At 50.7% G+C, this 56,174-nt stretch carries 60 protein-coding genes (1 of these 60 running past the window's edge); 27 read left to right on the top strand and 33 right to left on the bottom strand.

All coding sequences use genetic code 11. The features are described 5' to 3' along the window. Window positions 1-125: 125 nt before the first annotated feature. The 4 genes from EBA_RS20675 to hisC all read right to left on the bottom strand — a co-directional run bounded on the left by EBA_RS20675 (window position 126) and on the right by hisC (window position 4,073). Window positions 126-848, bottom strand: coding sequence for a cytochrome c1 (locus EBA_RS20675; RefSeq protein WP_192376467.1), 723 nt, complete (start codon window positions 846-848; stop codon window positions 126-128). Between the two features lie 3 nt (window positions 849-851). Beyond that, window positions 852-2,249, bottom strand: a complete 1,398-nt coding sequence (locus EBA_RS20670) for a cytochrome b (RefSeq protein ID WP_192376466.1) — start codon at window positions 2,247-2,249, stop codon at window positions 852-854. Beyond that, window positions 2,246-2,845, bottom strand: coding sequence for a ubiquinol-cytochrome c reductase iron-sulfur subunit (gene petA / locus EBA_RS20665; RefSeq protein ID WP_192376465.1), 600 nt, complete (start codon window positions 2,843-2,845; stop codon window positions 2,246-2,248). Before petA ends, EBA_RS20670 begins: the two co-directional genes overlap by 4 nt. 145 nt (window positions 2,846-2,990) lie before the next feature. Then, window positions 2,991-4,073: a histidinol-phosphate transaminase gene (hisC, locus tag EBA_RS20660; protein WP_192376464.1), complete on the bottom strand. Its 1,083-nt coding sequence runs from the start codon at window positions 4,071-4,073 to the stop codon at window positions 2,991-2,993. Window positions 4,074-4,576: 503 nt separating this feature from the next. Between hisC and EBA_RS20655 the strand changes: the two genes are divergently transcribed. Beyond that, entirely contained in the window at window positions 4,577-6,781 is a 2,205-nt protein-coding gene (locus tag EBA_RS20655; protein WP_225616382.1) for a glutamine synthetase III family protein, read from the top strand. Between the two features lie 918 nt (window positions 6,782-7,699). Continuing rightward, window positions 7,700-8,371 carry a laminin B domain-containing protein gene (locus EBA_RS20650; protein ID WP_192376463.1) on the top strand — a complete coding sequence of 224 codons (672 nt, stop codon included), beginning with the start codon at window positions 7,700-7,702 and terminating at the stop codon, window positions 8,369-8,371. Between the two features lie 425 nt (window positions 8,372-8,796). Here EBA_RS20650 and EBA_RS20645 read toward each other — a convergent pair whose 3' ends face one another. The 11 genes from EBA_RS20645 to EBA_RS20595 form a co-directional block, all read right to left on the bottom strand. Further along, complete coding sequence (locus EBA_RS20645) at window positions 8,797-9,522, bottom strand: DUF2971 domain-containing protein (protein ID WP_192376462.1); 726 nt, start codon at window positions 9,520-9,522, stop codon at window positions 8,797-8,799. 39 nt (window positions 9,523-9,561) lie between these two features. After that, complete coding sequence (locus tag EBA_RS20640; RefSeq protein WP_192376461.1) at window positions 9,562-10,128, bottom strand: hypothetical protein; 567 nt, start codon at window positions 10,126-10,128, stop codon at window positions 9,562-9,564. A 542-nt stretch (window positions 10,129-10,670) separates the two neighbouring features. Further along, entirely contained in the window at window positions 10,671-10,964 is a 294-nt protein-coding gene (locus EBA_RS20635) for a type II toxin-antitoxin system RelE/ParE family toxin (RefSeq protein ID WP_192376460.1), read from the bottom strand. Window positions 10,965-10,966: 2 nt separating this feature from the next. Beyond that, on the bottom strand, window positions 10,967-11,245 hold the full coding sequence (locus EBA_RS20630; protein ID WP_192376459.1) for a CopG family ribbon-helix-helix protein: 279 nt from the start codon (window positions 11,243-11,245) through the stop codon (window positions 10,967-10,969). Between the two features lie 66 nt (window positions 11,246-11,311). Then, window positions 11,312-12,613 carry a histidinol dehydrogenase gene (gene hisD, locus EBA_RS20625; RefSeq protein ID WP_192376458.1) on the bottom strand — a complete coding sequence of 434 codons (1,302 nt, stop codon included), beginning with the start codon at window positions 12,611-12,613 and terminating at the stop codon, window positions 11,312-11,314. A gap of 4 nt (window positions 12,614-12,617) precedes the next feature. Continuing rightward, complete coding sequence (gene hisG / locus EBA_RS20620; RefSeq protein WP_192376457.1) at window positions 12,618-13,244, bottom strand: ATP phosphoribosyltransferase; 627 nt, start codon at window positions 13,242-13,244, stop codon at window positions 12,618-12,620. A gap of 15 nt (window positions 13,245-13,259) precedes the next feature. After that, a complete protein-coding gene (gene murA, locus EBA_RS20615; RefSeq protein ID WP_192376456.1) occupies window positions 13,260-14,525 on the bottom strand; it encodes a UDP-N-acetylglucosamine 1-carboxyvinyltransferase in 1,266 nt (421 codons plus the stop codon). Between the two features lie 33 nt (window positions 14,526-14,558). After that, window positions 14,559-14,870: an STAS domain-containing protein gene (locus EBA_RS20610; protein ID WP_192376455.1), complete on the bottom strand. Its 312-nt coding sequence runs from the start codon at window positions 14,868-14,870 to the stop codon at window positions 14,559-14,561. Beyond that, window positions 14,870-15,334, bottom strand: a complete 465-nt coding sequence (gene mlaD / locus EBA_RS20605) for an outer membrane lipid asymmetry maintenance protein MlaD (protein ID WP_192376454.1) — start codon at window positions 15,332-15,334, stop codon at window positions 14,870-14,872. The genes EBA_RS20610 and mlaD overlap by 1 nt, the downstream gene beginning before the upstream one ends. Before the next feature lies 1 nt (window position 15,335). Then, on the bottom strand, window positions 15,336-16,118 hold the full coding sequence (mlaE, locus tag EBA_RS20600) for a lipid asymmetry maintenance ABC transporter permease subunit MlaE (protein ID WP_192376453.1): 783 nt from the start codon (window positions 16,116-16,118) through the stop codon (window positions 15,336-15,338). Between the two features lie 18 nt (window positions 16,119-16,136). After that, window positions 16,137-16,955: an ABC transporter ATP-binding protein gene (locus EBA_RS20595; protein ID WP_192376452.1), complete on the bottom strand. Its 819-nt coding sequence runs from the start codon at window positions 16,953-16,955 to the stop codon at window positions 16,137-16,139. A 144-nt stretch (window positions 16,956-17,099) separates the two neighbouring features. Here EBA_RS20595 and EBA_RS20590 point away from each other — a divergent pair, with 144 nt between their 5' ends. The 14 genes from EBA_RS20590 (at window position 17,100) to EBA_RS20525 (ending at window position 29,781) form a co-directional block, all read left to right on the top strand. Further along, window positions 17,100-18,074, top strand: coding sequence for a KpsF/GutQ family sugar-phosphate isomerase (locus tag EBA_RS20590; protein WP_192376451.1), 975 nt, complete (start codon window positions 17,100-17,102; stop codon window positions 18,072-18,074). 12 nt (window positions 18,075-18,086) lie between these two features. Continuing rightward, window positions 18,087-18,620, top strand: a complete 534-nt coding sequence (gene kdsC, locus EBA_RS20585) for a 3-deoxy-manno-octulosonate-8-phosphatase KdsC (RefSeq protein WP_192376450.1) — start codon at window positions 18,087-18,089, stop codon at window positions 18,618-18,620. Continuing rightward, the gene (gene lptC / locus EBA_RS20580) at window positions 18,617-19,183 is read left to right on the top strand and encodes an LPS export ABC transporter periplasmic protein LptC (RefSeq protein ID WP_192376449.1); all 567 of its coding nucleotides are present in this window, start codon (window positions 18,617-18,619) and stop codon (window positions 19,181-19,183) included. Before kdsC ends, lptC begins: the two co-directional genes overlap by 4 nt. Beyond that, on the top strand, window positions 19,170-19,670 hold the full coding sequence (gene lptA / locus EBA_RS20575) for a lipopolysaccharide transport periplasmic protein LptA (protein ID WP_192376448.1): 501 nt from the start codon (window positions 19,170-19,172) through the stop codon (window positions 19,668-19,670). Before lptC ends, lptA begins: the two co-directional genes overlap by 14 nt. Beyond that, window positions 19,670-20,395 (top strand): LPS export ABC transporter ATP-binding protein, encoded by a 726-nt coding sequence (lptB, locus tag EBA_RS20570; protein WP_192376447.1) that lies wholly within the window; start codon window positions 19,670-19,672, stop codon window positions 20,393-20,395. The genes lptA and lptB overlap by 1 nt, the downstream gene beginning before the upstream one ends. Window positions 20,396-20,408: 13 nt before the next feature. Beyond that, a complete protein-coding gene (locus tag EBA_RS20565; RefSeq protein WP_192376446.1) occupies window positions 20,409-21,845 on the top strand; it encodes an RNA polymerase factor sigma-54 in 1,437 nt (478 codons plus the stop codon). A 39-nt stretch (window positions 21,846-21,884) separates the two neighbouring features. Beyond that, complete coding sequence (gene hpf / locus EBA_RS20560; protein ID WP_192376445.1) at window positions 21,885-22,175, top strand: ribosome hibernation-promoting factor, HPF/YfiA family; 291 nt, start codon at window positions 21,885-21,887, stop codon at window positions 22,173-22,175. A 54-nt stretch (window positions 22,176-22,229) separates the two neighbouring features. Next, a complete protein-coding gene (rapZ, locus tag EBA_RS20555) occupies window positions 22,230-23,087 on the top strand; it encodes an RNase adapter RapZ (protein WP_192376444.1) in 858 nt (285 codons plus the stop codon). Window positions 23,088-23,122: 35 nt separating this feature from the next. Beyond that, window positions 23,123-24,481, top strand: coding sequence for a magnesium transporter (mgtE, locus tag EBA_RS20550; protein ID WP_192376443.1), 1,359 nt, complete (start codon window positions 23,123-23,125; stop codon window positions 24,479-24,481). 104 nt (window positions 24,482-24,585) lie between these two features. Beyond that, the gene (minC, locus tag EBA_RS20545; RefSeq protein ID WP_324615368.1) at window positions 24,586-25,290 is read left to right on the top strand and encodes a septum site-determining protein MinC; all 705 of its coding nucleotides are present in this window, start codon (window positions 24,586-24,588) and stop codon (window positions 25,288-25,290) included. A 21-nt stretch (window positions 25,291-25,311) separates the two neighbouring features. Beyond that, complete coding sequence (minD, locus tag EBA_RS20540) at window positions 25,312-26,124, top strand: septum site-determining protein MinD (RefSeq protein ID WP_192376441.1); 813 nt, start codon at window positions 25,312-25,314, stop codon at window positions 26,122-26,124. Then, complete coding sequence (gene minE, locus EBA_RS20535) at window positions 26,124-26,378, top strand: cell division topological specificity factor MinE (RefSeq protein ID WP_192376440.1); 255 nt, start codon at window positions 26,124-26,126, stop codon at window positions 26,376-26,378. The genes minD and minE overlap by 1 nt, the downstream gene beginning before the upstream one ends. Before the next feature lie 98 nt (window positions 26,379-26,476). Next, window positions 26,477-26,674 (top strand): winged helix-turn-helix domain-containing protein, encoded by a 198-nt coding sequence (locus EBA_RS20530; protein ID WP_192376439.1) that lies wholly within the window; start codon window positions 26,477-26,479, stop codon window positions 26,672-26,674. Window positions 26,675-26,979: 305 nt separating this feature from the next. Next, window positions 26,980-29,781: a glycosyltransferase gene (locus tag EBA_RS20525; protein ID WP_192376438.1), complete on the top strand. Its 2,802-nt coding sequence runs from the start codon at window positions 26,980-26,982 to the stop codon at window positions 29,779-29,781. 298 nt (window positions 29,782-30,079) lie between these two features. On the opposite strand, the gene EBA_RS20520 is transcribed toward EBA_RS20525, so the two are convergent. Next, the gene (locus EBA_RS20520) at window positions 30,080-30,601 is read right to left on the bottom strand and encodes a hypothetical protein (protein ID WP_225616661.1); all 522 of its coding nucleotides are present in this window, start codon (window positions 30,599-30,601) and stop codon (window positions 30,080-30,082) included. Here EBA_RS20520 and EBA_RS20515 point away from each other — a divergent pair. Together EBA_RS20515 and EBA_RS20510 are read left to right on the top strand one after the other, a co-directional pair. Continuing rightward, complete coding sequence (locus tag EBA_RS20515; protein ID WP_229427409.1) at window positions 30,585-32,708, top strand: TonB-dependent receptor; 2,124 nt, start codon at window positions 30,585-30,587, stop codon at window positions 32,706-32,708. The two genes, EBA_RS20520 and EBA_RS20515, sit on opposite strands and share 17 nt — an antisense overlap. Window positions 32,709-32,848: 140 nt before the next feature. Continuing rightward, the gene (locus EBA_RS20510) at window positions 32,849-34,090 is read left to right on the top strand and encodes a sialidase family protein (RefSeq protein ID WP_225616381.1); all 1,242 of its coding nucleotides are present in this window, start codon (window positions 32,849-32,851) and stop codon (window positions 34,088-34,090) included. Between the two features lie 59 nt (window positions 34,091-34,149). Here EBA_RS20510 and EBA_RS20505 read toward each other — a convergent pair whose 3' ends face one another. Further along, on the bottom strand, window positions 34,150-35,046 hold the full coding sequence (locus EBA_RS20505; protein WP_192376435.1) for a phosphoribosylaminoimidazolesuccinocarboxamide synthase: 897 nt from the start codon (window positions 35,044-35,046) through the stop codon (window positions 34,150-34,152). A gap of 69 nt (window positions 35,047-35,115) precedes the next feature. On the opposite strand from EBA_RS20505, the gene djlA reads away from it, so the two are divergent. Continuing rightward, window positions 35,116-35,919 (top strand): co-chaperone DjlA, encoded by an 804-nt coding sequence (gene djlA, locus EBA_RS20500; RefSeq protein WP_192376434.1) that lies wholly within the window; start codon window positions 35,116-35,118, stop codon window positions 35,917-35,919. Window positions 35,920-36,005: 86 nt separating this feature from the next. Here the strand turns inward: djlA and EBA_RS20495 are convergent, their stop codons facing one another. The 12 genes from EBA_RS20495 to EBA_RS20440 all read right to left on the bottom strand — a co-directional run bounded on the left by EBA_RS20495 (window position 36,006) and on the right by EBA_RS20440 (window position 47,481). Further along, complete coding sequence (locus EBA_RS20495; RefSeq protein WP_165917754.1) at window positions 36,006-36,167, bottom strand: hypothetical protein; 162 nt, start codon at window positions 36,165-36,167, stop codon at window positions 36,006-36,008. Between the two features lie 156 nt (window positions 36,168-36,323). Continuing rightward, on the bottom strand, window positions 36,324-36,884 hold the full coding sequence (locus EBA_RS20490; RefSeq protein ID WP_192376433.1) for an IMPACT family protein: 561 nt from the start codon (window positions 36,882-36,884) through the stop codon (window positions 36,324-36,326). Then, window positions 36,885-37,628 carry an ABC transporter ATP-binding protein gene (locus EBA_RS20485; protein ID WP_192377354.1) on the bottom strand — a complete coding sequence of 248 codons (744 nt, stop codon included), beginning with the start codon at window positions 37,626-37,628 and terminating at the stop codon, window positions 36,885-36,887. Next, the gene (locus tag EBA_RS20480; protein WP_192376432.1) at window positions 37,625-38,386 is read right to left on the bottom strand and encodes an ABC transporter permease; all 762 of its coding nucleotides are present in this window, start codon (window positions 38,384-38,386) and stop codon (window positions 37,625-37,627) included. The genes EBA_RS20485 and EBA_RS20480 overlap by 4 nt, the downstream gene beginning before the upstream one ends. Then, window positions 38,386-39,351, bottom strand: coding sequence for an ABC transporter substrate-binding protein (locus tag EBA_RS20475; RefSeq protein ID WP_324615367.1), 966 nt, complete (start codon window positions 39,349-39,351; stop codon window positions 38,386-38,388). The genes EBA_RS20480 and EBA_RS20475 overlap by 1 nt, the downstream gene beginning before the upstream one ends. Before the next feature lie 115 nt (window positions 39,352-39,466). Then, window positions 39,467-42,766, bottom strand: a complete 3,300-nt coding sequence (locus tag EBA_RS20470; protein ID WP_192376431.1) for an EAL domain-containing protein — start codon at window positions 42,764-42,766, stop codon at window positions 39,467-39,469. A gap of 49 nt (window positions 42,767-42,815) precedes the next feature. Beyond that, complete coding sequence (locus EBA_RS20465; protein ID WP_192376430.1) at window positions 42,816-43,295, bottom strand: HugZ family pyridoxamine 5'-phosphate oxidase; 480 nt, start codon at window positions 43,293-43,295, stop codon at window positions 42,816-42,818. Next, on the bottom strand, window positions 43,292-43,870 hold the full coding sequence (locus EBA_RS20460) for a DNA-3-methyladenine glycosylase I (protein WP_192376429.1): 579 nt from the start codon (window positions 43,868-43,870) through the stop codon (window positions 43,292-43,294). The genes EBA_RS20465 and EBA_RS20460 overlap by 4 nt, the downstream gene beginning before the upstream one ends. Then, window positions 43,870-44,229, bottom strand: coding sequence for a YajD family HNH nuclease (locus tag EBA_RS20455; RefSeq protein WP_192376428.1), 360 nt, complete (start codon window positions 44,227-44,229; stop codon window positions 43,870-43,872). Before EBA_RS20455 ends, EBA_RS20460 begins: the two co-directional genes overlap by 1 nt. A gap of 15 nt (window positions 44,230-44,244) precedes the next feature. Next, on the bottom strand, window positions 44,245-45,249 hold the full coding sequence (gene moaA / locus EBA_RS20450; RefSeq protein ID WP_192376427.1) for a GTP 3',8-cyclase MoaA: 1,005 nt from the start codon (window positions 45,247-45,249) through the stop codon (window positions 44,245-44,247). A gap of 358 nt (window positions 45,250-45,607) precedes the next feature. After that, a complete protein-coding gene (locus tag EBA_RS20445) occupies window positions 45,608-46,870 on the bottom strand; it encodes a hypothetical protein (RefSeq protein ID WP_192376426.1) in 1,263 nt (420 codons plus the stop codon). Window positions 46,871-47,025: 155 nt separating this feature from the next. Next, the gene (locus EBA_RS20440; RefSeq protein WP_192376425.1) at window positions 47,026-47,481 is read right to left on the bottom strand and encodes an arsenate reductase/protein-tyrosine-phosphatase family protein; all 456 of its coding nucleotides are present in this window, start codon (window positions 47,479-47,481) and stop codon (window positions 47,026-47,028) included. 87 nt (window positions 47,482-47,568) lie between these two features. Here EBA_RS20440 and EBA_RS20435 point away from each other — a divergent pair, with 87 nt between their 5' ends. The 3 genes from EBA_RS20435 (at window position 47,569) to EBA_RS20425 (ending at window position 48,801) form a co-directional block, all read left to right on the top strand. Further along, window positions 47,569-47,982, top strand: a complete 414-nt coding sequence (locus EBA_RS20435; RefSeq protein ID WP_192376424.1) for a putative toxin-antitoxin system toxin component, PIN family — start codon at window positions 47,569-47,571, stop codon at window positions 47,980-47,982. Then, window positions 47,979-48,215 (top strand): toxin-antitoxin system HicB family antitoxin, encoded by a 237-nt coding sequence (locus tag EBA_RS20430; RefSeq protein WP_192376423.1) that lies wholly within the window; start codon window positions 47,979-47,981, stop codon window positions 48,213-48,215. The genes EBA_RS20435 and EBA_RS20430 overlap by 4 nt, the downstream gene beginning before the upstream one ends. A gap of 166 nt (window positions 48,216-48,381) precedes the next feature. After that, window positions 48,382-48,801: a DUF1801 domain-containing protein gene (locus tag EBA_RS20425; protein WP_192376422.1), complete on the top strand. Its 420-nt coding sequence runs from the start codon at window positions 48,382-48,384 to the stop codon at window positions 48,799-48,801. A gap of 38 nt (window positions 48,802-48,839) precedes the next feature. Here EBA_RS20425 and EBA_RS20420 read toward each other — a convergent pair whose 3' ends face one another. After that, entirely contained in the window at window positions 48,840-49,838 is a 999-nt protein-coding gene (locus EBA_RS20420; protein ID WP_192376421.1) for a hydrolase, read from the bottom strand. 132 nt (window positions 49,839-49,970) lie between these two features. Between EBA_RS20420 and EBA_RS20415 the strand changes: the two genes are divergently transcribed. Continuing rightward, the gene (locus EBA_RS20415; RefSeq protein ID WP_225616380.1) at window positions 49,971-51,071 is read left to right on the top strand and encodes a transglycosylase SLT domain-containing protein; all 1,101 of its coding nucleotides are present in this window, start codon (window positions 49,971-49,973) and stop codon (window positions 51,069-51,071) included. A gap of 39 nt (window positions 51,072-51,110) precedes the next feature. Here EBA_RS20415 and EBA_RS20410 read toward each other — a convergent pair whose 3' ends face one another. After that, on the bottom strand, window positions 51,111-51,407 hold the full coding sequence (locus EBA_RS20410) for a hypothetical protein (protein ID WP_192376420.1): 297 nt from the start codon (window positions 51,405-51,407) through the stop codon (window positions 51,111-51,113). Between the two features lie 468 nt (window positions 51,408-51,875). Next, the gene (locus EBA_RS20405; RefSeq protein ID WP_223146718.1) at window positions 51,876-52,151 is read right to left on the bottom strand and encodes an MFS transporter; all 276 of its coding nucleotides are present in this window, start codon (window positions 52,149-52,151) and stop codon (window positions 51,876-51,878) included. A 19-nt stretch (window positions 52,152-52,170) separates the two neighbouring features. Here EBA_RS20405 and EBA_RS20400 point away from each other — a divergent pair, with 19 nt between their 5' ends. The 4 genes from EBA_RS20400 to EBA_RS20385 all read left to right on the top strand — a co-directional run bounded on the left by EBA_RS20400 (window position 52,171) and on the right by EBA_RS20385 (window position 55,259). Continuing rightward, window positions 52,171-52,770: an SDR family NAD(P)-dependent oxidoreductase gene (locus EBA_RS20400; RefSeq protein WP_223146717.1), complete on the top strand. Its 600-nt coding sequence runs from the start codon at window positions 52,171-52,173 to the stop codon at window positions 52,768-52,770. 396 nt (window positions 52,771-53,166) lie between these two features. Next, window positions 53,167-53,817, top strand: coding sequence for a Fe(II)-2OG oxygenase family protein (locus EBA_RS20395; RefSeq protein WP_192376419.1), 651 nt, complete (start codon window positions 53,167-53,169; stop codon window positions 53,815-53,817). 3 nt (window positions 53,818-53,820) lie between these two features. Beyond that, the gene (locus tag EBA_RS20390; RefSeq protein ID WP_192376418.1) at window positions 53,821-54,762 is read left to right on the top strand and encodes a hypothetical protein; all 942 of its coding nucleotides are present in this window, start codon (window positions 53,821-53,823) and stop codon (window positions 54,760-54,762) included. An 89-nt stretch (window positions 54,763-54,851) separates the two neighbouring features. Beyond that, window positions 54,852-55,259, top strand: a complete 408-nt coding sequence (locus tag EBA_RS20385) for a hypothetical protein (protein ID WP_192376417.1) — start codon at window positions 54,852-54,854, stop codon at window positions 55,257-55,259. A 268-nt stretch (window positions 55,260-55,527) separates the two neighbouring features. On the opposite strand, the gene EBA_RS20380 is transcribed toward EBA_RS20385, so the two are convergent. Beyond that, window positions 55,528-56,174 carry the 3' portion of an MFS transporter gene (locus EBA_RS20380; protein ID WP_225616379.1) on the bottom strand. The gene runs 628 nt beyond the window's last position, so the window shows 647 of its 1,275 coding nt (coding positions 629-1,275); its start codon lies off the right edge, out of view; the stop codon is at window positions 55,528-55,530.

Below are 56,174 nucleotides of genomic sequence, written 5' to 3'. Positions count from 1 at the left end.
GTGTCAATTTAATTAAGGCGCAGGATAAGGTTTGCGGTGTCTGAAGTAAACCCATACCCCCATTCATAAAAAAACCGGTATCAGCCAAGCCGATACCGGTTTGATATGACGAGCCTAAGCTGCGATTAGTGTACGTCTTTCCAGTACTCTTTTTTCAACAGGTAGGCGAGTGCGATAAACATCAGGATAAAGAACAGCACGTATTTACCCATTTGTTGTCTTTCCAACTGCACAGGTTCGCCAACATAAACCAGGAAATTGACCAAGTCGTTGACCATTTTGTCGAACTCCTTGGGCGACATTTGGCCGGGTTGCTCCAGTTTCAGGTCGGTGATCACATCGTGGCCGTCGACTTTCTGCACAACGGCGGACTGCGTGCCTTGCAATTGCCAGAACACATTGGGCATACCGACATCAGGAAACACCACATTGTTCACGCCCAAAGGTGATTTTCCGGGCTCGGCATAGAAGCTGCGCAGATAGGTATAGAGCCAGTCGGCGCCACGCGAACGGGCAATCAGCGATAAATCGGGCGGCGTGGTGCCGAACCATTTTTCCGCGTCATGGGCATTCATCGCCGAATGCATCTGATCGTAGATGCCGGCTCCAAAGGGCGCCACCACTTTCAGAACTTCCGCTTCATCCAGCTTCAGATCGATAGCGATACGTTTGTAGCGGATGTGTTTTGCCGAATGACAGCCCAAGCAATAAGTGACGTAATATTTCGCGCCGCGCTCCATCGCCATGGTATCAGTCAAGTCGATATCAGCACTGTCGAGCTTGATGCCGCCGCTGGCGAGCACGTTGAAAGGCAGCAAAAATAAAAGAGTGTAGAGTATCTTTTTCATGGCTTAATCCAGGCTCTTTTTCAGGTTTTTTGCAAAACGAATCAGTACGGCAGATATGCCGGACCAGTTCGGCCTTTTCTTGGCGATAGTACCGCCCAGATTATCGGGAACTTGATGTACCTCAACCACTTCATCGACTAACGCCAGCAGGGCGGGAATTCGATCCTCAAGGCTCGGCTGATCGGTCAAACGATTAGGTACCTGCTTGGTTTTTTCCCAGCGGGTATACAGAGGCATCAACAGGAAAAATCCGAAGTAAACTGCGGTCAATACCCGAGCAACGGTGGTGGCACCTGGTGTAGCAGGCTGAGTTCCCAAATAACCCAAGCCGATAAACGCGACTACAAACAATGCCACAGCTTTTTTGAACATACCGCCGCGGTAACGGATGGATTTGACCGGGCTACGATCCAGCCAGGGCAACATGAACAGCACCACGATCGCGCCGCCCATCGCAATCACGCCGGCGAACTTATCCGGTACCGCGCGCAAAATGGCGTAGAAAGGGGTGAAATACCAAACCGGGGCAATATGTTCCGGGGTTTTCAATGGATCAGCCGGTATGAAGTTGGCGTGCTCCAGGAAATAGCCGCCTAATTCCGGCATATAGAAAATCACCGTGGCGAAGAAGAACATGAATACGCCGACGCCGACAATATCCTTGACGGTGTAGTAGGGATGGAAGGGAATGCCATCGACCGGATGTCCCCAGGGGTCTTTTGATTGCTTTATTTCTACGCCGTCGGGGTTGTTGGAGCCCACTTCGTGCAAGGCAACGATATGCAGGAACACCAGGATCAGCAATACCAGAGGCACGGCGATGACGTGAAACGCGAAGAAGCGGTTCAAGGTGGCGTCGGACACTACATAGTCACCACGCACCCACAGCGACAGCTCGTCGCCAATCACCGGAATCGCGCTGAACAGCGAGATGATGACCTGGGCGCCCCAGTAAGACATCTGCCCCCAAGGCAGCAAATAACCCATAAAGGCTTCGGCCATAAGGCAGACGAAGATCAACATGCCGAAGATCCAGATCAGTTCGCGCGGTTGCTTGAACGAGCCGTAAATCAGGCCGCGGAACATGTGCAGATAAACGACGATAAAGAAAGCCGAGGCGCCGGTGGAATGCATGTAGCGCACCAGCCAACCCCAGTTGACGTCGCGCATGATGTATTCGACCGAATCGAAAGCCAGCTTGGCGTCGGGCTTGTAGTTCATGGTCAGCAGAATGCCGGTGATGAACTGATTAACTAGCACCAACAGCGCCAGAGAGCCGAAAAAATACCAGATGTTAAAGTTTTTGGGCGCGTAGTAATGCGCCATGTGTTCATTCCACAAATCGGAGAGTGGAAAACGCTCCAGCAGCCATTCGCTGCATTGATTCATTTTTTGCTTCATGCTGGGTTTGCCTCGCTTTCTTCGCCAACGACAATCAGATTGTCTGTTTCATATCGATACGGCGGTATCTCAAGATTGGTAGGGGCGGGGACGCCGCGATACACACGACCGGCCAGATCGAACCAGGAGCCGTGGCATGGGCAAAAGAAACCGCCTTTCCAATCCGGGCCCAAATCGTTAGGGGCAATTTCCGGGCGAAACGTGGGCGAGCAGCCTAAGTGCGTGCACAGGCCGACTGCGACAAAAATTTCCGGTTTTATAGAACGCAGCGGATTTTTGCTGTTATCCGGCTGCATGGATTCGTTGGACACCGGATCTGCCAGTTTGCTGTCCAGTGTGGCCAGCGTCGATAGCACCTCCGGCGTTCGATTCAATACCCACACCGGCTTGCCGCGCCAAGCGACTCTGATCAACTGGCCGGGTTCCATCTTGCTGATATCGACATCGACGGGGGCACCCGCTGCCATGGCTTTGGCACTGGGCTGCATTTGCGAGAGGAAGGGTACGGCCAAATAGCCGGCACCCACTGCACCAACCACGGACAGCGCCGAGGTCAGAAACTGGCGTTTGGAATGATCGACGCCTTCGTGGTTCATAAGTAACACTCCTGATGATGTGATGTATATCGCGATACACCAATTATTATAGTTTCAGGCAAATATACCCTACTGTCCTTGATAATTGAAATTGTTCTTGCGACAGCGCAATTCAAGGCTTGCAGGCAATTGCCGATACTGCGGTTTAGCACTTTAATGCCTGTGTCAGCGCATTTAGAAAGGCTTGATTTTCTTCCGGTTTCCCGATGGTAACGCGCAGGCAATTATCTAATAGCCCGCCTTGCGGTGATAGATTCTTGATCAACACGCCTTGCGCTTTCAACGAGACAAACACGTCGTCGGCGGTTCGGTTAAGCGTGCGGAACAAAATGAAGTTGGCCGCGCTGGGATAAGCTTGAACGTCCGGCATGTTCTGCAAAGCCTGGAAAAGCAAAGCGCGTTCCTCGCGCAGCGTTTGGGTTTGCTCTAACAGAAACGCGCCGTTATCCAGAGCAAAGCCGACCGTGACTTGGGTCAGACTATTGATATTGTAAGGTAAACGGACTTTATGCAATTGCTCCACTATGGCCGGTTCGCCGGCCAGGAAACCCAAACGCAAACCCGCCAAACCCAACTTGGAGACGGTGCGCATCACCAGCAAATTTGGGTAGTGGCTTAGCTCGCTGATAAAGCTGGCGTCGGCAAACGGCGCATACGCTTCGTCAACGACGACCAAACCCGGCGCGATGGCGAGTATTTCCTTGATGGCTTCGGCATCAAACAAGTTGCCGGTGGGGTTGTTGGGGTAGGCGATAAAAATCAGGGCAGGTCGCGATTCGGCAATGGCTGCGCGCATGGCAGGCATGTCCAGCGCAAAACTGTCTGCCAACAAGGGTACACCTTGGTAGCGCAGGCCTAAGCTTTGCGCCACTTGTTTGTACATCACAAAACCGGGTTCCGGAGCCAGCACGGCGGCATCCGCCGTTAAAGCCATCAACAAAATCTGAATAATCTCATCGGAACCGTTGCCGAGAATTAAGGCCGATTGCTCCGGAATGCCGTTCGCCCGGCGCAATGCGGCAGCCAGTGTTTTGGCTTCCGGGTCAGGGTAGCGGTTAATCGGGCAGGTCTTCAGCGATTCCAACCAGCGTTCTTGAATATCTTCGGGCCAACTGTAAGGATTTTCCATGGCATCGAGTTTGATGAAGTTGCTGGCATCGGCGACATGGTAGGCCGACATGGACAAGACTTCGGAGCGGAACAACGTTTCGAGCGGTTGGGTTGGCATGTGGTCAAACTCTGCGGAATTGGAACAAGCGGCATTGAACATGCCCTAGCAAATTGGGGCGGCCGCGGGGGCAAAAAGTGGGCGGATTTTAACAAAGCGGAGGGCGTGCATAACCTTGAAAACCAGCCTCTTGCGTCCCCGTTGACGCGAATCGCCTGCGACAGTGCGGACGATACGGCGCGGGGATGATAACACTGCTTGTGGGAGGTGGCAAAAGGGATTAGGGGTCGGTTGACTAGCGGGATTAAAAATCTTCCCGTTGCGGTGTTTGCGAACAACGATATGTCGGCATGCCTTTGATGGCGCAGCTCCTATCATGGATAGGCCGCGCACTAAGTTTGTGCTGCAAGCTCAATATAGTGCACTAATAAAACTCAGAGCCTTACTCTTCGCTTGCCGTCAGCTGCTTCGTAACCCTGCATAAGCTCCCATAATCCTTGGATTTAAGCCAATGCCGCTATTAATCAAGCTTACTGGATTGATTATTGCTGTTGGTTTTACGAATGACATCAAACTTAAACCAAGGCCAAGCTATGACTGGAAATACCGTGCGCGTGCAAGCTGTTCAAACCATTACTAATCGCCAACCCATGCCGACCAAAATGCCGGCATCGCTGGGGAGTTTATGGGCTAGCGATGTCTTTACCTTGAATAAGATGAAAGAATGCTTGCCGAAAGAGATTTTCAAATCCTTAAAGAAAACCATCGAAGCCAGCGCCGAGCTGGACGTTTCAATTGCCGATGTGGTGGCATTGGCGATGAAAGACTGGGCACTGTCCAAGGGCGCGCTGTATTACGCTCACGTTTTTTATCCGTTGACCAATGCCACCGCCGAGAAACACGACGGTTTTATTTCCGTACAAAGCGATGGCTCGGTCATCTCCGAATTTAGCGGCAAGGTGTTGGTGCAAGGCGAACCGGACGGTTCATCGTTCCCGAATGGCGGCATTCGGTCCACCTTCGAAGCGCGTGGTTACACCGCTTGGGACGTGACCAGCCCGGCTTACATCATGACCACCGATAACGGTGCGACGCTGTGTATTCCTACCGTGTTTATTTCCTGGACCGGCGAAGCCCTGGATAAGAAAACCCCTTTATTGCGCGCGAATGCGGCTATGAATAAAGCCGCGCAGCGCGTCCTGTCCTTGCTTGGCCACACCGATATTGCCCCGGTAAACTCCAGTTGCGGGGCCGAGCAAGAATATTTTCTGGTCGATGCGAATTTTGTCGCTAATCGCCCGGATTTACTGTTGGCGGGCCGTACGCTTTTCGGCGCGTCGGCAGCCAAAGGTCAGCAGTTTGATGATCATTATTTCGGCGCGATACCCGAACGCGTCCAGGTCTATATGCAGGATGTGGAAGAGCAACTATATCGCTTAGGTATTCCGGCCAAGACCCGCCACAACGAAGTCGCGCCAGGGCAATTTGAGATTGCACCGTTTTTTGAATCTGCGAACGTTGCCACCGACCATCAACAGTTGTTGATGACGGTCTTAAAAAACACCGCCAAAAAACACGGTCTGGTTTGTCTGTTGCATGAAAAACCCTTCAAAGGCATTAACGGCTCAGGCAAGCATGTGAACTGGTCGGTTGGCAATGCCACGCAGGGTAATTTGCTCGATCCCGGCCATACGCCGCATTCCAACACCCAGTTCCTGCTGTTTTGCGGCGCAGTGATTCGCGGCGTACACAAATACGGCCCGCTGTTGCGTGCGGCGATTGCTACAGCCAGTAACGATCATAGATTGGGCGCGAATGAAGCCCCGCCGGCGATTATGTCGGTGTACTTGGGCTCGCAGTTGGATAATGTGTTCGAGCAAATCAGCAATGGCGAGGTCACCGGCTCCTTAAACGCCGGGGTGATGGATTTGGGTATCAACACCCTGCCAGTGTTCAGTAAAGACGCCGGGGATAGAAACCGCACCTCGCCGTTTGCCTTTACCGGCAACCGCTTTGAATTCCGCGCCGTGGGCTCCGGCCAATCGGTCGCCGGGCCGTTGGTCACCATGAATACCATGCTGGCGGATTCGCTAAACTGGGTGGCCGATAGCCTGGAAAGCCAATTGGCCACGGGCCTTGACCTGGATACCGCCATTCTGAAAACCTTGAAAGAATTGATCGATGCCCACGGCGCGGTGGTATTCGGCGGTAATGGCTATTCTGCAGAATGGCACAAAATGGCGGTTGAAGAACGCGGCTTACGCAATCTAAAAACCGCTGCCGATGCCTTGCCGGTGTTGAAAGAACCGGAGGTGCAAGCGTTGTTCGAAACCCTGGGCGTATTGTCGCCTGTCGAACTCGCCAGCCGCTTTGAAATCTACGCAGAACAATATGTTTTGGCTATAGAAGTGGAAGCCAAATTGGTGATTAGCATGGCCAAAACCGGTATTTATCCGGCCGCCGTGAAATACTTGGCCGAGCTTGCCGCCACTCTAAGTTCGCTGAAAAGCCATGGTGTCGAGCTGGGCAACGAGCGTCTAGTGTTAATTGCCGGGCTGTTAACCTCAATGGCAGCGACTAGCGATAAGCTCAGCACCGCTCTTGCCAAACATGATTTTGCAACGATTGAAGAGCACATGCAGTTCTGCGCTAAAACCATCCGGCCGTTAATGGATGAGGTGAGGCAATATGCCGACGGCTTGGAAGGGGAGATTTCCGACGAATTGTGGCCGTACCCTACTTATCAGGAAATGTTGTTTATCAAATGACGGCTAACCCTAGTCATAGATTGGATGATGGTGATTTGAGCTAGAGCGTTGCAGAAACGTTGTCCATCGATCCAGTTCGGCACCTGATCGATGGACAAAATAACTCCAGTGTTTCACTTCCGAGCTTGGCGAATGGTGTTCTGAACCGGAATGGCCGAGAAAATAACTCGGCTGACGGTGTTCTGAGTGAGAACGTTGGAGAAATTTTCTACAGCGTTCGAGTTCGGCGCTTGAGCGTTGGACAAAATAACACCATTGTTTCACTTCCGAGCTTGGCGAATGGTGTTCCTAACCGGAATGGTTGAGAAAATAACTCGGCTGATGGTGTTCTGAAGTCGATCAATGGACAAAATAACTACAATAGTTGGGTTCTGAGCCATTCGTGTCGCTATCGCGATGGAATGCTTTTAAGTCGGTTCGTGAGTTGACCGCTACGATGCTGTCGCCCTAAAGATTGGGCGTTACGGCCTTCTTGGGCACAGAGTTTTAACGTAATTATTACTGCTGATTGGGGGCTCTCTGCCTCAATCAGCTCCCGAGTAAACTCCCAATCATCAAAAGTTTTCGGTTTGCCTCTAGAACAAATTCCATTGTTTTCAGACGCGGCTACACTTATCCACGTTTTGCTGGGAAAACGCTAACGCCGCCGCTTAACCGTTCAATAGTTGACAGGCGAGTTTCCTCCTGAGGTAAAGCTACATCGTCATGCCACCCATGTCGCACGCCAGGAGAATATATGGCAAGCTACACCAGACTGACCCACCGCTATTGGTTGCGCGGGGTGCGGCTAACAGCGGAGCAGCATCGATAAAGGCCTGTTGATTCCGAGAGCGGTGCCGGAGATCAGGACACATAGAAAATAACCGGCCGCGTTTCCAAACGCAAAACTTGCTTTTTTCAATCCTGGGAGAACCCACAATGAACAGAATCCATTTCCCCATTTCGTTTGCCATTGCATTGCTAGTTTCGCAACCGGCACAGGCCAGTGTCAGCAGCTCGTTCGATGTTGACAGCGAGAATTGGCAAGTGGTCAGCTTTGCCGATTTCAGCCAGAACAACTATTCGATTGTCGGTCAATATCAACCTAGTTATGTGTCTGGTGGCGGCAATCCTGGCAATTATCTCGCCGCCAGCGATCCAGACTCCGGCGATTTTACCTTCTCCGCTCCAGCGGCTTTTCTGGGCTCGCAGGTTGGAGCTACCGGACTTTCCTACGATTTGACGTATCGCGATGGCGATGTCAATTGGCAAACCACCGACGTCATGTTAGTCGGCAATGGCCAGCGCTTGCTCTGGAAACGCGACCCGAACATCGTGCCGAATAGTAGCTGGACCCATATCAGCCTGAACTTAACGCCCTCCTCGGAATGGCGGCTGGGCACTACAGACGGGGTATTCGCCAGCCAAAATGATTTTCACAGCGTCTTGTCAGACTTGAGCGGACTTTACATTCACGGCGAATACACCAATGGCATCATGGAAACCGCCGGCCTGGATAATGTAGTTCTGCAAACGGTGCCGTTACCGGGAGCGTTTTGGTTATTTGGTGTAGGGGTTGCGGGATTTTGCTCGTTCAGTCGCCGGGTGTAATGCGTTGAATCGTTGAGTGATTGTGTCGCTGGCGCGACGGGTTGTTTTGGAGTCGGGTCTCGGCCCGACAGCCGAGTAACTTTTCTTTGTTTGGCCAAAGAAAAGTCACCAAAAGAAAAGCCACCCGGATGCCGCTTTGGTCCTGCGCTCCGAAGGTTTTGGCGAGGGTTTTCGGAAGGGCTATCCTTAGCCCTCCGAAAACGAGCGGCCTCCCTGCCGCTCCCCTATCGGGCTGTTCTCGCCAAAACCTCCGGTGCTCGGCGCGGCATACGGGATACTCTTCAATGCGCCAAATGAATGAAGGCCGACATGCGGCGCAATACGGCTACGCCTATTGACGCCCTACGAATTGCGACTTACGGCCTTGGATGAAATCAAAGACTTGTTGAGAAAAAAATAAGTAAAAACCTATTTAAGCAGGTTTTTTAAAGCTTTACCGCTTTAAACCCCATAGCACTATCATCATGCTGCATTTGATAGAAAGAAGTACAACCACAATAATCAGATGCTATTTTTTTAATAAAATCAATGTCTGATTTTGGAGTTCGTAACCCAAAACAAATTTCATGTATTGAACTTGGATTAATAGGAAATGTTCCAGACGAATATTTAAGCAATCTAAACTCTGACTCATATCCCCATTCACTACTTTTATTAAATAAAAAAATATAAAGTAGAGCTTGTGTAATCTTTACAGGATCAAAGTTACTACTAAACACCCCTGAAATATCGGGTGCTGCACAATACTTGACCATTCCTTTGGCAAGTAACTCGGCATTAGTAAAGCAATCCCCTGAAAAACTATATGTTACACATAACCCTCGATGTTCATCAGCATAATGAGACCACATAAGCGGTTGTTTTTTAGTGAGTTCGCTACACATGGACACTGAAAACACACCAATATTCTCGAATTGGGACTTCCAGTTTTCACCAAAACTTTTATTCTCTAAAAAAGATAGTAAAAAATCCTTCTGCCTTTGATCCTTTTCCCCAAGTACCGCACTATAAATAATTTTATTGACATCCATTCTGCAATCAAACGGGTCATTCAATTGATCTGGATTGGCGAAATAAATACTTGGGTTGACCATTGATTCAATAAGATATTTATTGATCGCCCTGAACTTTAGACAGTAAGCGTCTGACATAATATTAGCATCCCTACCTTATCAGAATTTGTTTATGAATTATTCGGCTGAAACTTGCTCGACAGTCATAGTTTTAAGATTAAACAGACACTTTGTAGTTACTTTGACTTTACCACCAAACATATTGCCATATTTCGAGTCGTTATCTTGAATCAATATTTCACCAGTTTTAATATCAGAATCATTTTCGTAGAACGTTCCAAATGCCAGCCAGTTCCAATCGATTTCGAATTTGCTGTTTTTTTCAGCAGCTCGCTTACAAGCTGTTTTCATCGCACTATTTACGGAGGTGTTCAAATTAACAATGTCAGCATTACTTTTGCACTTACGCCAATCTTGGCTACACGATTGATTGTAAATTTGTTCTTCAGTAAGAGCAGAGGTTTCTGATGTAGCTTGGTTTGATGTTCGATCAGGTGTTCCGAAAAATCCTAACAGGATCGATACTGCCACAGCACCCCAAACTATCAAACCACAAATCTTACCCAACCAGCCAACTTTCTGGGGCCGTTTGGTTGGGTTCGTTTCTCCGCAATTTGGACAAACAGTTGCGCTACTCGAAATTTCTTTTTTACAAAGATTACAGGGGACTAATTTGGACGCCATATACAAATACAAATACAAATGCAGAAATGAATCAGGATAAAGGGCCGTAGGATGCTGAACGGAAGTGAAGTGCATCGTTCGCGATAGATGCGCCTCCTCGCGTCGGCACGTCCTACATTATAGGGTGGTATTTTTCATATTGGCGTTTTGCCGAATTACGGGTTGGTTTTTCTCCCGTTATTCCGCCCCGAGCATCGGAGCTTTTGGCGAGACAAATCGGCAGGATTGCCGATTTGCATGCGTAGCACCCGAAGGGCGAGATACATGGATGTATCGAGTGATTAGCCCGATAGGGGAGTGGCAGGGATGCCGCTCGTTTTCGGTGGGCTATGGATAGCCCTTCCGAAAACCCTCGGCAAAAGCGACAAATTCGTCTGGAGCGAGTTTGAACAGCCGATAGGCTGGCCCGAAGGGCGAAAACCAGGGATGGTTTTCGTAGCGAAAGTATCGCGGTCGTCGGTCCGCGAACCGACATTAAATTAAACCGTCGCGACAGCGACACAATTTAGAATCCCTAATTCCTATCCCTGAGGGAGACTTGATTAATGGTTAGTCCACGATTCCGGCTTGTTCTTCGCGTTATGAAATACGCGAAGAATTCGGATTTCGTTGTTCACGATCATATACGGCAATGAGTACGGCAAGCCGGGAATGTGCCATTCCATTACTTCATCATCTTCAGTTTTATGGCCTAAGTGGGGCTGCTCAGTCAATAGCAATAACGAGCTCTTAATTCTCGCAGCCACTTTTTTTGCCGCGGCTGGACTTTCTTGATGGAGGTATTGCCGAATTTTGTTCAAATCATCTTTAGCCGACGGAAGTAAAACAAACTTCATGGCTATTTCGGCGCAACATCAGGTTCCGGTGCATCTTTTTCGTCATCGGTTCCCCACGAGTCCAACCAATTCAAAGTGGTATCTTGGGAAACAAAAATACCGCTTTCTGCTTCAACTTTGGCTGACTGTATCGCTTTCAACTTCCATTCATTGCGGTTTATATATTCCGCAATGGCTTTGGCAACAATTTGAGATTGCGAACGATGCGTTAACTGACTAATCGTTGCAAGGCTTTGTTTTAGCTCATCCGGCAGTCGAATAGAAAATGGCGTGCTTGGCATGATGGCTCTCTCCTCTGTAGCGAATTACATTCATCTTCATTGTATGCGAATTCGCCGGAAACCTGATCAAATCCTAAACTCCGCTGACCTTGCATGCGCAGTCAAACTCTCCCCACGCGCCAACACCGAAGCAATCTTGCCCAAATTCTGCGCGCCAACCGCCGAGCAATTGATCAAGCTGCTGCGCTTTTGGAAATCGTAAACCCCTAAAGGCGAGGAGTAGCGGGCGGTGCTGGAGGTGGGTAGGACATGGTTCGGACCGGCGCAATAATCGCCTAGCGCTTCGGCGGTGAAACGGCCCATGAAGATCGCGCCGGCATTGTGGATTTGCTCGCACAAGGCTTCGGGTTCCGCTACGGACAACTCCAGATGTTCCGGAGCAATGCGGTTGGCGACTTGCGCGGCTTCGGACAGGTTGGCGACTTTGATAAACGCGCCACGGCCGGTCAAGGACGCGCGGATGATGTCGGCGCGTTCCATTTCCGGCAGGAGTTTGTTGATGCTGGTTTCCACTTGCTGCAGAAAAGCGGCGTCGTCGCTGATTAAAATAGCTTGGGCGTTTTCGTCGTGTTCGGCTTGCGAGAACATATCCATCGCAATCCAGTCTGGGTTGGTCTGGCCGTCGCAGATGATCAAAATTTCGGACGGGCCGGCGATCATGTCGATACCCACTTGGCCGAATACCAGTTTCTTGGCCGTAGCGACATAGATATTGCCGGGGCCGACGATTTTATCCACCGCCGGAATCGATTCAGTGCCGTAAGCCAAGGCTGCGACCGCTTGGGCGCCGCCAATGGTGAATACTCTATCGACGCCGGCCACATAAGCCGCCGCCAATACCAGTGCATTGGTTTCGCCGCGCGGGGTGGGGACGACCATAATCAGCTCGCCGACGCCGGCGACTTTGGCCGGAATCGCGTTCATCAAAACAGATGATGGGTAAGCGGCTTTACCGCCCGGCACATAGAGGCCGGCTTTATCCAGCGCGGTGACTTTTTGACCGAGCACGGTGCCGTCCAGCTCGGTGTATTGCCAGGATTGCAGCTTTTGATGCTCGGCATAGGCAAGAACGCGGTCTGCAGCGGTTTGCAGCGCGATGGCCTGGGTACTGGGCAGGGTGTCCCAGGCGGTTTTCAAGGCGCCGGGGGCAAGTTCCAATGCGGCGGCCGTTTTAAAGGAGGTGCCGTCGAAACGGTTGGTGTACTCCAGCAGGGCTTTGTCGCCGCGTTTTTTAATATCGGCGATGATGTCCAGCACTCGTTTGTGTATTTCCAGATCGTCGCTGGCATCCCAGGCTAAACGGGCTTGCAATTGTTTTTCAAAATCGATTGCCGCGCTATCTAGGCGCAGCATCTTGATCGCAGTCATGGGCTTACCTTTGGGCTAAGGTGGTTTCGAACTGGTCGATGAGTGCTTGAATGGCTTGATGTTTCATTTTCATCGCCGCTTTATTCACCACCAGTCGAGAGGTGATGTTGGCGATTAGTTCCCGCGGCTCCAGGCCGTTGGCTTTTAAGGTGTTGCCGGTGTCGACCAAATCGACAATGCAATCGGCCAAACCAACCAGCGGCGCTAGTTCCATGGAGCCGTAAAGTTTGATGATTTCGGCTTGTATCCCCAGGTTGGCGTAATAACGCTGCGCGGTTTTGACGTATTTGGTGGCAACCCGCAAGCGGCCTTTCACTTCCGGGGCATTGACCGGGCCGGCAGTCATCAAGCGGCAACCGGCTATGCCTAAGTCCAGCGGTTCGTAAAGACTTTCCGCGCCATGTTCCAGCAACACGTCCTTGCCGGCGATACCCATGTCCGCCGCGCCGTATTCGACGAAGGTCGGTACGTCGGTGGCGCGAATAATCACCAGCTGCACGTCCGGACGGGTGGTTTGTAGAATTAGTTTGCGGCTTTTATCCGGATCGTCGGTCGGCGTGATGCCGGCCTGTTCCAGAAACGGCAGGGCTTCTTCGTAAATACGGCCCTTGGATACGGCAATGGTCAACATGGTTTTGCGATAGGGTTAGTTAGGAATGCGGCGAATGGTAGCGCCCAGTTGTGTCAGCTTTTCCTCGATGTGATCGTAACCGCGGTCGATATGGTAAATCCGATCCACCAAGGTTTCGCCTTCTGCAACCAGGCCGGCCAGTACCAGACTGGCGGAAGCCCGCAAGTCGGTGGCCATCACCGGCGCCGCTTTCAGTTGGGCGCTGCCGGTACAGATCGCGGTGTTGGATTCCAGCTTGATTTGCGCGCCCATCCGTTGTAGTTCTTGCACGTGCATGAAACGGTTTTCGAAAACCGTTTCGGTGATTAGCCCCACGCCTTCCGCGATGGAATTCAACGCGGTAAATTGCGCCTGCATGTCGGTGGGGAAGGCGGGATACGGCGCGGTGCGGACGGTAACTGCTTTCGGGCGTTGGCCGTGCATATTCAGTTCGATCCAGTTTTCGCCGCAGGTGATGTCGGCGCCAGCTTCTTTCAATTTAACCAGCACTGCGTCCAGCGTGCTTGGATCGGTGTTTTTCAGTTTGACATGGCCGCGACTGATCGCGCCGGCCACCAGATAAGTGCCGGTTTCGATGCGGTCGGGCAGGATGTCGTAATGCAAGCCTTCCACACCCAGTCTTTCTACGCCTTCCACGGTCAGAATATCGGTGCCGACGCCGGTGATTTTGGCGCCCATTTTATTCAGAAAATGCGCCAGATCGGTGACTTCGGGTTCTTTCGCGGCGTTTTCGATAATGGTGATGCCTTCGGCCAGGGTGGCCGCCATCAGGATGTTTTCGGTGCCGGTCACGGTGATTTTATCCAATACCAAATGGCAGCCTTTTAAGCGAGTCGTCTTGGCATGGATATAGCCGGCTTCGACAGTAATGTCGGCACCCATTTTGAGCAGCGAGTCGATGTGAATATCCACCGGACGTGTGCCGATGGCGCAGCCGCCGGGCAACGAGACATACGCTTCGCCGAAGCGGGCCAGTAACGGTCCCAATACCAGAATCGAAGCGCGCATGGTTTTCACCAATTCGTAAGGTGCTTCGTACTTGTCGATAGTGCTGGTATCGACTTCGATGTTCATTTTTTCGTCGACAGTCAGGCGCACGCCCATTTGCCCCAACAACTCCATGGTAGTGGTGATGTCGTGCAAATGCGGAATATTACCGACGCTGACCGGCACATCGGACAACAAGGTGGCGGCCAGAATAGGTAGGGCGGCATTTTTGGCGCCGGAAATTCTCAGTTCGCCGTGTAGCGGTTGGCCGCCGGTAATCAGTAATTTATCCATGGATTCTTATTGGTCTGTATATTTGAACGCAGCTTAATGCGTGTGGTTTGCAAAATATTCGGTTTCGTCGAAGCCGCTGAGCTTCGCCAGAGCGAGTAATTGCGACGGTATGTTTTTAAAGGACAGCTTAACCCGGCCCATCCGGCTGAGCCTTATCCATTCGATCATCAAGGCCAGACCGGCGCTATCGGTGGTCTTTACTTTGGCTAGATCGATACAGATGCTGTCCATACCTTTCAAAAACTTGAAGGATTGTAAAGTCTGCTTGTCGATGCTGGCGAAGGTCAGGCAGCCTTCCACCGTAAAGTGGCCGGGCGCTTGTTCGGTTAATGTCAGCTTGGACATTATTTGCCTTCCGCCTTATTCAGCATGAATTTGCCTATCATTTCTTCCAGCACGATGGCGGAGCTGGTGATGTCGATGGTGCTTTTATCTTTCAAAAACTCATCCGACGAACCGGGATCGAGGCTGACGTACTGTTCGCCCAACAAGCCGGCGGTATAAATACTAACGCCGGAATCGCTGGGTAGGTTGTTGTATTGCGATTCGATGCGCATTTCCACGATGGATTCGTGGCTTTCCTTGTCCAGTCGGATAGCCGATACCCGGCCAATACGCACGCCGGCTACTGAAACCGGCGATTTGACCTTCAGTCCGCCGGAATTTTGAAAGTGAGCGAACACTGTGTAGCTGTCTTCGCTGGTATAACTGCCCAGATTACTGACTTGCAGAGCCATGTAAAACAAGGCGGTAATACCGCTGGCGACAAAAAAACCGACCAGGGTGTCCTGGGTCTTGGAATGCTGCATGTTAAATGTCTCCAAACATGAGTGCGGTTAAAACGAAATCGAGAGCCAGCACCGAGAAAGCGGAGTTGACTACGGTGCGGGTGGTGGCGCGGCTGACGCCCTCTGAAGTCGGGATCGCATCGTAGCCTTCGAATAAGGCAATCCACGACACGACGAAACCGAAGACCACGCTTTTGATCACGCCATTGAGTATGTCTTCTTGAAAATCGATACTGGCCTGCATCTGGGCCCAGAACGCGCCGTCGTCGACGCCGAGCATGCCGACCCCGACCAGATGGCCGCCCATGATGCCTATCGCGCTAAACAAGGCGGCCAATAAAGGCATGGATAGAAAGCCGGCCAAAAAGCGCGGCGAAATGATGCGTTTGATCGGATCCACCGCCATCATTTCCATGCCGGACAATTGTTCGGTAGCCTTCATCAGGCCGATTTCGGCGGTCAACGCCGAACCGGCCCGGCCGGCAAACAATAGAGCCGATACGACCGGCCCGAGTTCGCGTACCAGTGAAGCGGCCACCATCACGCCCAGGGATTCTTCGGCGCCAAAGTCGGACAGAATGTTAAAGCCTTGCAAGCCTAAAACCATGCCAACGAACAGGCCTGAAATGGTGATGATCAAAAACGACAGCACGCCGACCGAATACACCTGTTTGATCAGCAGGTTGGGGCGCGGCAACACCTCGCTGATGCCGGTTAGGGTATGGCCCAAAAAAAACGAGGCACGGCCGAGCTTGGCAAAGCTGCTGCGGGTAGTTTTTCCCAGATTTTGCAGAAATTGAAGCATCAATGAGTAAATTGGTGGTTATTTGCTGGCCAGCAGGTCGTCCAGATAATCGCGCGCCGGGTAGTGAAAGTGTACCGGACCGTCGGCATCGCCGTGCATAAACTGTTGCACCCAGGCCGAATCGGATTGTTGTAATTCTTGCGGTGTGCCCTGGCCGATGATTTTGCCTTCCGACAGAACATAGATGTAATCCGCGATGGCGGCGGTTTCTTGTACGTCATGCGAGACGACAATGCTGGTCAGGCCTAAAGTCGTATTCAGCGACTTGATTAAGTGTACTAGGGCACCCTTGGAAATTGGATCCTGGCCGGTAAACGGTTCGTCGTACATGATCATCAACGGATCGAGAGCGATGGCGCGAGCCAACGCCACCCGTCTCGCCATGCCGCCGGATAGTTCGTTGGGCATTAAGTTGCGCGCACCGCGCAGGCCCACCGCATGCAGTTTCATCAGCACCAAGGTGCGGATCATCGACTCCGGTAAATGAGTATGTTCGCGCATGGGAAACGCTACGTTATCGTACACGCTCATGTCGGTCAGCAGCGCACCGCTTTGGAAAAGCATGCCCATGCGTTTGCGTAACTCGTATAGTTCGCGGGTTTTCAGGCGGTGGACATTTTGGCCGTCGACATGAATTTGGCCGCGATCTGGGGTCAACTGACCACCGATCAACTTCAACAGCGTAGTCTTCCCGGTGCCGCTGGGGCCCATGATGGCCGTGACTTTGCCGCGCTGAATCTCCAGGCTGACCGCGTCGAAAATTTTTCTGGGGCCTCTGGAAAAGCTCAAGTTGCTAATCGAAACGATATTGTCTTCAGGACTTGCGCTATTGGCCATCTACCGGAATCACAGGAGTTTTTGGATTGGGAACGAGCTATTTTCTATGACTCGTCGAGAATAAGTCAATGACTTGGGGTGAAAAGTCGGATAATAACATGCAATAATGGTTCCTTTTTATTTTGGTGCGTGGAGTTAATTTGCGTGGGTTGTGATCAAGACATACAAGCGTTGGCGTTGGCGGTGATTCAGACCGAAATGCAGGCGGTTGCCGGCTTGGCTGCGCGTATCGATGAACAATTCGTCAGTGCCTGCCGTTTGCTGCTGGCCTGTAAAGGTCGGGTGGTGGTCACGGGTATGGGCAAATCCGGGCATATTGCCGGTAAAATTGCCGCAACTTTAGCCAGTACTGGTACGCCGGCTTTCTTTGTGCATCCGGGCGAAGCCAGTCACGGCGACCTCGGCATGATTACTCGGCAGGATGTGGTGTTGGCTTTGTCCAATTCCGGCGAGACCGAAGAAATCCTGACGATTTTGCCTATTATTAAGCGACTCGGGGTGCCGTTAATTGCGTTGACCGGTAATCCCGAATCGGCCTTGGCCAGATTTTCCAGTGTACACATCAATGTTGCCGTCGAGCAAGAGGCTTGTCCCTTGGGCTTGGCGCCGACCGCCAGCACGACGGCAGCGTTGGTGATGGGCGACGCGTTGGCGGTATCTCTGCTGGAAACCAAGGGTTTTACCCGCGACGATTTTGCGCTGTCCCATCCAGGCGGTAGCTTGGGCAAGCGCTTGTTGTTACAGGTTGCCGACATCATGCACAGCGGCGGCGAAGTGCCGGTAGTGGCCGACACCGTTTTGGTGAGCGATGCGTTGCTGGAAATGACCGGCAAGAAACTGGGTATGACTGCGGTGATCGATGGCGAGCGGCGGGTTGTCGGGATATTTACGGATGGAGACTTGCGGCGGATGCTGGAAAAAAATCTGGATGTGCATGCGACCCGTATTGCTGAAGTCATGACCGGGCCTTGTAAGGTAATTGATGTCGATATGTTGGCGGCGGAAGCGATGCAAATCATGGAAAGCAAAAAAATCAATGCCTTGTTGGTCGTCGACAACCAACTAAAGTTATTGGGTGCCTTGAATATGCACGACTTGCTGCGGGCCGGCATAGTCTGAGAGTAGCGAGCGATGTTCGATTTAAATCCCCAACAACTCAGTGTCGTAAAACAAATCAAACTGCTGATTCTGGATGTGGACGGCGTGTTGACCGATGGTCGATTGTTCTTCGACGACAATGGCAAAGAATACAAATGTTTTCACGCCCGCGACGGTCACGGCGTTAAATTGCTGCGGCAAACCGGGGTGGAAGTGGCGGTGATCTCCGGCCGCAAATCCAATTCTGTCACCCTGCGGATGCAGGGCTTAGGGGTGGAACTGGTCTATCAAGGTCACGAGAATAAGCGCGCTGCATTCGCGGAAATCTTGCAACGACTGGCGTTAACGCCTGAACAAGTGGCTTACATCGGCGATGACATCCTGGATTTACCGGTTATGCGTCAAGTTGGCTTTGCGGTCGCGGTGCAAGATGCCAATTTCGTGCTTAAAGACTATGCTCATTGGCAAACGCAGGCGGCTGGCGGTTTGGGCGCGGTTCGGGAAGTATGCGATTTGATCATGCAGGCTCAAGGGAGCTTTGACAGTGTGTTGCAAACCTATTTATGACAGTGCTGAAAAATCTACAGATTTTTATTTATGTCGGATTGGCCGCATTGTTGTCATGGTGGCTGGTGCAATTGAATGAACAACGTGACGCCGAAATAAAAATTGCCGAAAATAGCCCTGATTTTTTTAGCATGGGTTATTTCAAAAAAGAAATGAATATCGATGGTGTGCCAAAAAGCGAATTGGCGGCGGAAAAAATGCAGCATTTTAAAGTCGATGGCAGCACGCATCTGGAAAAGCCGGTGATGACATTGTATAACCCGAACGAAATGCCCTGGCTGATCAAGGCTGACAGCGGGGTTATGGCGGCAGACGGCGATAATTTACAACTCAACGGCAGTGCTTTTATCAATCGGGAGGCCTCGAAAACCAATTCGGCGCTGACCATCAATACCTCGGATTTGCGGGTGAAACTCGCCAGCCATTATGCGGAGACACGGGCGTGGACGGAGATCATCAGTCCGCCCAACAAAACGGCGGGAATAGGAATGGAAGCAACTTTTGTGAGTCCGATTCACCTGAAATTGTTGTCCAAAGTGAAAGGTCGCTATGAAATTAAGTAAAATGGTCGGTCTAGGCCTGTTATTCTCAGCGCGGATGGCGTTTGGATTGGAGTCCGATTCCGAGCAGCCTATCTACATCGACTCCGACAATGCGGTTTACGATGAAAAGGCACAGATCAGTACCTACACCGGCAATGTGGTAGCTACGCAGGGTACGATCAAAATCGATGGCGACAAGTTGGTGGTTTATTTGAAAGATGGGGCGATCATCAAGCTGATTGCCACCGGTAAACCGTCGCATTTCAAGCAGTTGCCGGCCGTGGGTAAGGAAGAAATGCATGGGGAGGGTTTGATCAATGAATTTTACCCGGACCAGAATTTGCTGAAGTTTATGAAAAATGCGTCGGTTTGGCAGGGCGATGCCAAACAATCCAGCGAGTATATCGAGTACGATACTAAGAACTCCTTGCTGAAGGCTGGTGAAGCGCAAACCGACGGCAAGCGCGTGCATTCGGTCATTAAACCCAAGCCCAAGCAGGCCCAATAATGGCGCGATTGGTTGCGGAACAGCTGTTCAAGCGCTACAACGATCGAAATGTTGTCGATGGCGTCAGCCTAAGGGTCGACACCGGAGAAGTGGTCGGTTTACTGGGTCCGAACGGTGCGGGGAAAACCACCAGCTTTTACATGATGGTGGGATTGGTTAAAGCCGATAGCGGTGATATTTTTCTCGACGACCAGCGCATCACCCATCATCCTATGCACCGGCGTGCGCGCTTGGGGATCGGTTATCTGGCGCAAGAGGCTTCGGTATTTCGTAAATTGAGCGTGGCTGACAATTTACGCGCGGTATTACAGATTCGGACCGATTTGACCAACGGTCAAATCGAGTTGTTGATTGATGAGTTACTGGCAGAATTTAATATCAACCATTTGCGTAATCAGGTGGCGCTAGGTCTGTCAGGTGGCGAACGGCGTCGGGTGGAAATCGCACGTGCTTTGGCCAGTGAGCCGCAGTTTATCCTGCTGGACGAGCCGTTTGCCGGGGTCGATCCGATTTCGGTGTTGGAGTTGCAAAAAATTATTGCCCACTTGAAGCACAGGGGTATTGGTATTTTGATTACCGAGCACAAAGTGAGGGAGACATTGGAGATTTGTGATCGAGCTTATATTTTGAATAATGGGAAGGTTATCGCCGAAGGCCAATCGCGCCAGTTGGTGGATAACGAAGAGGTGCGTAGAGTGTATCTAGGCGAGAAATTTAGTTTATGAAATTCGAATAGTCATGAAGCAATCTCTACAACTCCGTATTGGTCAGAGTCTGACCATGACGCCGCAACTGCAGCAGGCGATCAAACTGTTGCAGATGTCGACTTTGGACTTACAACAGGAAATCCAGCAAGCCCTAGAATCCAACATGATGTTGGAAATCGATGAAGAGGAGTTACCTAATCTCGAGTTCAGGGACAAAAAGCTGGAAAACACTGATCAGCAGACCAGCGAAGGCTCGCAAACCGATATGCCGGACGAATTGCCGGTCGATGTCAGTTGGGACGACGTTTACGAAAGTTCCTTGCCCAGCGGTGGCGATGAAGGTGATAGTCCGGAATTCGAAGCCTTTCGCGGCAAGTCCGAGTCTTTACGTGATCATTTGGTCTGGCAGTTGGAGTTGATTCCGATCTCGGACCGCGATTATGCCATTGCGACCTCTATCATCGACGCCGTTAACGTCGACGGGTATGTGACCAGCGAGCTGGCCGATATTTTTCAAGGGCTACAGGATCAACTGGAAGGCTTGGAAATGGATGAAGTGCTGGCCGTGCTGCATATGGTGCAAAACTTTGATCCTGTCGGCGTGGCCGCTCTGGATTTGGCCGATTGTCTGGGTTTACAGCTACAGCAGTTGCCGGTGACGACGCCGTATCGGTCGGATGCTTTGGAGTTTGTGCATAGGCATTTGGATTTATTGACCAGTTGCGATCAAGCTCGGTTGATGAAACGGATTGGGATGACCGAGGATGTGCTTAAAGGGGTATTGGCACTAATCAGAACCCTGGACCCCAAACCTGGCGCGCGCTTGCAGGATTCGGATGTCGAGTATGTGGTGCCTGATGTGTTTGTCGCCAAAGTTAGCGGGCATTGGCTGGTTAACCTGAATCCCGAGATTGCTCCCAAATTGCGCGTGAATCCTTTCTATTCGGGGATGATCAAGCGTGCCGACAATAGTCAGGACAATGTCAGCATGAAGAATCATCTGCAAGAAGCGCGCTGGTTTATTAAAAGCCTGCATAGTCGTAACGACACTTTGCTGCGGGTGGCTAGAAGCATCGTTGAAAAACAAGGCGATTTTTTCGAGCACGGCGCGATTGCGATGAAGCCGATGGTGTTGCGCGATATTGCCGAAGAACTGGAGCTGCACGAATCCACCATCTCCAGGGTAACCACGCAAAAATACATGCACACCCCGCACGGTGTGATCGAGTTTAAATATTTTTTCTCCAGCCATGTGAGTACCGATGGCGGGGGTGAGTGTTCGGCGACCGCGATTCGGGCGCTGATAAAAGAGTTGGTCGGCAGTGAAAACCCGGCCAAGCCATTAAGCGATAGTAAAATATCGGACTTATTGAATGAGAAGGGCATAAATGTCGCGCGCCGCACCATTGCCAAATATCGGGAAGCGATGTCCATTCCTTCAACCAGCCAGCGGAAAAGGCACATTTAATCAATTTGGAAGAATAATTTTTAAAAACAGGAGTATTCCATGCAAGTCAGTATCACAGGTCATCACGTAGAAGTAACAGAGGCATTAAAATCCTATGTTGATGAAAAAATTAATAAAATCAAACGTCATTTCGATAACGTCGTTGATGTTCATGTCATCTTGACCGTTGAGAAGCTGGAGCAAAAAGCCGAAGCGGCCGTGCAAATCAGCGGTGCCAAACTGTATGCCGAGGATGTACAAGAAGATATGTATGCTGCAATCGACAGCATGGTCGACAAACTCGACAGACAAATCGTCAAACATAAAGAAAAAAATCAAAACCATCGCTAATCGCGAGCTTGTGATACAGGGCGGGCGCGGTTTTCGCTCTGTATCGCGTTGCCTATGAAACTAGTTATCGTTAGTGGCTTATCGGGGTCTGGCAAGAGTATCGCTTTAGATACTCTGGAAGATTGCGGCTATTACTGTATAGATAATTTGCCCGTGGCATTGCTGGACGATTTTGTCGATCATGTGATGTTGAAAGACCCGGAAACCTACAGCAAAACCGCCATCGGTATCGATGCCAGAAACCGTAATCAGAAGCTGGCGGACTTTCCGGATAGTCTGGCCTCTATTCGCAATAAGGGTATCGATTGCGAGCTGGTTTACATGGAGGCGGACGAGAATATTATTCTGAAGCGGTACAGCGAAACACGCCGCCGTCATCCTCTGACTACCGAAAGCAGGCCTTTGCGCGAGGCGTTGGAAATCGAACGGGAAATGCTGCGCTCAGTGGCACTCCGTGCCGACATCGTCATCGATACCAGTTATACCCATTATCACCAATTACGGGATTTGCTGAAAAACCGTCTGGGCGAAAAGGGCAAAGGGTCTTTGTCGATTTTGTTCCAGTCATTCGGTTTTAAATACGGTATCCCGCTGGATGCCGACTTCGTCTTCGATGCCCGCAGCCTGCCTAATCCGTATTGGGCGCCGGAGCTGAGAGGATTGACCGGCAAGCACGCCGAGGTAATCGATTTTTTGCAGAACGAAGCTATCGTGAAGGAGTTTCTGCAGGATATTGGCTATTTTATTGGGCGCTGGGCGCCGCGCTTCGAGTCGGATAATCGCAGTTATTTAACCATCGCGGTCGGTTGTACCGGCGGTCAGCATCGATCGGTCTATCTGGTTGAAGCATTGAGTCGGCAATTTCAAACTATTACTCCTAACGTTATCGTCAGGCATCGGGAATTGCGTTAACGCAATTGTCCAGCCCAATTTCTTGGTTTTTACCCATGACATCACCAGCAAAGCTTGAAAATACCGAGCATCTTTTAGATCGCGCCACGGAAGCGCTAGCAAAAGACTCTCTGATCGAGATTAGAAATTTGGTGCGATCCTTGTACCCTGCGGAAGCGGCGCATATTCTCGAGTCTTTGGAACCGGAACAGCGAGCCAAGCTTTGGGCGGTAGTGCCACCCAGCGTAATCGGTGAAATTTTGGTTGAGGTGAATGTCGAAGTAGGCAGTAGTTTGCTGAAAATTACCGATAGAAAGGATTTGATAGCTGCTACGGAATCCATGGGGGCGGACGGCATGGTCGATCTGCTGCATGTATTGCCCGAGCCCTTGCTCTCGCAAGTGATGGAATCTATCGGCGTACATAATCGCAACCGCATCGAAAAGGCGCTGAGCTACGACGAGCATACCGCTGGCGGCTTGATGTCCGCCGATGTATTAACCATTCGCGCCGACGTGACGCTGGACGTGGTGACGCGTTATTTACGGTTGCGCGGCAATATGCCGGCTGCTACAGATAGCTTGATTGTGGTGGACCGCAAAGAGCAGTTTCAGGGTTTGCTGCCGATTAATCAATTGTTGACCCACGATCCGCACACCAAGGTTGAGTCGATTATGGATGTCCGTAGTGCCGGCATCCCATATGGTATGCCCAGTCGCGACGTGGCGGGTTTATTCGAGCGGCGAAAATTGTTATCAGCGCCCGTTTTGGCGGATGACGGTAAGGTGTTGGGGCGCATCACTATCGATGATGTCGTGGGACTGATCCGTGAGGAAGCTAATCACTCGCTAATGAGTATGGCCGGCTTGAGCGAGGAGCAGGATATGTTTGCGCCGGTCTTCACCAGTGCCAAGCGTCGCGCATTATGGTTGGGCGTGAATTTGCTTACTGCGTTCTTGGCTGCTTCGGTCATCGATTTGTTTGAGGCCACCATTCAGCAGATCGTCGCGTTGGCGGTCTTGATGCCGATTGTTGCCAGTATGGGCGGTATCGCCGGTAGCCAGACCTTGACGCTGGTTGTTCGGGGCTTGGCGTTACGGCAGGTCACCACCAGTAATGCCGTGAGTTTATTGTTCAAAGAAGTTTCGGTGGGCTTGTTAAACGGATTAGTCTGGTCTGTTGTGGTCGCAGTGGTGGCAGGGTTATGGTTCCATAATCCGCATATCGGTTTCCTACTCGGTGTGGCCATGTTGATCAATTTGGTCTGTGCGGCCTTATCGGGTGTGGCGATTCCGGTGTTGCTGGATAAGATCGGTGTGGACCCGGCTCTGGCAGGCGGCGTGTTGCTGACCACTGTTACCGATGTCGTTGGATTCATGGCGTTTTTAGGCTTGGCAACCTTATTTTTACTGTAAGGAACTGTGCTTTTTGTCACGGAAAATGATAGTATTTCGGACATTCAGCAGCGGATTTTCCAAACTCGATGTCAACCGGCGCACCTACTTCGCAAAAAACAGCTTTGGAATTTAAAAGCACGTCTCTGACCGTGCCGGTGTTGCTGTTAGCCAGTAACGACATCTCACTGATCGACCAGCAGCTCAATGAAAAGGTGGTTCAGGCCCCCGAGTTTTTTAAAAACTCGCCATTGCTGATCGATCTGCAAAAACTTAACGCTCAAAACCAGCCAATTGATTTTGCCGAAATAGTCACTCTCGTCCGTCAACACGGCTTCATGCCGATAGGGGTGCGCGGTGGCAACGAGCAACAGAACGGTGACGCCTTGGCAATGAATTTGCCCCAGCATTCTCTACATGGCAGCAATGCGCCGTTGGTCAATAAGGCGCAGGCAAAAACCTTGCCGACACCTGCTGCGGAAGAGCAAAAACCAGCCAATCAATCGATAGAAAATAAGTTAGTGACTCAGCCGATACGCTCCGGCCAACGAGTTTATGCCAAAGGCGATTTGATCGTCACTGCAACCGTTAGTGCCGGCGCGGAAATCATGGCCGAAGGCAATATACATATTTACGGATCCTTGCGCGGACGAGCGCTGGCCGGTGTGCTGGGTAATATCAATAGCCGTATTTTTTGCTCGGATTTACAGGCCGAACTGATTTCGATAGCCGGCATTTACCAGCTCAGTGATGATTTGGGCAAGTATCCCGCGCACAAGCCTGTACAGATTAGTCTGGATAACCAGGCTCTGATTATCAAAGATATTTAAGCTTTTCTTGGAGGAACAATTTTGGCCAGAATTATCGTAGTAACATCGGGAAAAGGTGGTGTGGGCAAAACCACAACCAGCGCCGCTATCGCGATGGGCTTAGCGAAGCGTGGACATAAAACCGCTGTGATCGATTTCGATGTGGGGCTGCGTAACCTCGACTTAATCATGGGCTGCGAGCGTCGCGTGGTTTATGATTTGGTTAATGTCATCAATAACGAGGCCACCTTAAATCAGGCCTTGATCAGAGACAAGCGTTGCGACCAGCTATTTATATTGCCGGCATCGCAAACCCGTGATAAAGATGCCTTAACAACGGAAGGTGTCGGCAAAATTCTGGAAGAGTTGTCCAAAGACTTTAAATACATCGTTTGTGACTCGCCGGCAGGAATAGAGCGCGGTGCTACACTTGCCATGTATTTTGCTGACGATGCGTTTGTGGTGACGAATCCGGAAGTCTCTTCGGTCAGAGACTCGGATCGGATGTTGGGTATCTTGTCCAGCAAATCACGCCGCGCCGAGAAGGGCGAAGAGCCGATCAAGGAATATTTGTTGTTGTCGCGTTATTCGCCGGATCGGGTGAAGTTGGGCGAGATGCTCAGCGTTGACGATGTTCAGGAAATCTTGTCGCTACACCTGTTGGGCGTTATTCCAGAGTCCAAATCTGTATTGAATGCGTCAAACTCCGGTACACCGGTCATTCTCGACGAGCAAAGCGACGCAGGTCAGGCCTATGCGGACATCGTGGCACGTTACTTGGGCGAGACCAAACCACATCGTTTTATTGAGGAAGAGAAGAAGGGCTTATTAAGTAAGCTATTCGGGAGCAAGTGATGAGTCTCTTAGATTATTTCAGATCCTCGAAAACCAATACGGCATCGCTGGCCAAGGAGAGATTGCAAATTCTGGTTGCCCATGAGCGCGCATCCAGAAACCAACCGTCCTATTTGCCGGAGTTGCAACAAGAATTGTTGGCGGTGATTCGTAAATATGTCAATGTCGGGCAGGATGCCATTACCGTTAATTTTGAACAGGATGGAAACCAGGAAACCCTGGAACTCAATATTGTGCTGCCTGAAGAGCGTTAGTTGTGTTTGCTAGCCTAACGTGTTTTATGTGGCGGATGGCTGGATAACACAACTAAAACCCCCGATTTTTTTTGTTGTTTAAATGATGAGGAGTTGAAATGGTGGATACAATTGGCGATGCAGCTGGAGCAGTCTGGCAATTTTTGAATACGCATGGTGAAGCTAGCGTTAATAAAGTCACAACCGAAACCGGTTTGGGTAAGAACGACGTCCAGCGAGCTATCGGTTGGCTGGCTAAAGAAGACAAGCTTATTATTGAAATGAAAGGACGCGTCGAAACGCTTTCATTGAAGTAAAGGTTTTCCCGCATACCTGCTTAAGGTTGAGCTAAGTGTGGCGGCGTTCAATACCGGCTCCTTGCTGGTCTGAGCGTCGCCGGGGTTTGCCCTTAGGCGGGTGTCATAAATGCCGCGGTGTTTCGTTGGTAAATCTGTTACCTGACAGGAATGCGTGGCCCGCATAGACACGCGCCAAGCGCTCTGTCGAAATCAGATACTGTAAGTAAACGCATTTTAGTTAGCCTAGGGATTGGCTATGTAATGCCGTAATAGCAATAAAATATCATTTAAATAACCCTCTTACGCGGAGTCTTTCAGTCGAAATGAAAGCCAAAATTGCCACATTTTTCACCTTGGTGTTACTGGTTGTCGTCAACCTGGGTATCTGGTCTTACGTTAATAACCCGTTAAAGCTGCCATCATGGAGCGATACCATGATGGGGGTAACTTTTAATCCCAAGGGTCGCGATTTCAATCCCGCGGACGGCGTATTTCCCACCAGGGAACAGATTCAATCCGATTTGGAGTTGTTGTCTGGTAAAGCACATTCCATAAGGACCTACACCGCGTTGGAAGGTATGGAGGTTGTGCCTGAGTTAACGGCCAAGAATGCGATTAACCTGGCGATGGGTTGTTGGGTGGATTTGGTTGATGACGACAGCTCCGATGACGATCCGCAAAAGAAGTTAGAGATCACGCAAAAGAGGTTGGATAAAAATCAGCGCGAAGTCGAAAGCCTGATTAATCTTACTAATCAGTATCCTAAAACTATCGTTCGTACGCTGGTCGGTAACGAATCCTTGCTGCGTTATCGGAACAAAATCAGCGGCCCCATTGCGCAGAAAGATAGACAAGAGTTTTCCGGTTCGATGAGCGAACAAGATTTGCAGCTGAAAATAGAGGCGGATGTTAAAGCCGAGGTTGCGGGTAAAGCGAACGAACTGATCGAGTACATTCGTGAAGTGAAAAAACGCACCTGGAAACCGGTCAGTACTGCTGAAACTTGGGATATTTGGGTTGCCAATCCGGCGCTAGCGGCGGAAGTCGATTACATCGCCGTGCACATATTGCCTTACTGGGAAGGTGTGCCAGTTGACTTGCCGCAAGGCGCGGAAGGCGATAACGCGGTTGAATATGTCTTCAAACGTTATTACGAGTTGCAACAGCTGTACCCCAATAAAACCATCGTGATTACCGAGGTGGGTTGGCCGTCCGACGGTCCGCCGCAAAAAGCCGCTAGCGCTTCGTTGGCGAATCAAGCTAAGTTTTTACGCGAGTTCCTGAATCGGGCGACTGCGGAAAACGTGATTTATTACGTGGTCGAAGCCTTCGATCAGCCTTGGAAGATTAAGTTGGAAGGTACCGCCGGTGCTTACTGGGGCTTGTTCAACGCTGACCGCCAGCCGAAATTCCCGATGGAAGGCGATGTGTTGGCTAATCCGACTTGGCGTAACTGGGCCAGTGGGGCAGCGGTGCTCAGTATTATCTTGATGGCGGCGTTCTTGTTCACCCGTAAGAGTCTGAAGCTGCCGGGTAAGTTTTTCTTCGGCATCATCGCCAACTTGGCGGCATCGGTATTGTTTTGGTCCGCGTCAATTGCCGCGGCACAATATCAGACCAGTTTTTCGGTGGTGTTCTGGGCTATTTTGCTGATGATGCAGGCCATGGCAATCTTGGTTTTGTTGACCGAGAGTCTGGAAATATCCGAAGTCATTTGGCATAGAAAAGGCCGGCGGACGTTTACGCCGTTAACGCCTTCGGCGGATTTTCGTTATCCGAAAGTGTCCATCCACTTACCGATTCATAACGAGCCGCCGGAAATGGTGCGCAAGACCTTGAATGCGTTGGCTAAGGTTGATTATCCGAATTTCGAAGTGTTGGTGATGGATAACAACACCAAGGACCCGACAGTTTGGCAACCGGTGCGGGAAGATTGCGATCGCTTAGGTGCAAGATTCCGTTTCTTCCATTTGGATAATTGGCCCGGTTACAAAGCGGGTGCGATCAATTATGCCTTAACCAATACCGCCGAAGACGCTGAAATCATCGCGGTGATTGATAGTGATTACATCCTGAACCCTGATTGGTTGAAAGCCATGGTGCCGTATTTCGATGAGGAAAATGTCGGTTTCGTGCAGTCGCCGCAGGATTATCGTGACGTTAACCAAGGTGCATTCAAGGATATTTGTTATTGGGAATATGCCGGCTTCTTCAATATCGGCATGGTGCAACGTAACGAATTCAACGCGATTATCCAGCATGGCACTATGACCATGGTGCGCAAATCGGCGTTCGACAAAGTCGGTCCTTGGGGTGAGTGGTGTATCTGCGAAGATAGCGAGTTGGGTTTGCGTTTGTACGAAGCCGGTTACGATTCGGTGTATTGCAAAGAGTCCTTCGGTCGCGGCCTGATGCCGGATACCTTTTCTGGTTATATGACGCAACGTTTCCGCTGGGTTTATGGCGCGATGCAGATTATCAAAAAGCACTGGCGGCATTTTCTACCTAACAAAAAATCCTCGCTCACATCCGCGCAGCGTTATTATTTTGTGGCTGGTTGGTTGCCTTGGTTTTCCGATGCGTTGGCGCTGCTGTTTACCGGAACCAGTTTGGTGTTGACCGCATTGATCGTGTCGGACCCGATCCATAGTGAGTTACCGGTAAACGCGTTCTTGTTACCGACCATAGGTCTGTTCGCATTTAAAATTTTGCGCGGTTTGTGGCTGTATAAGGCGCGGGTGGCTTGCTCGATGTTGCATGCCTTAGGTGCGGCGTTGGCGGGTTTGTCGCTAACACATACAGTGGCGCGCGGTACGTTGCAGGGCTTGTTCACCTCCGGCAAACCATTCATGCGTACGCCAAAATACGAACAGCAAGGGCCGTTGGTAGCTGGGTTGTTGATTATTTGGCAGGAGTTGTTATTGCTGACCTTACTAGTCGCAGGTATCTTGGCGATGCAATCCATTGAGCATTTCGATAACTTGAGCGGCAGGCTGTGGATGGCGGTATTGGCGGTGCAGTCTGTGCCTTATGTTGCCACACTCTTGACGATCCTGATCAGTGTTGCGCCTAACTATTTTCCAGGCAAAAAACTTTCCGCCGATGAATTAGACGCGGACGAATAAGTATTGCTAGGCGTGTCTTTGAAAACCCTTGTCGGCTGAAAGGCTGGCAAGGGTTTTTTGTTTTTGGGGGTAGGGTTAGTGCGGCTGCCAAGCAAATCCAAAGTGATGCAAAGTGTCATCGTGCGTCAGGCGCGGCAATCGGAGGAATTGTTTTGAGTTCGGCAGCAGCTAATCAGCGGATTTTATATAAACTATGTTATTTAACTGATTTGTAGTGTGTCAAATAACTTATTATTTAGTTACTTTAGTGTGTTTTTGCGATTATCTGTCAATAAGGCTTTGATAGTTATGCTTGATTTTAAAAGGTGTGAAAATTGCTGGTGGATACGAGTTGCTGAATATGTGTGTGTGAAAACACTAATAAACTGTTGCCGTTTATTCGACAAAGTTGAGTCAGCAAAACGACGCAACCGGCCTTAGGTGATTTTTGAGGCAGTTTGTACCCCCATTGGCAATGCCAAATATGTCGCTCAGTGAACGGAAAATTGCTTGGTTTGGGGATATTTATTGCCATAAAGCGCCTTAATTTAAGTACCTTTATAATTTTCAAGCCCATGAAACACTCAAAAATCAAACTAAGCCCCAAGCCGTCTGTGCTTGGGGCCATACTGCTCACAGCTCTTCCTGGATTGAGCGCTGCTGAAACAGCCCAAAATGTTGTCGCTGATGGAAAAGCAAGTAACAGTTTGACAGCAGTATTGCCGGAAATGACTGTTACTGCCGAAAGCGGAAAAGCCGCTACCCAAACAGCTACAGAAAAATATAAATTGCCTGCGGTTACCGAAAGCGTTACCCGCGAGAAGATGGAAGATACCATCAACGTGATGAACACCGAGGATGCGATCAAGTATTTGCCTAATATTCTGGTGCGCAAACGTTATATCGGCGATAAGGAAATGCCGGTGTCGATGCGTACGTCCGGGACCGGTTCCAGCGCGCGCAGCTTGATTTATGCGGATGGCATCCTGTTGTCGTCATTGCTGGGAAACAATAACAGCATGACCGGATCGCCGCGCTGGAATATGGTATCGCCCTCAGAAATCGAGCGGGTTGACGTGATGTATGGACCGTTTTCCGCAGCCTACAGCGGTAACTCAATCGGTGGCGTCATCGATATTACCACGCGGATGCCCGAGAAATTCGAGGCCGGCGGCGGCGTACAGTCCGCTTGGCAAGAATACGATGTATACGGCCATACCGACGTCTATGACTCTCAGCAATACACAGCAAACTTGGGTAGCCGGCATGGCGATTTTTCCTGGCGTTTTGACGTCAGTCATTTGGATGCGCATAGTCAACCAATCAGTTATACCTATCTTCCTACTAGTTCTGGCGCAGGTGGTGTGGCCGTTACTGGCGCTGTCGGCGATGTCGATAAAACTGGCTCCCAAAGAATATTTGCAATTGGTGAGGGTAATATCAGGCATACGGTGCAGGATAACTTTAAGTGGAAACTGGCTTACGACATTACGCCTACGCTAAAAGCTTCCTACACATTGGGTTTGTGGCAAAACGACGAAAGCGGCGGCTTCAATAGCTACTTGCGCAATGCCAGTACGGGTACGCCAGTCAATAGCGGTTTAATCAATATGAACGGTCGGAACTATAATCTGGGTTCCACGTTTGCCGAGAACGACTACCAGCAGATGCATTGGTCGCACGGTATGGCGCTGAAGTCGAATACCGGCGGTATTTTCGATTGGGAACTGACTGGCAGCGTAATCAATTATGGCCAGGATGAACAACGGGCTCCCACCGTTGCGCCAAATCTTGCGGCTGCGGGTGGTGCGGGAACCATTACCAGTTTAAACGACACCGGCTGGCATACTGTCGATGCCAAAGGTATATGGCGTCCGGATTCCGCATGGGGGCCTCACCATGTCAGCTTTGGTTTTCATCATGATCTTTACGAGTTAAACAACCAGCAATATGCAACCTCCAATTGGATTTACGGTGGCCAAGGTCGTTTAAACACCAATTCGCAGGGAAAGACCGAGACCAATGCTTTCTGGCTTCAAGAGGCATGGACCTTTGATCCCGATTGGACGCTGACATTGGGTGGACGATTAGAAAACTGGAATGCCTTCGATGGCACCAATACCGGCACCAATGGCAGAACGATCAATCAATCTAACCGCAGTGATTTACGGTTTTCGCCAAAAGCATCGCTGGCCTGGAAGCCGACCGATAGCTGGAAATTTACCAGTTCTATTGCGCAGGCTTACCGGTTTCCGACGGTGACCGAACTGTTTCAGGGTACCAATATCACCGTAAGCGGGACATCTAATATCGTCAATCCCAATCCAACTTTAAAGCCTGAAGAAGCATTGTCCTCCGAGCTTTCCGCACAATATTTCTTGAGCGAAGGTTCGTTGCGCTTGAGCTTGTTTCACGAGAAAGTCTACGATGCCATCTATAGTCAGACCACTTTCAGTCCGACCACCAATTCAACCTTGTCCTTTGCACAGAATATCGACCAGATCAGCACCTATGGTTGGGAGTTTTCCGGTGAGCACAGTAATGTCGTTTTCGATGGTCTGGATTTGGCGGGTAATGTGACGTGGGCGAACTCGCGTATCGATAAAAATGCGGCCTTGCCGGCTTCGGTTGGTAAGTATCAGCCTAGAGTGCCCGAGTGGCGCGCTAGTGCCACAGCCACATACCATGTGACTAAAGATTTTACGTCTTCAGTCAGTGGCCGCTATAGCAGTCAGCAATATGGACAGATCGATAATAGCGACGTCAATCCGGATACTTACACCGGTACCGGTAGCGCGTTTTTTGTCGTAGATACCCGCGCCAAATACCAACTGACCAAGCAGCTGACGCTTTCAGCGGGTATCGACAATATCACCAATGAAAAATATTGGCTGTTCCACGTGTTTCCGCAGCGCACTTATATTGCTGAATTGAAATTTAATTATTAATCAAGTATTCAGTATGATTCAGCAAGGATTGCGGGGAATGCGATCAATCCTTGCTGTGTGTTAAATAACACAGTTTAATTTTATCCGTTCAAGCGGGTAATACTGTTCGTCACTTTCCGGATGCTTACTAAAAGACCATGATGAAATTTCATACCTCGCTGGCAATTATTAGCTCATTGATTTTAAGTGCTTGCGCCGGAGAGTCGACAAGCATCCGGCAGGATGTTCAGTCGGCTAAACACGAGCAGCATGCGGACAAAAAAACGTATTGCGCTGATTCCCAAACAAGTCCGACAATCGAGTGTTCCGATACCGTGACGGCGACATTTGACGATAAAGGCACTCTGTGGTTGGCTTGGGTGGTCCGTGATCATGTTTATGTACAATCGTCGGCCGATAAAGGTGTGAGCTTTTCCAAGCCGGTCGCAGTGAATACCGAGTCGGAATCGATTGCTGCGCACGGCGAATACCGGCCGAAAATCAAGCTCGATGCGCTAGGGAATATATACCTGACCTGGACCCAGAATCTGGAAAAACGCCATACCGGCCACATTCGCTTCAGTCGTTCGACGGACGGTGGAAAAAGTTTTTCCAAGCCGGTGACGGTCAACGACAATCCGGATGTGATCGGCCACCGCTTTGATGCGCTGGCGGTTGGGAATAACGGTGAGATTTTCGTCGCCTGGCTGGATGCGCGCGACAAGGAAAAAGCCAAGGTCGCTAAGCAAGAGTTTGCAGGCACCGCCGTGTATTATGCTTGGTCGGACGATGGTGGTAAAAGCTTTTATCCCAACAAGGTCGTCGCGCCGCATAGTTGTGAATGCTGCCGCTTGGGTGTGGAAATAGATGCCGACAATTTGCCTGTCGTGCTATGGCGGCATGTCTATGACGGCAATATTCGCGACCATGCATTGGTTAAATTCACTGATTGGCACACGCCGGGAGCGGTGCAACGCGTCAGCGAAGAAAATTGGAAAATCGATGCCTGCCCGCACCACGGTCCGGCCTTATCGATTGCCAATAATGGTGTTTACCATGCGGTTTGGTTTAGTGGTGCTGCTGACAAACAAGGCTTATTTTACGGTCATTCCAAAGATGGTGGCCTAAGTTATTCGTCGGCCTACCGCTTTGGCAATCAAGGCGCCAAGCATCCCAACGTGTTGGCGCACGGCGAGCACGTAGTGGTGGTCTGGTCGGAATTTGACGGCAGTAACAACCTTTTGCAATTGATTGAATCGGCAGATGGCGGCTTGAGTTGGTCTCAACCTGCAGTGGTCGGAAAAACGGCGGAAAGCGCGGACGATGCTTTTCTGTTGAGCGATGGTGAGAATGTTTTTCTATCCTGGCAAACTGCGCAGGCTTATCAATTCAAGCCGATTTAGGTTTTAGTGATCGAAGACCATCCCGCTAGCGGCGCGGGATGGCAGTCCGAATAATCAGTTCAATTTCCAATCAGTTTCAGTTCCGCTTCTCGGTATTTCTCCGCGCATTTTCTACTGACGTCTTCCGGCAGCTTGGGTCCTGGCGCGGTTTTGTTCCAATCCAGGGTTTCCAGATAATCGCGCAGATATTGTTTGTCGAAGCTGGGTGGGCTAATGCCGACCTGATATTGTTCAACCGGCCAGAACCGTGAGGAATCCGGGGTCAACGCTTCGTCGATCAAATATAGGTTGCCGGCTTCATCCAGGCCAAATTCGAATTTGGTATCGGCAATGATGATGCCGCGCTCATGGGCGTACTCCGCCGCTGTGGTGTAGAGTTGCAGGCTGGTGTCGCGTACTTTGGCGGCCAGTTCTTCACCCATCAACGCCACCGTATCGGCGAAGCTGATGTTTTCGTCATGGGTGCCCATTTCCGCTTTGCTGGACGGGGTGAAAATCGGTTGCGGCAGCTGCTGAGCTTGTTGCAAGCCGGTAGGCAGTTCGATGCCGCACACCGAGCCGCTGTTTTGATAATCCTTCCAGCCGGAACCGATCAGATAGCCGCGCACGATGGCCTCCACCGGCAGCGGTTTCAGGCGTTTGACGATGATGGCCCGCCCTTCCACTTGCGCCCTTAACGCCGGATCGGGAATCACATCGGCCAGCGCTAAGTCGTCGCTTAAATGATTGGGAATAATATCCCGCATTTTTTCGAACCAAAAATTACTCACCCTGGTCAACACTCGGCCTTTACCGGGGATCGGATCGGGCATGATGACGTCGAATGCCGACATCCGGTCGGAGGTGACGATCAGCAAATGTTTATCATCGATTTCGTACATATCGCGGACTTTGCCGCGGCCGAGCAATTTCAAATGCGGCAGGGAAGATTCGTAAAGTGCGGCGGGGGCATTCATAATACGTGTGTGGAGTCAGTGAAAAGTGGCTGCAATTTTATCATTAAACCTGTTGAGGATAAGAAACGCATGAGTTGGCTGGGCAAGTTGGTAGGCGGAGCGTTTGGCTTTATGTTGGGCGGGCCGTTGGGGGCGATTTTCGGTGCGTCGGTAGGGCATCAGTTCGATGCCGGCCTGGAAGGGATGGCCGGCGAGTCATTTAATCCTGGCGCTCAACAGCGCGTACAGATGGCATTTTTCACCGCTACGTTCGCGGTGATGGGCCATGTCGCCAAGGCTGATGGCCGGGTTTCCAATGAGGAAATCGGCTTGGCGAAACGGGTGATGGACAATATGGAGCTCAGTCCGGAACTGCGCGAAGCCGCTATCCAATTGTTTCAACAAGGTAAGCAGACGGATTTTCCGTTGGCCGAGGTGCTGCGGCAGTTTCGTGTGGAATGCCATCGTCGTACCCATCTGGTACGGATGTTTGTGGAAATTCAAATTCAGGCTGCGTTTGCCGACGGCGTCTACGATGCCAAAGAAGAAAGGCTGTTACTGGATATTTGTGCGCAATTGGGCGTTTCGCGTTTCGAATATCAGCTCATCAAGGGGCAAGTGCAGGCGCAACATCGTTTTCAACACTCGGGCGAACAGTTCCATATACCTAAATCCGGCTTGTCGACATTGGAAGATGCTTACGCTGTGTTGGGCATATCCGCGACGGCGGATGATGCGGATGTGAAAAAATCTTATCGGCGCTTGATGAGCCAGCACCATCCAGACAAATTGGTGGCTAAAGGTTTACCTGAGGAAATGATGCAGATGGCCAAGCAAAAGACTCAGCAAATCAGAAAAGCCTACGAAACGATACGCGAAGCAAGAGGGTTTTAAAAAAGTGCCCGCCAGCCACGGAGATGGCTGACGGGCTTGAGATAAACAGAGCTACTGCTTAACAACGAGGGAGGTACAACAAAAACTTAAGCGCGGAACGAGCCGGTAAAATCCAGATTGCTGGAGATAGTCGCGGCGCCGAACAGCATGGTAGAGATGATGAACTCGCCAGACATGAAGCCAAACACGCCGGTGGTGAAAAACAGGCCGGTAAGTACGTCTCTATAAAGATTGTTCGATTTGTTCATTTTTGCTCCTAGACTGAATACAGTCGATACTAATGAAGACGACTTCACTATAAACTTTATTTTTTTATTTACAATATAGGTGATAGTGGATTGTTTGTTTCTTTTATGGAAACAATTATGAAATAAAGCTGTCATCTGGGGCTGGTATAAGCCCATTTAATCCAGGAATGCGCTAAGTGCGGGCAGATTGCTCTTGGGTAATTTGACGGTAAGCCGTACCGAATCGGAAAAATCCTGCCCGATAATATTACCGTCCCACTTTTTCAGTTGGTATTCCAGTGCTTGCAGTCGGTGATAATCCAGGCTCAATGTTAGCTCGACAAATTCAATGTAATCGATGATGTCGGCGGCTTCGATGACTTGCTTGGCGGCATTGCTGTAAGCACGCGTCAAGCCGCCGGCGCCCAGTTTTACCCCGCCGAAATAACGAATCACCGCTACCACCAGATTGATTAATTGCTTGCCTTCCAGGTGCTGAAAGATCGGTTTGCCGGCGGTGCCGCTGGGTTCGTCGGCGTCGTGAAAGCGGCAAACAAGGCCGTCGGCTGACTGGATGCGGTAGGCGTAAACGATATGGCTGGCATCGGCATAGCGTTGCTGTAAATCCTTCAATAACAGCAAGGCGTCGCGTTCGGTTTGGCAAGGGCTAATGATGCCGATGAAGCGGGATTTCTTGATGATTTCCTCGACTTCACAGGTTTTGACGACGATTCGCACTTATAAAAGCCCATTAATGGCCGGATGCTGACTGAGCAAATGCTCCCGAAACGCTTCGATTTGCGCTTCGTCGTTACGCAGTTCGCGCGGGATGTTCACGGCAATGTCACTGACAATCCGCATCGGCGGCGGCGATAGAAAAATCAGCCGGTCGGCCAAGGCAATAGCCTCCCGCAAGTCGTGACTGACGAACAGCACGGTATGCGGCCGTTGTTGCCACAGCGAATACAATAAATTGCGCACCTGCCTGGCACTAGGTGCGTCCAGCGAGACGAAAGGTTCATCCATCAGCAGGATGTCCGGATTGATCGCGAAGGCGCGGATGATGGCGGCCCGCCGCTGCATGCCCAGCGACAAGCGTTCCGGATAAACTTGCTGCACATCGCTCAGTTGCATGTCTGCCAATAAGGCGTCGATCAAAGCGGCAGGCGGCGTTTGCGAAAATACGACTTCGATATTTTGGCGGACCGTATACCAGGGTAATAGTCTGGGGTTCTGAAACACATAACCGATTTTGGCGGTCGCGGCTTGGCTGCCGATACGAATTTGCCCTTGGTAATGACTGTCCAGCCCGGCAATCATGTTCAATAAGGTAGTCTTGCCGCAGCCGGACGGGCCGAGCAAGCAGACGAATTCGTTACGGCCCACGCCGAGCTGTAAGTCGGCAATCGCTTGGTGTTGGCGGTCATCGACATGCCTGGAGCGATAAGTCTTATCCTGGATGCTGATGGTAATATCGTTCATCGCCGCCACCGTAAGGCTTTGCGGTCCAGCGGCCGCAGCAATAGCCATTCGATCAGTTGGATGACCGCGACGAAGGCAAAGGTGTAGGCCAGTAGGCTGGCGACATCAAACAATTGAAAGAACAGATGCAGCTGATAGCCCATGCCATTGCTGCGGCCGAGTAGTTCCACCACCAAAATAATTTTCCAGATCAGCGCCAAGCCGGAGCGCGTGGCGGCCATCACGAACGGATGCAACTGCGGCCAAATCACATGTACGAAGGTCTTTTTACGGTTAAAACGATAGCTTTCGGCCATTTCCAACAAGTCCTTGTCCAAGGCCCGCGTGCCTTCGCGAATAGTGACAATCACATTCGGCAGTTTATTGATCACTACCGCTAGAATCGCCGCCGACTCCGCCAGCCCGAACCAGACATAGCAAAGAATAATAGTGACCAGTGCCGGGATATTCAGAAATATCACTAGCCAATTATCGAAAAAGGCATCCAGCGTCTTATTTTTTCCCAGCATCACCCCTATCGCGCACCCTAGCACCATGGCGATTGTGAAACTGACCAGCAGACGCAGCAACGTTAGCCCTAAATGGTAAGGCAGTTCGCCCGATTGGGTTGCTTGCCAAAATACCCGAGCGACGTGGGCCGGATAGGGCAGCGTGTGGCTATTCACCAAGCCGGCCGCCAGCTGCCAGATGCCCAGCAGCACTAACAGAGACAGTAGCGTGAGGAGCGTATGGTTAAATTTAAAAGTGCCCCTCAACATCAATCGGCCGACCAGAATGTCCCCGCTTGTATTTGGGCCGATTGGCCGGTCAACTTATTGTTGCTGAGTTGATGCAGCAGCGCATAGATTTTTGCGGCCGCGTTTTGTTGCGTGGGCCCCCATTGTTCTACCCGGCCCTGGCAATAACGCTCTCTGAGTTTCTGTTGTTCCTTAGGGCTGGTCGCGTCGGTGAGCGGCACGATTTTCTGCCATTCGGTATCGGCGCTGCACAGGGTGTCGTGGGCTTGTTTACTCAGACTCAAGAACTGTTTCAAAGCCGCTTTATGTTGATCGGCCCAGTCCTGCTTGAATACATAGCCAATGCTGGGCACGGTTTCGTTGATGCCGAGTTGGCGGATGAGGTCTTCGCCGGTCAATAGCGCCCGGTAGCCTTGACCTTCCAGATGCGCGGCAAATTGCCAGAAGGTCAGTAAGGCATCGACGCGTTTTTCGAGTAGCTGCTGGCTTAGTAATGGCGGAGCACCATAGATTTTTTCCACGCCGGCATTCAGGTCCAGTTGTTGTTGCTGACCCAGCGCCTGTAACAGCAGCCAGTTTTTATCCAGCTCGCCTCCGGCTATGCCCAGCTTTTTGCCTTTTAGATCGGCCAGGGACTTGATTGGGCTATCGCCCGGTACCAGCAATACCCCGGAGGTGTCAGAAAACGGATAAAAACTCAAATTCGTGCCGGTGCCACGCATGCTGGAAGTCCAGATCCAGTCGGAGACGATCACATCGACCGAGCCAGCTTGCAGCGCAACCTTACCGGCTTGTTGATTGGCAACCGCGATGTTTTCCACATTGAACTCTGCGTTGTCCAGTAGCCCTTGATTACGCATCGCCGCCAGCTCCCAATTTAAGGTGCCGGCGGCCATAGCGCCTATGCGGATAGTGGGTTTGTCATCGGCGTTGGCAAATTGCGGCAATAAAGCGGCAATGGCAAACAGGCAAATTTTCATATTCATCTTCAAAGTCCCTAGTCTGATGGTTAATGTGACGATTTTAACGCAGCCGTCAGGAATATGAGAATGTTTGTCGGGCTTGAGGTGGCGCTTTCTATGTCCTGCGCTTAATGCTCCATTACCCGATGGGTAGCAATCTGTCCTCCAGCTCAAATGCGGCGGCCGATACCGGCCGGCCGGTGTAATAGCCTTGGTAGGATAGGCAGCCTTTATTGCGTAAAAAAATCAATTGTTCCTGGGTTTCCACGCCTTCAGCAATCACGTGCAAACCTAGATTTTTGGCCATGTTGATAATGGTTTCCACAATCACTGCGTCGTTGGGGTCGCTGGCGATGTCTCTAACAAAACTCTGATCGATCTTCAATTGGCTGATGGGCAATTTTTTTAGGTAAGACAGCGAGGAATAACCGATACCGAAATCGTCGATAGATGTTTTCACACCGAGTGTTTGTAAGTCGCGCATTTTTTCCACGGTATCGTCGATGTCACTGATGACGCAGCCTTCGGTCAGTTCGATGACCAGGCGCTCGGCCGACAGTTCGGCGTCTACCAAAATGCGTTTAACTTGATCGACGAAATCGGCTTGGCGGAATTGTCGGGAACTGACATTAACTGCTACGTGGTGAATAGGTAGGTTTTGTGCGTCCCACACTTTGATTTGCCGGCAGGCCTCGCGCATTACCCATTCGCCGATGGGTAAAATCAACTGGGTATCTTCGGCAATCGGGATAAACTCCGCCGGCGAAACCATGCCTTTTTCCGGATGCTGCCAGCGGATCAGCGCTTCGGCACTGACCACCTTGCCGTGGTGATCGACCTGGGCCTGATAGTGCAGTAAAAACTGCCGTTGTTTCAGTGCCTGGCGAATCTCTTTTTCCAAAGTCAGACGGCGATCGGCGGTTGCCTGCATCGAGGGCCGGTAAAAACTAATGCCGTTTCGGCCGCTTTCCTTAGCCCGATACATGGCGGTATCCGCTTGTTGAATGATCGCTTCCGGCTGCTCAGATACCTCGGGAAACAAAGTAACGCCTATGCTGGTGGAAAAGTGATGTTCGCTGCCCTGCACCGTGAAAGGTTGATTGATGGTGTGCAGGATTTTTTCCGCCAGCATCGCCGCGTGACTGGTCGCTTGCGACAGTTGCGAATAGCGGCCGGGTACCATCACGATAAATTCGTCGCCGCCCAGCCGACACGCGGTGTCTTCGTCGCGGATAAGCGATTTGAGACGTTGGGCAACCTGGATCAGCAATTCGTCGCCCACTTGATGGCCGCGCGAGTCGTTGAGGGTTTTGAAGTGGTCCAAATCCAGAAAAAACAGAGAGCCGTAATAGCTTTGGCGTTTGGCGGCGGCGATTTCCTGCTTCAAGCGGTCCAGTAATAAGCGCCGATTCGGCAAGCTGGTCAACGGGTCGTAAAACGCCAGTTCATGGATTTCCCGCTCGGCGGCTTTTTTCTCGCTGATGTCGGAAAAAATTGCCACATAATTAAGTAGAAGGCCCTGCTCGTCCCGCACGCCGGTAACCGTTAGCCATTCCGGAAATACGTCGCCGTTTTTGCGCCGATTCAAAACTTCGCCCTGCCATTGGTTATCCCTGGTCAAGGCATTGATCAAGGCTTGGATAAATCCCGGGGCTTGATGGGCCGACGACAGAAAGTCCGGCTGCCTGCCAATCACTTCGTCCGCGCTGTAACCAGTGATTTTGTTAAAGGCGTTGTTGACGCGCAAAATCGCCCCATCGGCATCGGTGACGATAATGGCCTCGTGTGATTGGAAGGTGGTCGCGGCTATGCGCAGTTCGTTTTCTTGTTGTTTGCGACGCTCGATCTCAGTGTTCAGGGCTTGATTGCTGCGCAATAAGTCTCGGGTTTTCAAGGCTACTAAATCTTCGATGCGGGCGGTACGTCCGCTCATCAGCATTAAACCAAAGCCAGTCAGGCCGCAGAGCAAAAAACTCCCGGAAAGCAGCCACCAAACCGTCCAGGAATGTTGTTGGGTATAAAATTCCGGCAAGGGTTGATATTCAAGGGTCCAGCTCTGGTCGGCGACGGCCAGCGTTTGTCGTCTTATGGGGGGCAGGTAGCTTTTTTTCGATTCAGCGCCGACTCGCGCGCTACTGTATAACAGCTGGTCTTGATCATAGATTGCTACCGACAACTGTATGCTTTGCAGGCGTGCGGACAACTCCTGAACTTCGCTGCTTAATTTAAAAACGTTGCCGACCAAACCCACAAAAAATTGCTCGCGCTGGGCGCTGGAGTTAAGCGATTTTCCTTTGAGATAAACCGGCGAATAGATGGCAAAGCCAGGTTGATTGTCGTTGCATACGATACCGGCCGTCACCACGGTTTGGCCGGATGTGATTGCTTTATTGATTGCAGCCAACTGCTGCTGATTGCTGGCGATATCGAAGCCGATATTTTGCTGGCTGCCGAAGGCATAGGCGATAGGTAAATAAATGTCGCGTTTGCCTGCGGGAATCAGCTGTTGGTTGGCGTCTCGTTCGTGGATGGTGGTTTCCACCCGGTGTTCGAAGGCGGTGCGTTCGTCGGCATTGATTCTGGGGATCCACTCCAATGCCTCCAACTCCGGATGTTTAGTGAAAATGGTATGGGCAAATAGCCTGAACTCGTTGGGATCGACCGATTCCGAGCTGTCGAACAAGGCTTTGAGTAACTGATTGTTCAGAATGTCGTCGCTGAAATGCTCTTGAAGGTTGATATGGGTCAGAATGACATGGTTTTCGAACAGTTCGTTGATACGCTGGTTTTCCACGCTACGACTGTAGACAAAGGCGACAATCACCAACAACAGCGAGATTAATAAGGGATAGGCCACGAATTTTCGCCGCTCCCGCCAGATATGGCGCGGCGTACCGATAAACAACAGCAGCAAGGGCGTAAAGATTACCGTGCCTATCGCATCCCCTATCCACCAGGTACACCAGTTCAGGCCGATTTCTACAGCATCGATAGTATCGAAAATATACAGAAAACTTGCGCCGATGCTGGCCGAGACCAAGCAGCTGGCTATTGCCAACAAGAAAAACCAGACGATATGTCGATCTTCCATCAGCGGATTGTATTTGCCTATCCAACGGTTGATCAAGGCTGCGCCAAGCAAGGGCTGGGCGATGGCGCCGACGCTGGCGGCGCCACCCATCAAAATGGGCATGGACCAATCGTCTGCAGTGGCTAGATCCGCAAAAGTGTATATTTGCGTGCATAGGGTGCCGATAATCAGCCCGGGCAATATTCTGGAGCCATAACCCAGTAGCGCTGCCAGTGCGATGCCGGCTGACGGCCAGATTGGGCTGGCATGGCTGGGCGGCATCGCCAGCTGATGGCCTAAATAACCGCCGGCAAAATAGGCCAGAGCCAGGGCGCTGTTGAGCAGAAGGAGTCTAAGGGGGGCTGACATGCTTAAACAGGCGTACTCTTGTCATGGCCGAGGGCAGTGCAAAAGCCGTTTATTGGATTGCAGGTAAGGGAACGCCATTCTCGATATCGATGCTAAATGCTCTGCCGAAGCCGGCGACATATTGGCCGCGCAAAGGCGTTAAGGCCAGTAAATGAAAATCCGCGAGTGAGCGTAAAACGGCGATAGTTTCACCGAACCGGTCTTGCAGCATATCTAACAACTCGGCATATGCTACCTGCACTTTATCGATTTCACCGACGGCACATTCGAATACCAAGCGGCGTCTGGCAAACGGATTGACTGCTTCGGCCTCAGGCTCGATGAACATGATAGATGCCTGGCCTTGGCGCAGCATATTGCCGGTATGCCGCGCCAATTGGCTAACATAGATGTAATAGGTGTTTTGGTATTCTAAAAACGGCGCATAACTGACTTCGGGGACCCCATGCTCGGAGCAACTGGCGATTACCAGGCTTTGGCTGTGGGCAATTAAACTCCGGTAATCGGTTGCGAGCGGTTCGGAACTCATGGTGTTGTGGTGGCTATCAGTTGCGAGTGGCGGAAACAATCGACGGTGTGATCGTTGACCATACCCACCGCCTGCATATAAGCATAGCAGATGGTTTTGCCGACAAACTTAAAGCCGCGCTTTTGCAGGTCTTTGCTCATGCTGACCGATTCGGCGGAATAAGCCGGTATTTGGCTATGGCTAAGCCAGTGATTTTGCCGCGTTTCGCCATCGACAAAGCGCCAGATGTAGTGGTCGAAACTGCCGAATTCCTCTTGCATTCGCAAAAAGGCCTGGGCGTTGCTTATCGTGGATTCAATTTTCAAACGGTTTTTGACGATGCCGGGATTTTGCATGAGCGACGCCAGCCTCTTGTGATCGTATCTGACGATCTTGGTAGCATCGAAATCATCGAAAGCAGCGCGATAAGCCTCGCGTTTGTCGAGTATGGTCCGCCAACTAAGGCCAGCCTGCGCGCCTTCCAGTATCAGAAACTCGAACAACATCCGCTCGTCGTGTAGCGGCACCCCCCATTCGTGATCGTGATAATGTTCTTCGTTAGCGCTACCCAGCGCCCAAACGCATTTACTTGGCATCAGTCTTTTTTCATCAGGTTTTTCAGATCGGCAAATGGATTAAAAGTCGCGGCGGGTGCTTTGCCCTCCGATGTGGCTTTGCCGCCGTAACGCACGTGCTCTTCGTAGCGTTGATGCTCGTTGTCGTGGCAATACAGACAAAGTAACTCCCAGTTGCTGCCGTCGGGGGGATTGTGGTCGTGATCGTGATTGACGTGGTGTACGGTCAGTTCACGCAAATTTTTATGATCGAACTCCCGCGAGCAGCGTCCGCATATCCAGGGATAAAGTTTTAAGGCTTGTTCCCGGTAGCCTTTTTCCCGCTCTTCCTTATAGCGCCGGGCTTCGGCGACGATGTGATAGGCTTTGTTATCCGACATGAGGTCCTCCGTTGTTCAGCCGCCGGTGGCGTTCATGTGCCGCAAAATCACCGGCTGTTCGTAAATATTGAATTCGTGTTTTTCGGGTTTGATCTGCATCGCTTCGACTATGGTTTGTTTCAACATGGCTTTGTCGCCGGGATGTTCTCTGACGACTTGTTTTAGATCGACCGAATGATCGTTACCCAAACACAGCAGCAAGCGGCCTTCGGCGGTTAGACGTACCCGGTTACAAGTGCCGCAGAAATTGGCACTATGCGGCGAGATAAAACCCACTCGGCTATCGCTGCCCGCCACCCGATAATAGGCCGAAGGCCCGCCGGTCGAGTCGGCGACGGCTTCCAGCGTAAAGCGCTGTTGCAAATCCTGCCTGATCAAATCGCTGGGATAAAACGCGGCGCCGCGATGATGGTTGTCTACCGCTCCCAGTGGCATTTCTTCGATAAAGCTGATGTCTACGCCATGCTCGACGGCAAATTGCACCAGGTCACAGACTTCTTGATGATTGCGGTTTTTCAGAATCACCGCGTTGAGTTTGATGCGTTGGAAGCCGGCCGTTCGAGCTTTTTCTATGCCTTTCAGCACTTGCTGCAAATCGCCGGTTCGGGTCAGTTCCTTGAATTTGGCCGGATCCAAGGTATCCAGGCTAATGTTGATGCGCTTGACGCCGGCCGCTTTAAGGTCGTCGGCCATCTCGGCCAGATGCGAGCCGTTGCTGGTCAATACCAGTTCGTTCAAGCCGGGTACGCGGCCCAGGTCTTGCATCAAGCCTAATGCGCCCTTGCGCACCAGCGGTTCGCCGCCGGTAATCCTGATTTTGCCGACACCCAACTCGATGAAGGTTTCGCAGATAAAGCGGATTTCTTCCAGGCTGAGAATCTGGCTGCGCGGCAGAAAAGTCATGTCTTCGGCCATGCAATAGACGCAACGAAAATCGCAGCGGTCGGTAATCGATACCCGCAGGTAGTTGACCACTCTGCCGAAGCGGTCTATCAGTTGCAACGGTTTGCTAGGCGCCATTACATTCAAACAGAAAAATAAAAGGGGAAAATAGTAACACAGGGCGGTGCTACTGCCGCGTTGAGTTATTGTAGTTTGCTCAAAGAGTGGGAATGGTGTGATAAGTTCCTGAAGCGGCTCCCGGTTGGCTAGCTAGTCATTTTGTGAATCTAGCGTAATGTCAAGCCTTGTACAGGCCCTACGGAGAGTCGATTGGGGCAGACAAGCAAGGTTTAGACGGAATGCCGGACAAGACAGGAGCGGCTTTTAAAACCCCACTCCTGCCTAAGGCAAATAACGCGTGTTTTCGCTATGCCGGTTCCAATGCTAATGCGGGTAATGCCGAGGCATCTAAGGGAGAGATAAATCCGGTTGTGGTTTAATCGGCAATAACCGGCGCGGGCGGGCAGCACCGGTATTCTTGTGATTTTTCCAGTAATTCGATTTGCTTGCGCAGTAAATCATTCTCCAGTTGCATCCGCTCTTTAAGCAAAGGCTCGCAGACATCGCACTCGTCCAGACAGCCTTTAACGATGATGCCGGGTGTGGGCAATGAAAACTCCATTTCAAACCCGATGGTCTGTTTAGTTTCTTGAGAAACCTTGCCATTTTTGTCGATCAGGTTTTTAGCGATCAATTGATTATCGACTTCTTTTAGCGCTGTGGCCCGGGTTTCTGTATCCAATGGAATGCCGAAGTTTTGGTTGTTTCTTGATTGTAAGAAGGTATCTTGGTTGAGGTTGGCGGCCTCGCGGATACTAAAGGCAGCCGTCTTCATAGTGCTGGTTGCCGGAATATCTTGAGGAACCAGAGCTATCGGCAGACGTGGGCTGTCGGGCTGCAGCACCCCGCCAATCGGCGCATTGTCATCCAGCACCCGCCTTTCTATCGCAACCAGTTCGAATTTGATTTTTTGCTTTTTATTGAGCCGATAAAACAAATAAGAAACGGCATGGCATTTATTAAAGTTGGTAAATTCACGAGCAGACGCTTCGAAATGATCTTCCGATTCACCTTCGATATGGGTACGGCTGCTGACTTCGCCAATGGAAAGTGAATAGGCTTTATGCGTCGCGCTGACGGCTTGGGAGGCCGAGCTCTGCACGTGGGTTTTTTGTTGATTTAGATAATCGGCAATCGAACTGCTGTTATGGTTGCCGCTGGCATTGGTACTTGCACTGGCGCTTAAGCTGAACGGATTGATGCTGCCGCCGGCATCGCCGTGAAAATCCCAATGGCCTTCCGATGAATTGGAGGCATGTCCCGATTGAGCAGCGGATGAATCGGCCAGGTATTTTTGAGTAGCCGTCATAAAATACTGGTCTTCGGAGATTTGTTCGCTGCGATAACTTAATTTGGTTTCACTGTCGTAGCTAAAGCGACTTCTGCGGTCTGTTGTCGATAAGCGGACTTTTTCGCCGGGCAGCAAGGTGGTGCTGTAAACCGGATCGCCTAAAGTTAACCCCAAGGTGCAGCGTGAGTATTTAAAATGCAGGATGACTTCTACATTGACGCTGCGGCGGTTGTTGGCGGCTAGCACCGTGGGATAAGTCAGTACTCTGCTAAAGTTGATGACGTCGCAGTGGTCATCTTTGATTAAGTCAGGACAGCAAGGAATGGCTGATGAAATATGGGTTTCCATAGTAGTTCTCCGGCATGGCGAGTTAAGTGATTAAAGCCATGCTGAATGTATTCCACAGGCTGCCTGGTGTCTGTGACTTAATACCTTGAGAACCCGTGCGTCAGTTCACTCTAAAGCTTCCGCTTGCGCAGGATGGCGATTCGTTCAGCGTATCCTTAGCTCGCGGCATCGTTAGCCAAACGCCTTAGCAGCACTAGTACGGCGGCTTCTATCTGCGGCAAGGCCTCGCTTGGGTGAGCGTCTTCTATATCGTCTACCTGCCAGTATTCCACGCGTTCCACCCAGTCCGGGAAGCGGCTATGTAGCAAGGGTTTATGCTCGGTTTGCTTCAAGGCAATGATGTGCCGGGCCGCTGTCAAATCTTGCTCGGTCAGCGCAATCGGCGCACGGATGGGCTCGATAGGAATGTCGCGCAAGTCCAAGCCATGCCGGGTATGCGGCGAAATAGGTCCGGCATCGTCCTTCAGCAACTCGATAGCCAACCCACGTGAAAACGCCCGCCACGATAGCGCGTAAGCAGGCGCGTGATGGTTGAATAAATACTCGGCGAACCGGCTACGGTAGTAGTTGCCGGTGCAGAGGAATAGGACTTGGGAGTGAATGTTTGTCATAAAACTCTTTTCGGTTAGGCAGGCTTACATGAGAACAGGCAGTAAAGAATTTGTTTGAGTCATTATAATGGTGATACCGTATGTGGTATGCATGAGGTTATACTTGATACCAATGTTCTGTTCGCCGGCTTGTATTCCGCTAACGGCGCATCCTTTAAATTGCTGGAGCTTTTAGCCGGCGGGCAGTTGCAAACAGCCATATCGACACCACTTTTGTTCGAGTATGAGGATGTTTTGAAACGCAACCGTTCCATGCTGCAACTGACCGATGCTGAAATAGACATAGTGCTGGATAACCTGTGTGGATTTAGCCGTCATCAAAAGGTGTATTTTTTATGGCGACCTTATTTGCCGGACCCGAAAGACGATTTAGTCTTGGAGTTGGCCGTTGCTGCCCGAGTAAACACCATTGTTACCCATAATTTAAAAGATTTTGCCCGTATCGAAAAATTCGGCGTCGAAGCCATCACGCCAAAAACCTTGCTGGAGCGTTTACCATGAGTGCACTAAGTCTGAGATTGCCCGATTCCATACACCGCCATATCAAAGAGCTGGCGAGTAAGGAAGGCGTATCGATCAATCAATTCATAGCCAGCGCCGTTGCCGAAAAAGTCTCGGCCATCGCCACCGAAGACTACCTGCAGGCCCGAGCCGAACGAGCCGACAAAGCCGCTTTTCAGGCTGTTTTGGCTAAGGTGCCCAAACGTGAGCCTTTGGTTGGGGATGAGTTTTAGTGTTGGCGGGCTGCATAGGTAGATATAGCTGCTTCTGTAGAAAGTATTCCGATCTTGGGCTGATTGGATTGATGACTTATATCGGCTGAATGACTAAGCTTTTGTTTTTAACTTAAGTTGACGGCATGGGTATTTAACCCAACAACTCCGAGAGTCTTTGCCCTTTATGAAGCAATTTCTAAATACGACCGTCAAGGCAGTCTTCGACGACTATCCGTTGGAAATTCGTCGGAAAATGCTGGTGCTTCGCGAAGCAATCTTTGCTGTGGCGGCTAGCGAGGGTGTCGGACAGCTAGAGGAAGCCTTAAAGTGGGGCGAGCCTGCTTATATGACCGCCGAAACCGGATGTGGCAGTACGATCAGAATGGCATGGAAGAAAGAGAAGCCGAACCAATATGCCATGTATTTCACCTGCTCAACGAATTTGGTTGAAACCTTTCGGACGCTATTTCCGCACCGGTTTAAATACGAACGCAATCGGGCGCTTGTCTTTCAGGAAACTGAAGACGTCGACATGGATAGCCTGTCAATCTGTATTGCTATGGCCTTGACCTATCATCGGAACAAGCGACGAAAGCAACCTTAGGTGTGGAGCCGGTTTCTGTCTTATTCGCCAAGAGTATTTCACGTTGCCGTTGGCCATGGTAGGTGTTGCCGCAGAAATCCGCCAATCCGCCCCTCCAGCCAATATTCCGGCCTAAAAAACGAGCCTCCCACAAACCCCACATGCCCGCCGCCGGTGCAAACTTCCAATTGCACCTGATCGGATAGCTCTGCGCTGGTCGGCAGCACGCGCTCGGTCATGAACGGATCGTCCTTGGCTTGCAATACCAAAGTTGGGACGCGGATATGCTTTAAAAATTGCCGGGAACTGCTGCGCCGGTAATAGTCGTGGGCGTCTTTAAAACCGTGCAAGCCGGCGACAACCTTTTCGTCGTATTGCCAGAAGGATTTGATGCCCGATAGCTCGCCTAATTCCGCAATCCGTTCGGCTTGTTCCCGTTGACCGATATTTTGCAAATGCTTGAGCTTGACGCGCATGTGCTGTTTCAACTCGCGCAGTAAATAGTCGCGATAGAGTTTCGAGAAGCCGCGATCGAGCTTGTCGGCGCATTCGTTTAACAACAGCGGCACCGATACCGCCACTGCCGCCGATAACCCAATCTTATCGCCTTGCTCGCCCAGCCATTTTAATAACACGTTGCCGCCCAGGGAAAAACCTATCGCCGCCATCGCCCGGTCCAGAAAACGCTGGCGTAAGGTTTGGTACAAAAACTCAATGTCTTCGGTTTCGCCGGAGTGGTAACAACGCGCCATCCGGTTCATCTCGCCGCTACACCCGCGAAAATTCAGCGCCACGCTGGCAAAGCCGGCGGTAGTCAAGCTATGTTGCAAGCCAGCAATATAGCCTGAGCGGCTGCTGCCGGCCAAGCCGTGTAACAGCAACACCAGCGGCCGGTCGTCATTGTCGATCCAATCGATGTCCAGAAAGTCGCCGTCCGGCGTTTCCAATCTTTCGCGGCGGATGCCGGCTGGCGGCGATATGCGCCGCAAAAAGGCCGGATAGATCGTCTGTAAATGCGGACTGTTCAGCCACCAGGCTGGGCGGAAGGCATTGTGCATGGTTGTGGACCTGCTTTATAGTAGTTATAGGGCGGCATTGCCAGCAGGACTATACCGCCAGTATCGCCAAACGCCAGCGCTAGTATTATCGGCCGGTTTTTCGCCGTTGCCGATCTCGATTTTTTCGGATTAATGCCACATGCTTTATTACTGTCGATGACTCGGCCAATCACTCTAGCCAAATCTCAGCCAAGATCGGCGCAACCCGCTCGCGCCAAAGCCGGCAACGGCCGGAAGTCTCCCGGCAAACCGCGCCGCAAAGCCAAACTGCCGAGCAAACAAAACTGGTGGTTGATCGCTTTAGAAGGCGTGGCTTTGGTGGTCGCGGCGGTGTTGGCGACCATGTTCATGTTGGGCTACTCGGCCAGTTGGTTGTCAGGTTCCGGCTTTTTTACCAGTCTGTTGCCGTTTGCATTTGGGGTGGTGGTTTTGATGCTGGCTTCCGCTGCGCTATTGCTGGCGTGGTCGCGTTTGCGCGCTTGGCTGCATGGCCGATTGGATTACCTGCCCGCCGCACTGGCGGTGGGGTTGGCCGCTTCGAGCGGCTGGTTTGTGATGCATGACGGCTATATCCAGGTGTTTACGCATTTTCGCACCTTGGTCGGCGGGAAGCAGGAAGCCGAACGCGTAACGCTGGCCCATCAAGTCTATGCCGCGTATCGACGCCATGGTATCGGCGGATTACAGAAAATGATGGTGCGTGCCGATGCCTTCAATCCGGCAATCGAGGATGCCGCAAAGGCATTTGATGTCGATGTCAATTTACTGCAAGGCATCGCTGCTACCGAGTCATCGTTTATGCCGCGCGACAGCTTTGATGGTGGCAAAGGCTTGTTTCAGATTACCGCCGTGCCCAAAGCCATTACTCGCGAGGCCGCCGACGAGCTGGATGTCGATGAGTTGCAAGTCAACGACCCCAAGCATAATGCCTTTGTCGCCGCCGCCACCTTCAAACATTATCTGCAACAAATGAACGGTGATTTGTTTTTAGGCCTGCTGGCTTACAACATCGGGCCGCGCAACGGCGGTTTGCGTTTTATCATGCAGCAATACGGCGCCACCGACTTTGTGACCATGCAACCCTACCTGCAAACCCTGCCGCGCGACTACCCAATTCGAGTGTTGTCCTATGCCTTGGCGTTTAAGCTTTATCAGAAGGACGGCAAACTGCTGGCGTATGAAGAAGGCGATAACGCAATGCGGATTCAGCAGATGGGGATTCCGGGTTTGTAGGTTTGCTGCCAAGCCGCCGCTAGCGGGTAGCCGTTACAGTCAGGAAAATTTGACGATAATATCCTGTTGAATATGGCGAACCATGTGGCGGAGCTTTTCCGATTTAACCGGGATATGTCTCAGTGGATCATGTTGGCGCATCACGAATTCCCGAATCGCTTCATCGTTCCAGGTCTGATGGTTGTCATGCACCATCCGTACTACAGAATTCAATTTATTGGCGGTGTAAATCACATCGTCTTCGTTATCGTCATAATCCGAGTGTATCAAATCTTTTATGGCGTACTTAACTTGAGCGAGGGCATTATTGGCATCGAATGATGTGGCCTGTCTCATGATTATTTCTCCGGCTTTCAGTTTGTGTTGGCGGCTACTATCTCCTCAGGTCCTTAAATTAAACTTAATAAATGACGATTGAAGGACATGCTGCCGATAGCATCGAAAAAATAGTCGATGGCAACGAGTGGCGTGGCGCGGTATCAGCAAGCACGGTGTTCTGGCTGCCGCACTTCGAGATAGGCTTGTGATACAGAATGATGTTTGGATTGGTGGCAGAGGCCGAGTTCGGTGAGTAGACGTTAGCTGTTTCTAAAATCTAAGCGAGGTGCTGGGGATGAAAATACGCCAAAGCGGACGCTGGTTATTATTATTTTGTATAGGTTTGATCGTCTGGAGTTGCCCCGTTGTTGGCTGTCACCCGGTTGTGCCGATGACTGCAATGTATCCATTTTCTGACATTTGGCACATCGGGTTTTTTTGAATAAACCAATTTCTTTGATTAAAGAAAATGCATTCATTGAGTCTTTAAAATACAGGATTGGGTTCGCGGATAAAAATGACAATGCCGGTTGCTAGAAATGCAAACAAACCAGACGCCACAAAAGCCAGGTGGTAGTCACCCATCAGACTATGGACATACCCGGCACTGTAGGCGGCAATGGCCGCGCCGATTTGATGCGCGAAGCAAATCCAGCCGAACACCACGCCGACGTTTTGTTTCCCGAATAAATCCGCTGTCAAGGCCGAGGTTGCCGGAATCGTGGACAACCAATTCATGCCGTAAATTATCGAGAACAGCATTAGTTGTCCGGTGCTATCAATGTTGGGTAGCAGTATCAGCGTTGCGCCTCTGACCCGGTTACTCCCCCAGTTATTCTTGGTCAACAATGCCGGCATTGCCAGACTAAGCCCTGTGACTGAAGCGCCGGTGAAAGACTCCTTGTCGCAGATTGCATTGAATATAACGGCGCTGACGCGATTGACGCATGCCGTGCTGCCCGCGTTCAAGGCACGCAACGAAGGTGTCATTATCAATATCGCCTCGGTATTGGCCGTTCATACGTTTCCAGTGAGCTTGGTATACAGCGGCACGAAGGCGTTCGTGCTCAATTTCAGTCGCGGCCTACAGCAAGAACTGGCAAATACTGGGATTAGGGTTCAAGTGGTGTTGCCTGCCGCCACAGCCACCGAACTTTGGGATACCGCCGGGATGCCACTGACCGCGTTTCCAGAAGAAGCGGTGATGACTACCGAGCATCTTGTCGATGCCGCGCTGGCTGGTTTCGACCAAGGCGAGTTGGTCACCTGGCCCTCCCTGGCCGACGCCGGGCACTGGGATCGATACGACGCGCACCGGTCCGAACTCTTCGCGGCGACGCAAACCGGCCAGTCCGCGCCACGTCTAGCTACGCCAGCCTGATTATTTTCCATGTGAATAACATGCGCCGTTTTTTGATAACTCCACAAGCCGCTATAAATCGCATCTGGAAAGGCGCGGCACTGACTGGCGTTCTGATGATGAGCGCCACAGTGACGTAGGTCGTCATGATGTGGCAATAAAAAGGCTATTGGCAGAATGAGGTTGGAATGATGGCCGACAGTCTTTATCATTGAACTCGATGAAGTGGTTGGAATTTGATTTTCTGATATCTCATGGCGTGGTTAAGTAGAGCTTGATCGTCTTGGTTCGATCCGTTGCGGTCTATCGCCTAATTTGATTCAATGGTTTTAATATGGTTTTAGCGGCTATTGTTTCTGATAACCGAATGATAAACAGAAAGGAAAATCCCATACGAGCCAATCAGTCATCGCACAAATGAGCTTGTTCTTCACAAAAATCGCAGAGGATGGTTACATCAAGTTTGATGGTCAATTGTTCGGCAAAACTACCTTGGAAATTGCTAGCAACATCGGAGCAGTGATTAACATACCAGGTGTGAGCGCAGTCCAGGAATTGTTGCCTACCAAGAAAGAAACCTTAGAGACGAGTAGTTATAGCGGCAACTATGGAACTGGGGAATTCCCATTTCATAGTGATATGGCGCATTGGTATCGTCCGCCAAGGTATTTGCTGCTTTGCTGCAAAGTGCCTGCTATTTCTGTGGAAACCAGAATAATCAAATCGCAACCCATTTTTGAAGATGAAGAACAATATGATCTACGTCGAGCATTATTTAGACCAAGACGCAGGCTAAACGGGCGTTTAAGTCCTTTGCGACTATTTGAAGGTGATTTCTATAGATGGGATTCATTATTCATCCAGCCAATTAACAAACTAGCATCATCACTGCGGGATAGGGTCTTAGATCGTCTTACCGTAACCCAATACGAAGCGGTAGTTTTAGGTAGAAAAAACGAATGCGTCCTGATAGATAATTGGAAAATGTTCCATTCTCGATCAGGCGTACCCTCTAACGGGATGAATAGAAAATTGGAAAGAGTCTATTTGTCTGAAGTCAACGAGTAACCAATGGAAAAAACAAGCCACGAATGGTCAAAGGACTCATTGTTTGCGAAAGCACAACTTTATGCTGAAGTTATGTTCGAGCATCAAGACAATAATTGGCAGTTTGGATTGTGGTCAGCTTTTGTTATAGAAATGCTGGTTCGAGCAACCGTCGCAAATGTGTCTCCAGTTTTAATTGCCGACAGTAAAGATTGGAACAATCTTCTCCATGCGCTAAGTAAGCCAACAAAGAAGCAAAAATTCGTTGCCAAATCAGCGTCCATATCTGAGTTGATACAGAGGGTAGAAGATTTAGCAGATGGATTTACAAGAGAACATTCCAATTTCTGCGCAAGCCATGTGGCTCGTCGAAATAGCGAGGTTCACTCCGGTAATATGCCGTTTGAGAACATTGGAACTTCTTCATGGTTACCTAGTTTCTTTACGGTTTGTCAAGTATTGGCAAGCGAAATTGGAGAGTCGCTTGAATCACTTTTCGGGAGCGACATTGCCGAACAAGCTAAAGAAGAGATCGATGCACAAAAAGACGATAAAGCGAACGCCGTAAAAGACACAATTTCTGCACACAAAACTGTTTGGGGAGATAAAACTTTCGAAGAACAAGAACAAGCGCGAAAGCAAGCGGCCACGGTTTCTCTTCGTCATTACGGGCATCGGGTAAATTGCCCAGCATGTGGTTGTACAGCTTTATTGCACGGAAAATCGGCGGGCGAAGTAAAGAAGGAGGTTAGTGATGACGGTATTATCGAACGACAGGTAATGCGCCCAGAGACATTTCAATGTGTGGCTTGTGGTCTAAAGATCAATGGATATTCAAAGTTGAGAGCCGCCGACTTGGGAGATACGTACATCTCCACCTCTCACTACGACGCTATTGAATATTTCGAGGTTGATCTTGATGAGCATATTCGAAATATGATGGCCGATGACAACAATGAATACTGATACGCTAACAAAACCATCCACCGTACGTACCAAATGCGCGCGTTGGTAATGACTGGTTTTCTGCATTGAAAAAGTCAGCTTAGTGCAACATGAAATATATTGGAAAATACAGCGAACTACTGGTTCTAACTAAACTACTCGAACAAGATTTTGAAGCCTACTTAGCGATAAAAGTAAATCAGGACGATTACGACATAACGGTTATTTTGGAAAACGACAGAGTAGTTCGAATTCAAGTGAAATCAACCGACTTGAATAACACAGGAACAAACAATGTCATTAACGGCATTGATAAAAAGTACGACTATCTAATTCTGGTTGTGGTTAATCAAGTCGAAAAGACGAGGATTTTTGTCATGACGAAGGATGAAGCTATAAACATAAAAGGCAGCAGTAAGGGCCTTGGAGTGACTAGACAGGAGCAGAAGAAATTCTTAGTTAAGGACGAATTTCTGGCCCATGAAGATAAATGGCAAAAGCTACTAGACACCGCATAACAATCGATTCCAGCCGAGAACGACTGCGGAGCCGTTGCGTATTGGCTGTATTAAGGCGTTAAGTTAAGCGAGCAATTTCTGACCCGAAGTTCGGAATTGGTCGGTAACGAGCTTTGACGGCCCAACCAATTTTTGTACATAACACGCCATTGCGCTTATCAACGATCCAACCCGATTTTGCACAAAACGGCGCGATTAAAAAGCATGAACCGTTCTGATTTCCAACCCTGGAATGCAAATAGCCAATAAAAATTGGGCCGGACAAAATCTAGCTAATATGGGAGGCCGATACAGTTTGTGGTTCTTTTATAAAAACAACGATACCGGTTGCGACAAAAGCGAATAGGCCCGACGCCACAAAAGCCAAGTGGTAATCACCCATCAGACTATGGACGTACCCGGCACTGTAGGCGGCAATCGCCGCGCCGATTTGATGCGCAAAGCAAATCCAGCCGAACACCACACCCACGTTATGTTTCCCAAACAAGTCCGCAGTTAATGCCGAGGTTGCCGGAATGGTCGACAACCAATTCATGCCGTAAATAATCGAGAACAGCATTAATTGTCCGGTGCTATCGATGCTGGGCAGTACTATCAACGTCGCGCCTCTGACGAGGTAATAGAACGCCAGCGGCCAGCGCTTGCCGTACCGGTCGCATAACCAACCGGATAAAATGGTGCCGAACACATCGGCCGCGCCCATGACGCCTAAGGACATTGCCATGGTCATTTCGGTGAAGCCGTGTTCGATGCCGTGTGGAATCAAATGCGTCTGAAACAGCCCGGAGGTGGTTAAACCGCAAATACCAAAACTCGAAGTCAACAACCAGAATTGCGGACTGCGCATGGCCGAGCGCATGGGATTTTGATCAGGCTTAAGCATTGTTCGATGAACGCCATGGTCCCCATAAGCCG

The organism is Methylomonas albis (genome assembly GCF_014850955.1).
Classification (GTDB): Bacteria; Pseudomonadota; Gammaproteobacteria; order Methylococcales; family Methylomonadaceae; genus Methylomonas; species Methylomonas albis.
The sequence above is the reverse complement of the archived record's forward strand: the minus strand, read 5'-3'. Positions and strand labels throughout refer to the sequence as shown.

Excerpts from the sequence above, each read along its gene's own strand:
- EBA_RS20675 (WP_192376467.1), bottom strand. The coding sequence starts at position 848 with ATGAAAAAGATACTCTACACTCTTTTATTTTTGCTGCCTTTCAACGTG.
- EBA_RS20670 (WP_192376466.1), bottom strand. The coding sequence starts at position 2,249 with ATGAAGCAAAAAATGAATCAATGCAGCGAATGGCTGCTGGAGCGTTTT.
- petA (WP_192376465.1), bottom strand. The coding sequence starts at position 2,845 with ATGAACCACGAAGGCGTCGATCATTCCAAACGCCAGTTTCTGACCTCG.
- hisC (WP_192376464.1), bottom strand. The coding sequence starts at position 4,073 with ATGCCAACCCAACCGCTCGAAACGTTGTTCCGCTCCGAAGTCTTGTCC.
- EBA_RS20655 (WP_225616382.1), top strand. The coding sequence starts at position 4,577 with ATGACATCAAACTTAAACCAAGGCCAAGCTATGACTGGAAATACCGTG.
- EBA_RS20650 (WP_192376463.1), top strand. The coding sequence starts at position 7,700 with ATGAACAGAATCCATTTCCCCATTTCGTTTGCCATTGCATTGCTAGTT.
- EBA_RS20645 (WP_192376462.1), bottom strand. The coding sequence starts at position 9,522 with ATGTCAGACGCTTACTGTCTAAAGTTCAGGGCGATCAATAAATATCTT.
- EBA_RS20640 (WP_192376461.1), bottom strand. The coding sequence starts at position 10,128 with ATGGCGTCCAAATTAGTCCCCTGTAATCTTTGTAAAAAAGAAATTTCG.
- EBA_RS20635 (WP_192376460.1), bottom strand. The coding sequence starts at position 10,964 with ATGAAGTTTGTTTTACTTCCGTCGGCTAAAGATGATTTGAACAAAATT.
- EBA_RS20630 (WP_192376459.1), bottom strand. The coding sequence starts at position 11,245 with ATGCCAAGCACGCCATTTTCTATTCGACTGCCGGATGAGCTAAAACAA.
- hisD (WP_192376458.1), bottom strand. The coding sequence starts at position 12,613 with ATGACTGCGATCAAGATGCTGCGCCTAGATAGCGCGGCAATCGATTTT.
- hisG (WP_192376457.1), bottom strand. The coding sequence starts at position 13,244 with ATGTTGACCATTGCCGTATCCAAGGGCCGTATTTACGAAGAAGCCCTG.
- murA (WP_192376456.1), bottom strand. The coding sequence starts at position 14,525 with ATGGATAAATTACTGATTACCGGCGGCCAACCGCTACACGGCGAACTG.
- EBA_RS20610 (WP_192376455.1), bottom strand. The coding sequence starts at position 14,870 with ATGTCCAAGCTGACATTAACCGAACAAGCGCCCGGCCACTTTACGGTG.
- mlaD (WP_192376454.1), bottom strand. The coding sequence starts at position 15,334 with ATGCAGCATTCCAAGACCCAGGACACCCTGGTCGGTTTTTTTGTCGCC.
- mlaE (WP_192376453.1), bottom strand. The coding sequence starts at position 16,118 with ATGCTTCAATTTCTGCAAAATCTGGGAAAAACTACCCGCAGCAGCTTT.
- EBA_RS20595 (WP_192376452.1), bottom strand. The coding sequence starts at position 16,955 with ATGGCCAATAGCGCAAGTCCTGAAGACAATATCGTTTCGATTAGCAAC.
- kdsC (WP_192376450.1), top strand. The coding sequence starts at position 18,087 with ATGTTCGATTTAAATCCCCAACAACTCAGTGTCGTAAAACAAATCAAA.
- lptC (WP_192376449.1), top strand. The coding sequence starts at position 18,617 with ATGACAGTGCTGAAAAATCTACAGATTTTTATTTATGTCGGATTGGCC.
- lptA (WP_192376448.1), top strand. The coding sequence starts at position 19,170 with ATGAAATTAAGTAAAATGGTCGGTCTAGGCCTGTTATTCTCAGCGCGG.
- lptB (WP_192376447.1), top strand. The coding sequence starts at position 19,670 with ATGGCGCGATTGGTTGCGGAACAGCTGTTCAAGCGCTACAACGATCGA.
- EBA_RS20565 (WP_192376446.1), top strand. The coding sequence starts at position 20,409 with ATGAAGCAATCTCTACAACTCCGTATTGGTCAGAGTCTGACCATGACG.
- hpf (WP_192376445.1), top strand. The coding sequence starts at position 21,885 with ATGCAAGTCAGTATCACAGGTCATCACGTAGAAGTAACAGAGGCATTA.
- rapZ (WP_192376444.1), top strand. The coding sequence starts at position 22,230 with ATGAAACTAGTTATCGTTAGTGGCTTATCGGGGTCTGGCAAGAGTATC.
- mgtE (WP_192376443.1), top strand. The coding sequence starts at position 23,123 with ATGACATCACCAGCAAAGCTTGAAAATACCGAGCATCTTTTAGATCGC.
- minE (WP_192376440.1), top strand. The coding sequence starts at position 26,124 with ATGAGTCTCTTAGATTATTTCAGATCCTCGAAAACCAATACGGCATCG.
- EBA_RS20530 (WP_192376439.1), top strand. The coding sequence starts at position 26,477 with ATGGTGGATACAATTGGCGATGCAGCTGGAGCAGTCTGGCAATTTTTG.
- EBA_RS20525 (WP_192376438.1), top strand. The coding sequence starts at position 26,980 with ATGAAAGCCAAAATTGCCACATTTTTCACCTTGGTGTTACTGGTTGTC.
- EBA_RS20515 (WP_229427409.1), top strand. The coding sequence starts at position 30,585 with ATGGAAGATACCATCAACGTGATGAACACCGAGGATGCGATCAAGTAT.
- EBA_RS20510 (WP_225616381.1), top strand. The coding sequence starts at position 32,849 with ATGAAATTTCATACCTCGCTGGCAATTATTAGCTCATTGATTTTAAGT.
- EBA_RS20505 (WP_192376435.1), bottom strand. The coding sequence starts at position 35,046 with ATGAATGCCCCCGCCGCACTTTACGAATCTTCCCTGCCGCATTTGAAA.
- djlA (WP_192376434.1), top strand. The coding sequence starts at position 35,116 with ATGAGTTGGCTGGGCAAGTTGGTAGGCGGAGCGTTTGGCTTTATGTTG.
- EBA_RS20495 (WP_165917754.1), bottom strand. The coding sequence starts at position 36,167 with ATGAACAAATCGAACAATCTTTATAGAGACGTACTTACCGGCCTGTTT.
- EBA_RS20485 (WP_192377354.1), bottom strand. The coding sequence starts at position 37,628 with ATGAACGATATTACCATCAGCATCCAGGATAAGACTTATCGCTCCAGG.
- EBA_RS20480 (WP_192376432.1), bottom strand. The coding sequence starts at position 38,386 with ATGTTGAGGGGCACTTTTAAATTTAACCATACGCTCCTCACGCTACTG.
- EBA_RS20475 (WP_324615367.1), bottom strand. The coding sequence starts at position 39,351 with ATGAATATGAAAATTTGCCTGTTTGCCATTGCCGCTTTATTGCCGCAA.
- EBA_RS20470 (WP_192376431.1), bottom strand. The coding sequence starts at position 42,766 with ATGTCAGCCCCCCTTAGACTCCTTCTGCTCAACAGCGCCCTGGCTCTG.
- EBA_RS20465 (WP_192376430.1), bottom strand. The coding sequence starts at position 43,295 with ATGAGTTCCGAACCGCTCGCAACCGATTACCGGAGTTTAATTGCCCAC.
- EBA_RS20460 (WP_192376429.1), bottom strand. The coding sequence starts at position 43,870 with ATGCCAAGTAAATGCGTTTGGGCGCTGGGTAGCGCTAACGAAGAACAT.
- EBA_RS20455 (WP_192376428.1), bottom strand. The coding sequence starts at position 44,229 with ATGTCGGATAACAAAGCCTATCACATCGTCGCCGAAGCCCGGCGCTAT.
- moaA (WP_192376427.1), bottom strand. The coding sequence starts at position 45,249 with ATGGCGCCTAGCAAACCGTTGCAACTGATAGACCGCTTCGGCAGAGTG.
- EBA_RS20445 (WP_192376426.1), bottom strand. The coding sequence starts at position 46,870 with ATGGAAACCCATATTTCATCAGCCATTCCTTGCTGTCCTGACTTAATC.
- EBA_RS20440 (WP_192376425.1), bottom strand. The coding sequence starts at position 47,481 with ATGACAAACATTCACTCCCAAGTCCTATTCCTCTGCACCGGCAACTAC.
- EBA_RS20435 (WP_192376424.1), top strand. The coding sequence starts at position 47,569 with ATGCATGAGGTTATACTTGATACCAATGTTCTGTTCGCCGGCTTGTAT.
- EBA_RS20430 (WP_192376423.1), top strand. The coding sequence starts at position 47,979 with ATGAGTGCACTAAGTCTGAGATTGCCCGATTCCATACACCGCCATATC.
- EBA_RS20425 (WP_192376422.1), top strand. The coding sequence starts at position 48,382 with ATGAAGCAATTTCTAAATACGACCGTCAAGGCAGTCTTCGACGACTAT.
- EBA_RS20420 (WP_192376421.1), bottom strand. The coding sequence starts at position 49,838 with ATGCACAATGCCTTCCGCCCAGCCTGGTGGCTGAACAGTCCGCATTTA.
- EBA_RS20415 (WP_225616380.1), top strand. The coding sequence starts at position 49,971 with ATGCCACATGCTTTATTACTGTCGATGACTCGGCCAATCACTCTAGCC.
- EBA_RS20410 (WP_192376420.1), bottom strand. The coding sequence starts at position 51,407 with ATGAGACAGGCCACATCATTCGATGCCAATAATGCCCTCGCTCAAGTT.
- EBA_RS20405 (WP_223146718.1), bottom strand. The coding sequence starts at position 52,151 with ATGCTGTTCTCGATAATTTACGGCATGAATTGGTTGTCCACGATTCCG.
- EBA_RS20400 (WP_223146717.1), top strand. The coding sequence starts at position 52,171 with ATGTTGGGTAGCAGTATCAGCGTTGCGCCTCTGACCCGGTTACTCCCC.
- EBA_RS20395 (WP_192376419.1), top strand. The coding sequence starts at position 53,167 with ATGAGCTTGTTCTTCACAAAAATCGCAGAGGATGGTTACATCAAGTTT.
- EBA_RS20390 (WP_192376418.1), top strand. The coding sequence starts at position 53,821 with ATGGAAAAAACAAGCCACGAATGGTCAAAGGACTCATTGTTTGCGAAA.
- EBA_RS20385 (WP_192376417.1), top strand. The coding sequence starts at position 54,852 with ATGAAATATATTGGAAAATACAGCGAACTACTGGTTCTAACTAAACTA.